The sequence below is a fragment of the Mycobacterium colombiense genome, assembly GCF_003284935.1.
Lineage (GTDB): Bacteria > Actinomycetota > Actinomycetes > Mycobacteriales > Mycobacteriaceae > Mycobacterium > Mycobacterium arosiense_A.
Genome location: NZ_QMEV01000043.1, coordinates 1 through 46,931, shown reverse-complemented (window position 1 = coordinate 46,931; position 46,931 = coordinate 1). Strand labels below are relative to the sequence as shown.

The window sequence follows — 46,931 nt, the reverse complement described above, 5'->3', positions numbered from 1 at the left end:
CGCTCGTCGCGCTGATTGCCGCCGTCGTCTCGGCTCACGGAGCGCGCCTGATCGGCCTGGCGATCCTGGGCGCGGCGCCCCTGCTGCTGATGGCACTGTATGTCTTTGTCACAGAGGCGAATTCGCGGATACCCGGTGACAGCGCGTTGGCCTGGTGGGTCAGGCTGGTGATGCCCGCGCTGGGCGTGGTGGCCGTGGTCAAACCGCTCGCGGACTCCGGGTTCGCTTCGGTGGAGTTGGCGACGGTGATTGCCGCCGCGATCGGCGTCAGCACCGCCGGTGCCGCCGCGGTGCTGCTGGCGTCGCCTCGCGATCGCACCGCCAAATCTGAGTAGTCTTACGGATCCTCGCCAACGCTGCGCTGCCGCAGTCTTATTGGCATGACCACTCCCAACGGCACGTCGAAAACCACCGCCGCCTTCTTCGTCCAGGCCGCCGTCGCGTTCGCGATCAGCTTCGTCGCCGCGCTCGGCGGAATCTACTTCCTGCCGCTTGACCCCTGGCCGCGATTGTTCCTCGGCGTCACCTTCCTCTTCCTGGTGTCGAGCGCGTTCACCCTGGCCAAGGTGATCCGCGACCAACAGGAGGCCGCGACCGTTCGCGTGCGGCTCGATGAGGCCCGCGTCGAAAAGCTGCTGGCCGACTACGACCCGCTCAATGCCGCGGGCTGAGTAGAACTACTCAGCCCCGACGCGTAGAAGTGCGCAGGCCCGCAACCGCGCGACCGGCGATGCTTGTGTCAAACGCATGACTCCTGCTTGACCACAACGGTTCCCATTCACAGCACAGAAGGGCAGTTCCGCTCCCATGACCACTCTTGTCAGGTTTCCCGACGTCGCCGAGGTGGCCGCGAGTACGCCGGCCGATCGCGATCGCGTCCTGGACGTCATCCGCATCACGTCGCTGGTCGGTGTGGTGCTCGGCCATACCGTGATGGCGGCCAGCATCATCCGCAACCACGTGCTGATCTGGGACAACCTGCTCACCACCTCGGCGCTGTTTCAGGCGATGACGTGGTTGCTGCAGATCATGCCGCTGTTCTTCTTCGCCGGCGCGGCGGCCTGCGTGTCCTCCTGGGTCCCGGGCACCAACTGGGGTGACTGGCTGATGAAGCGATGCACCCGGCTGTTCCGGCCGGTGTTCTACTACCTGGCATTCTGGGCCGTGGCGCTGACCGTGCTGTACCGGGCACTGCCACAGCACATCTACGAGCCGATCGCCGGCGTCAGCACGCAGCTGCTGTGGTTCCTGGGGGCTTACGTCCTAGTGCTGGCCGCGATGCCGGTGCTGTATCGCATCACCACGGCCGGGCGCCTGGCCGCCGGGGTGGCGCCGATCTACGGGGCGATCGCGCTGATCGACGTGATCCGGCTGCACTGGCCGGCAATGATGCCGCTCGGCTACGTCAACCTGGCCGTCTGGCTCATTCCCGCGATGTTCGGCGTGGCTTACCGTCGCCGGCTGCTCGGCGGCCGCGCCGCGCTGGCCGTCGCGGCCATCTTCTTCGCCGTCGACGTCGCGCTGGTGCACTGGGGGCCGTATCAGATCAGCATGGTCGGCACCGGTGACCACCACCTGTCGAACACCAGCCCGCCGTCGCTGCTGCTGGCCGGACACGCAATCATCCTGAGCGCGTTGGCCATCGCCGCCGCGCCGGCGATCGCGCGCTGGGCGCAGCGGCCCCGCGTGTGGTGGTGGACCGCCATCGGCAACTCGGGCGCGATGACCCTGTATCTGTGGCACATGCCGGTGCTGCTGGGTGTGCATCTGGCCTTCGATCTCCTTGGCTGCCCGCGCTTTCCGGGTGCGCAGGACTTCCTGGCCATCAGCCTCGCGCAGGTGCTCATCGTGGTCGTCGCGGTGGCGGTGCTGTTCGTCGCGCTGCGGCCGCTGGAGAACAACCCGCTGTCCGGGTGGGACGGTCCGCCGGCGGTGACGTCGCGGGGGCGCGGCGCGGCCATGGGCGCCCTGCTGTGCGCGGCCGGCGTGGCGCTGCTCGCGGCGATCAGGTGGGGGCTGAAAGACGACGGGCTGGTGTGCATGGCCGTGGTGGTGACCGCGTTGGTGACCGCCCGAATCGTGGCCACACTGCCGGTGGGGCGCCGGGTCGCAGCGCCATAGACCCGAGCCGGTGGCCCGCGGGGTAGGGGCGATTATCCGCCCGCCCCGCGGGTCACGGCTCGTCGTCCAGGCCGTGCTCGATGGCGTAGCGTGCCAGTTCCACCCGATTGACGACCTGGAGCTTGCGGAATGTCGCCTGCACATGGTTTTCCACCGTACGGTGGCTCAACGACAGCTTCTCGGCGATCTGCTTGGCGGACAGCCCTTTTGCCACGTAACGCAACACCTCAGTTTCGCGTTCGGTGAGGCTGGGGCGGGCGGGCCCGTCATCCTTGGTCTGCGCGATACGCCGGTATTCGCCCAGCACCAGCCCCGCCAGGCTCGGGGTGAACACGGCCCGACCGGCGGCGGTGGCCGATACCGCCTGTGCCAGTTCGGCTTTCGAGGCGCTCTTGACCAGGTATCCCGTCGCGCCGGCTTTGACCGCCTCCAGCACGTCATCGCGCTCATCGGAGGCCGACAGCACCAGCACCCGCGTCGACGGTGAGACCGCGAGCACCGCGGCGGTCGCCTGCGCACCGTCGCCGTCGGTCAGCTGCATGTCCATCACCACCACGTCGGGTTTGACCACGGCGGCCCGCCGCCCGGCGGCCGCCACACCGTCGGCCGTGGCAACCACCGTGAAGCCTTCCTCGGTCAAATCGCGGGCGACCGCGTCACGCCAGATCGGATGGTCGTCGGACCATCACCGTCGTCGGCGTCTCGTCATCCGTCATGGCGTTCCTCCCGGCGTGGCACGCACAGTTCCCACTCGGCGCCTTCCCCAGGGGCGCTGCGCAATTCGGCGCTGCCGCCCAGCGCCGTCAACCGTCCCACGATCGATTGGGCGATGCCGAGCCGTCCCTGACGAGACGCTTCCTCGAGCCGGCCGGCAGCAATCCCCACTCCGTCGTCGCGGACACTGACCACGACGGAATCGCCGAGGTCCTCCACGAGCACGAACGCGTGCGCATCCGGGCCGGCGTGGGCGGCCACGTTGTCCAGCGCGTTGCCCACCGCGGCGTCGAGTTCGGTTGCCGCCCAACGGCCCAACGGTACCGGGGTGCCCGGCAGGCTGAACGACACGCGATCGGACTCCCGACAGCGCAGCAGCGTGCGCAGGTCGAGCGTCGTGCCATCGGCGTCGGCATCGACGTCCGTACACGCCAGCCAGCGCCGCAACGCGCGCTCCTGCCCGCTGGCCAGGTCGGCGAGTTCGGCTGTGGCGCCGCCGATCTCGTGACCCTTCTTGGCGACCAGCGCCAGCACCTGAATGGCTCCGTCGTGGACCTGCCGGGACAGCCGGTCGCGTTCGGCGACCGCGGCCGCCAGTTGGGCCGCTCGTCGCAGCTCGTCGTGGGCGCGCCGCGCGGTCTGCGCGGCCATCCCGATCGCCATCCCGATCGCCAGTTCGATGATGAGGGTCGCGTTGTGCCCGAGGTTGAGCGCAAAGTAGTTCTTGACGGCGAAATTGGTGGCCATCACCGCCAGGCCCGTCAGCATTCCGCCCGCGGGGCCGAACTGGATGGCCGCGGAAATGGTGGGATTGCTCGCCCACAACGTCGTCGGCCAGGTCTGGTTCTCGGCCGCCCAGTGCGGGCTCGCGACGAGGCTGTTCGACCACATCAGCAACACGGCGATCACCAGCTCGGCCAGCACCCACGCCGGCCGGCGCCCGAACCCGCGCAGGTAGGCGGCCGCGCACGCCGCGCTCCAGCCGATCAGCCCACCGAAAAGCACCCAACCCAGCACCGGCCGAACCAGATCCGGAGTGATCGCGATTTGAAAGCCGGTCGCATAGATGCAACTCAGCAGCCGGAACACCTGGGCAGCGCGCCACAGCGGCGTCGTGGGATCGGGGCCGTGATTCGCCATCGTCGTCAGCATAAGGGCGAAGACCCCGCGGCGCGGCGACCACCGACATTGGCCGAAAGTCCCTCGAGTTAGAGCCGTCGTGCCCTCGTGATGCCGAGGAGGAGGCGCGATCGTGGATACCGACAAGGCGCTAGGAGGGAAGGGACCATGGCATGAACGCCCACTTTCCGGACGCTGGAACGATACGGACGGCCCTGACGCTGGCATCACGCGCCCCGTCGGTGCACAACACCCAACCGTGGCGGTGGCGCGTCGAGGCGACCGGCCTGCAGCTGTACGCCGACGCCGGGCGGCAGCTGCCCAACACCGACCCCGAAGGCCGCGACTTGATTCTGAGTTGCGGCACCGCGCTGCATCACTGCGTGGTCGCGTTCGCGGCGGTGGGATGGCGATCGCGGGTGCGCCGGCTGCCGAGCCCCGACGACCCCGCACACCTCGCCACGATCGAGCTTTCGCCGCAGCCCGCCGATCACGTCGACATCGCGCTCGCCGCCGCCATCCCCCGGCGGCGGACCGATCGGCGCCACTACAGCTCGTGGCCGGTGCCGGTGGGCGACATCGCGCTCATGGCGGCGCGCGCCGCCCGCGCCGGCGTCACGCTGTGCCAGGTGGAAGACATCGACACGCTGCACGACATCGTCGCCGAGTCCGTCCGCGATCACCTGACCCAGGACTATCTCGCCGAGCTCACGACGTGGAGCGGGCGTTACTTCTCGGTCGCGGGCGTTCCCGCCCACAACACGCCGATATCGGATCCGGACGCGAAAATCCCCAGTCGGCTGTTTGCCGGTGCGGCGCTGCCGATGGCCGCCAATTCGTCCGCGGCCGACGACAACGCCGTGGTGCTTGCGCTGGGCACCCGCCACGACGACCGGCTGGCGCAGCTGCGCGCCGGTGAGGCCACCAGCGTCGCGCTGCTCACCGCGACATCGGCGGGCCTGGCCAGTTGCCCGGTCACCGAACCGCTGGAGACGGCCGACACCCGCCAAGCCGTCCGCTCCGACATCTTCGGCGACAGCAACCATCCGCAGATGCTGCTTCGGGTGGGCTGGGCGCCCATCAACGCCGATCCGTTGCCGGCGACGCCGCGGCGCGACCTCGGCGACTTCGTCGAGTGGGCGATCTGATCGCGGGGACTACACGTCACCCGGTGGTGAGCCGAACTGGAACCGGCGGCCGGTGATGCTTTCCGGAACGATGCGCACGTAGTGCGTCTTCTCCGGCCTGGTCCACGGCAACACCTGCGCGCGTTCGGCCTCCTCGAGTTCCTCGGGGGTGCGCAGCGACCGCGCCCTGCCCCGGACGATCACGCTCCATGCCTCGGCGACGTTGTGGTCGTCGACCTCGAACAGCACCCGATTGTCGATCGCGGAACTGACCAGCTTGGTGCCCGCCGCGGTGCGGAACAGCACCGTGCGGCGCTGGACGACGTAGTTGACCGGGAAGATGTCGGGCTGGCCGTCGGCGTAGGTCACCAGCCGGCCCAGCGCCAGGCTGCCGAGCAGCTCCCAGCATTCGTGCACCGGCAGGATGTCGACTCCGTCGTCGGTCATCGAGATTCCCTTCCCGCGTATGCGGCCGCTGTCCTCAATGGGCCACTGTCGCAATGAGCCACTGCCGCAAGGATATTGACGCGCCATCGCTTAGAGCGGCGGCCGAAGGTCCTCACCCGTGGGGACCAAAGTCGTTGAAGCCGTTGCTTCTCGATGGTTCCCGTCGAGAATATGGGATATTGGGTTGGTCTGCCGCGAATCTTTCCAGTTGCGAGACCGGCAGGAAAGGGCCCGCCATGGTCAAGGTATTCCTGGTCGACGACCACGAGGTCGTCCGCCGCGGTCTTTCCGATCTGCTCGCGTCGGATCCCGATCTGCAGATCGTCGGCGAGGCCGGCACGGTGGCGGAGGCGAAAGCACGGATCCCGGCGTTGCAACCCGACGTCGCCGTGCTCGATGTCCGCCTGCCCGATGGCAACGGCATCGAATTGTGCCGTGACCTGGTGTCGGATCACCCTGACCTGCGCTGCCTGATGTTGACGTCCTTCACCTCCGACGAGGCGATGCTCGAGGCGATCCTGGCCGGCGCCAGCGGATTCGTGGTCAAGGACATCAAGGGCATGGAGCTGGCCCACGCGATCAAAGAGGTGGGCGCCGGTAAATCGCTGCTGGACAACCGGGCCGCGGCCGCGCTGATGTCCAAGCTGCGCGGCGCGACCACGCGCGAGGACCCGCTCTCCGGATTGACCGAGCAGGAACGCACGCTGCTCGGACTGCTCAGCGAGGGACTGACCAACAGGCAGATCGCCGCGCGCATGTTCCTCGCGGAGAAGACGGTGAAGAACTACGTATCTCGGTTACTGGCCAAGCTCGGCATGGAGCGCCGCACCCAGGCGGCGGTGTTCGCGTCGAAACTGAATCAGCGGTCCGGCCCACCGTCGACCGCGCCGGACTGGTCGGGGTGACCGGCGACGAACAGGGCTCGGCATTCGCCGGACTCGGGCAGCGCGGGCTGGTCAGCCAGATGCATGCCCAGCTCGACGAGCTGCTGGCCTCGCGCGACCAGATGGAGCGGTTGCTGCGGGTCATCGTCGAGATCGGCGCGGGGCTCGATCTGGACGCCACGCTGCACCGGATCATCAGCGCGGCAAGGGAATTGACCTCCGCCCCCTACGGCGCGCTTGCCATCCGCGATCGTGACGGCAACCTGATCTCGTTCGTCCACGAGGGCATGGACGCCGAGACCGTCCGGCGCATCGGGCCCCTGCCGGTCGGCAAGGGCCTGCTGAGTTTGTCGATGCTGGACACCCCCGCGCTGCGGATGGACGATCTGACCACCCACCACGCCGCGGTCGGCTTTCCCGAACACCATCCCCGGATGCGCGCCTTCCTCGCGGTCCCGATCACCATCCGCGACACCGTATTCGGCAACCTGTACCTGACCCACGTCGATCCGGCGCGGGTGTTCTCCGAATCCGACGAGGTCGCCGCGCGGGCGTTGGCGTTCGGGGCCGCCGTCGCCATCGACAACGCACAGGTCTTCGAACGGGAGCGGACGTCGGTGAAGTGGATGGAGGCCAGCCGCGAGATCACCACCGCGCTGCTGGCGCGCCCCGAACCGCACCGGCGCCCCCTGCAACTGATCGCCGAGCGCGCGCGCCTGCTGACCGACGCCGAACAGGCCATCGTGCTGGTGCCGGCCGACGCCGACGCGCCCGACGACGAGGTCGACACGCTGGTGGTGTCCGCCGCGGTGGGGTTGCACGCCTCCGAGGTGCTCGGGCAGCGAGTTCCGGTGCAGGGCTCCACCACCGGCGCGGTGTTTAAGTCCGGGGAACCGCTGATCACCGAGGAGCTGCGCTACCCGATCCAGTCCTTCACCGACGTCGGGCAGCGCCCGGCGATCCTGATGCCGCTGCGCGCCCGCGACGAGGTCGTCGGGGTGATCGCCATCGCCCGCGGCGCCGACCAGCCGCCGTTCAACGAGAGCTATCTGGACCTCGTCAGCGACTTCGCCACGCACGCCGCGATCGCGCTGGTCCTGGCGTCGGCGCGCGAGGACGCCCGGCAGCTGGCCATTCTGGCCGAGCGGGAACGCATCGCGCACGACCTGCACGACCACGTCATCCAGCGGCTGTTCGCGGCCGGCATGAACCTGCAGGGCACCCTGGCCCGGGCGCGTTCACCGGAAGTGGCCGACCGGCTCAACCGCACGCTCGACGATCTGCAGACCATCATCGAGGAAATCCGCACCACGATCTTCGCGCTCAAGTCGCCGGTGGCCGCCAGTGCCGATTTCCGGCAGCGCATCGCGCGGGTGGTCGCCGACCTGACCGGAAACCGTGACCTCGTCACCACCGTGCGCGTCGACGGGCCGATGAGCGCCGTGGGTGCCGAGCTTGCCGATCACGCCGAAGCGGTCACCACCGAAGCGGTCAGCAATGCCCTGCGTCATTCTGGGGCGTCACGGCTGACCGTGGAGATCAGTGTCGCGGACGTGTTCATCCTCAACGTCATCGACGACGGATGTGGCATACCGGCCGGCAACACCCGATACAGCGGCCTGGCCAATATGAAGCGGCGCGCCGAGCAACTCGGCGGCACGTGTGAGATCACCGCTGGGCCCGCGGGCGGCACCCGGGTGCACTGGGTCGCCCCGCTGCTCGACAGCTGAGCGCCGAAACGCCTTGGTCTGCACGCCTATTGGTGATTACTGCGGACGCGTTCGTGCGCGGTCAACAGCAGATGATCGAAGTCCGACAGGGTGTTCAGTGACAGGCCGGCACCGCGGAAGTCTTGCGCGATCTGCTCGGCGAGCGGGCGCAGTTTGACGTTCGCCTCCTGGGACAACCACTTGAGCAACTCGAACGCCGCGGTATCGCTGATGCCATAGATCAGCATGAGCATGCCCTTGGCCTGCTCGATGCCGGCCCGGTTCTCGCTGATCTCAGCAACTTTCGCGCTCATGGCGTCCTCGCGCGCCTGTTCGTAGGGCGCGGAGACCTCGACGTAGAACCCGTGCGTGCCGATCACGTCACCGTCGTCGTCGAAGATCCGGTCACCGACGACGACGACGTGGTGCACCTGTCCCCGGGTATCGACGATGCGGTGGCGCGTGCTGAACGCCTGTCGCGTGTGGACGATTTGGTCGATGGTGGCCGCGACCTGTCCGCGGTCCTCGGGATGCTTGTGGGACAGCACCAGTTCGGTGGTCGGCGTGATGCTGCCGGCCTCGTAGCCGTGCATGCGTTGCACTTGTTCCGACCATTCCCAGCGCTGGTCGGCGAAGTAGAACCGAAACCACCCCGCCGGTTGCGCAGCGCCGCCCGCCAACGCCTGTTCGACGTTGGCGGTCTGGCCGTCGAGTTCCCATTTCATCGTGTGTCCGTTTCCCACCGCAGTCGGTGCGCCGTTCGCCCGGGCGGCCAGAAGCCGGGGCGTGCGGCGGCCGCACACATGTGCGGTCAGTGCGGCCGCCGCCCGGCCGGCCGGTCGGTCAGGCGTTGATCACCTCGCGTTCCGAGGCCTTGTCGTTGATCGCCTTGTGACCGTCGCCGCGGCCGACCGTGATCTTGCGCGGCTTGGCCTTTTCGGCCACCGGGATGTGCAGGCGCAGAACGCCTTCGGAATAGGAGGCCTCGATCTTGTCGGTGTCGAGGTTTTCGCCGAGCACCAGTTGGCGGCTGAACACGCCGCGCGGCCGCTCGGTGGCCAGCATCTCGCGGTTGGGGTCGACGGCCGGCCGTTCGGCGCGCACCGTCACCACATTGCGCTCGATGTCGATGTCCAGGGAGTCGGCGTCGATGCCGGGCAGGTCGAACTCGACGACGAAGTTCTCGCCTTCGCGCCAGGCGTCCATCGGCATCACCGCCGGCCGGGCGGCGGTACCGAGGACCTGGTGGGCGAAGCGGTCGAGTTCGCGGAAGGGGTCTGAACGCATCAGCATGGTGGTCACCTCTCACTCCAATCTAGGCTGTGGGTCGGCAATTTCCTATGTCTAATGACATAGATTTTGTATAGCACCATCGACAGAAGCACGCAAGTGTGCTAAACAGATTTTCTAAGCGAGAAGCTAAGGGGAGGCGCAATGGTCGACTACCGCGGAAACGCGGATACTCCGGCGTCCGACCATGGGGTGTATGGCATCTCGGTGGCCGCCGAACTCTCCGGGACTGCGGTGCAGACGCTGCGGCTTTACGAACGCTACGGCCTGATCACGCCGTCGCGCAGCCAAGGCGGCACGCGCCGGTACAGCGCCGACGATCTGGCCAGGATCAAGCGCATCACTGCGCTGGTCGATTCCGGGGTCAACCTGGCCGGTGTCGCGCGCATCCTCGATCTCGAGGACCACAACGCCACGCTATCCGCGGCCAACACCGATCTGCGGTCCACCAACCGCACCTTGCGAGAAGCCGCGAAAACGGCGAAGTACGCCGAGCCGGACACCGTCTGAGCCCCTCGCGGATTGCGCCGACCCAGGCCGGGTACCCGTCCCGCTATGCCGTTAAGGAGAAGCGATGGGTGAGTTGACCGAAAGCGGTGCGCAGGTCGTCGATGGCGCACGACAGGAAGCGGACGCCTACCGGGGCGACCACGATCGGCCGCTGGGCGGCTACCTGGCCGTCATGGCCGTCTATGGCGTGGTGGTGGTGGCCGCGGTGCTGGCCGCGCTGGCCACCGGCCGCACGCTGCCGACCAGATGGCGGGTCCAGGACCTGCTGATCCTCACCCTGGGCACCCACAAGCTGTCGCGAACCCTGACCAAGGACGCCGTGACCAGCCCGCTGCGCGCGCCCTTCACCCGCTACGCCGGCACCGGCGGCCCCGCCGAGGTGCAGGAAGAGGTCCGCGAGCACAGCCAGCTCCGGCACAGCCTCGGGGAGTTGCTGACCTGCCCGTTCTGCCTGGACATGTGGGTGGCCACCGGGTTGGCGATCGGCCTGGTGTTCGCGCCACGGTTCACCCGGCTGATCGCCGGTGTGTTCACCGCGCTGGCGGGTGCGGACTTCCTCCAGCTCGCCTACGCGATGGCCCAGCAGTCGGCCGAGGGCTGAGGCCCGAAAGCCGGCGCGTCAGCTCGTCTTCGGCATGGGTATGCCTTCGCTGGCCGTGAATTGTGCGTCGTCCTCGGAGGTCAACCCGATCGAGACGACCGAGCGGGTGAACAGGGCGTCGGTCAGGTAGGCCAGCGACACCGCCCACCGGTTGACACCGCGCGGAATCGCATACAGGTGGTAGGACCTGGTGACGGCCTTGGCGGCCAGCCCGGACAGGTGGATGTTGAGCGGATTGGCCACCGCATAGCGCGGCCCGAGGTCGACCACCAGACCCAGGTTGCGGTGTTTGTATTCCTTACTGCTGCCGTAGCCCAGGCTGGCGGCGACATTGCGGGCCAGGGCCTTGCCTTGCCGGGTCGCGTGCTGGGCCGTGGGCGGGGTGATCTTGCCCGGTTGCGTCAGGTCGGGCACCGCGGCCGCGTCACCGGCCGCGAACACCTCCGGGTGATCCGGCACCTGCAGGTCGGCCCGCACCGTGACTCGGCCCTTTTCGGTCGGCAGTCCCAGGTCCTGGATCAGCGGTGCGCCGGTCACCCCCGTCACCCACGCGATCGTGCGCGTGTCGATCCGCGAATCATCGCTGAGCACAACGTGATCGGCGTGCGCCTCCTTGAGGGTGATGCCGAGCCGGACGTCGATTCCGCGCTTGCGTAGCACCTTGAGCGCGGCGTCGCCCAGTCGCTTGCCGACCTCGGGCATCACCTGGTCGGCCAGGTCCAGCAACAGGAACCGCACGTCGGCGCGGTTGAAGCCCATCTGTTTGGCCGCCGCGTCGGCCAGCGCCCGCAGCTGCGCGACCAGTTCGGTGCCCGAATACGACGCGCCGACCACCACGACGGTGCGACGGGCGGCGGCGGCCCGCGGATCGTCCTCGAGGTTAGCCAACTCCAGTTGCTCGACGAAGTGGTCGCGCAGGTAGAGGGCCTCGGCGGTGGTCTTCAAACCGCGCGCGTGCCTGGCGAGGCCGGGAACGTCGAACAACCGTGTGACCGAGCCGGGCGTCAGCACCAGCCGGTCCCAGGACATCGAATGGCTGCGCTCTTCGGGATCGCAATAGGTCAGCGTGCGCTGGGTGAAATCCACGGCGTCCACGCGGCCTCGCACGGCGCGGACCCCCTTGAGCGAATTGGCCAGGGGGACAGCCACAAAGCGGGCGTCGACGACGCCGCCGGCGACGTCGGGCAACAACGGCGTGTACAGCATGTAGTCGACGGGGGAGATGATCGTGATGTCGACGGGTGCGCGCCGTCGGCGCATGATTCGGGCCAGGCGACGGGCGCAGGTGAATCCGGTGAAGCCGCTTCCCACGATCACAATGGAGGTCACCGACCCGAGTGTAGGCGCGCGGCGCGGACGGGTCGCGGGTCCCCGTCGCGCTGCGTGTTCGGGTGTCGTGAAAGGCGTTGGCAGTCAAGCTTTTAAGCGGCCGGGGTCGGGACGGAGGCTACGGACCTTCTGCCGCGCCCCATCTCCTGCGCCGGGCGACGGGCCGGTACCGCTCGCGCCCGTCCGTTATCTGGCCTTGCACTTCGTTTTCTGGCCCATAGACTTCTCCTTGGGCGTTCGTGTTCGTGTGAATGGCACCATGGCGACGGCGGGAAAGGGCTCTGCGGGCCACGGCGGCTCCGGGGGGTGATCGTATGCGGGATGGCAATGCCACGATCGTCGCTCAGCTCGTCGAGCTGGTGGGCAATCTGCAGCGCGAACAAGGCGATACCGCTTCCGGGTTGCACGAGCTCATCGATAGCGGGACCGATCACGTGACAGGCTCGCAGTACGCCGGTATCACCCTGGCCGAGAAGGACAGGTCGGTCAGCAGCGTGGTCGCCACGCATCGTTACCCGATGGTGCTTGACGCGATCCAGAACAGCTGCGGCGAGGGGCCGTGCCTGACGGCCGCCTGGGAGCACCACATCATGCACATCGCCGACCTGAACGCCGAACAACGCTGGTTGCGCTACCGGCGGCTTGCGCTCGAGCAGACGCCGATCCGCTCGATCCTGTCGTACGAATTGTTCATCGACGGCACCAGCATGGCCGCGCTCACCTTCTATGCCGACCGCCCGCAGGCGTTCAGCGAGGAGTCGGTAGAACTCGGCGCGGTGTTCGCCACGCACATCGCCCTGGCGTGGTCGATGATGCGCCGCCAGGACCAATTTCGCAGCGCCTTGGCCTCGCGCGACATCATCGGGCAGGCCAAGGGCGTGGTCATGGAGCGCTTCAACCTCGACGCCGTCGAAGCGTTCGAACTGCTCACCCGGGTTTCGCAGAAATCCAACGTCAGGCTGATCGACATCGCGGCGGCGCTGATAGACAGTGAACACCCGCTCAAGCAGCGGCGGCACTGACCGCGGCTCGGCGCGACACCAAACACTAACGTTCCCATCATCTTTCGTCAGATCGCCGACTGCGCGCCCCGGCCCGGCCGTCGCCGACCGTGATCACTCCCGCCGGTTCCATGCCTGCGGTGCGGTTTCGACGAGTGTGAGACGGGTATGTGCCACCCATATGAAGGCTGTTACCTGGCAGGGCAAGCGCGATGTGCGGGTGGACTCGGTGCCCGACCCGAAGATCGAGCGACCGACCGATGCCATCGTGGAAGTCACCTCGACCAACATCTGCGGCTCCGACCTGCACCTCTACGAGATCCTCGGGGCGTTCATGAACCCCGGGGACATCCTCGGGCACGAAGCCATGGGCATCGTGCGGGAGGTCGGCACCGAAACGGGCGACCTGCGGGTGGGGGACCGGGTCGTCATCCCGTTCCAAATCTCCTGCGGCAGTTGCCACATGTGCTCTCAGCAGCTCTACACCCAATGCGAGACCACTCAGGTGCGCGACCAGGGCATGGGGGCGGCGCTGTTCGGTTATTCGGAGCTCTACGGTGAAGTCCCGGGTGGCCAGGCCGAGCTGTTACGCGTGCCCCAGGCGCAATTCACTCACATCAAAGTGCCTGTGGGACCGCCGGATTCGCGGTTCGTCTACCTGTCGGACGTGCTGCCCACCGCGTGGCAGGCGGTCGCCTACGCCGACATCCCGGACGGTGGCTCGGTGACCGTGCTCGGGCTGGGTCCCATCGGGGACATGGCCGCCCGCATCGCCGATCACCTGGGCTACCGCGTCATCGCCGTCGACCTGGTGCCCGAGCGGCTGGGGCGCGCGGCGAAACGCGGCATCCATACCATCGATCTGGGCCGGCTCGACTCCTCGCTTGGTGACGCGATCCGCGACCTGACCGACGGACGCGGAACCGACTCGGTGATCGACGCCGTGGGCATGGAGGCGCACGGCTCACCGGCCGCCAAATTGGCGCAGCAGGTCGCCGGGGTGCTGCCGGATGCGTTGGGCAAGCGGCTGATGCAGACCGCAGGCGTGGATCGCCTCAACGCCCTGTACTCCGCCATCGACATCGTGCGGCGCGGCGGAACGATCTCCCTCAGCGGCGTGTACGGCGGTATGGCCGACCCGCTGCCGATGCTGACCCTGTTCGACAAGCAGCTGACCCTGCGGATGGGGCAGGCCAACGTCAAGCGCTGGGTCGACGACATCATGCCGCTGCTGACCGATGACGACCCACTCGGCGTCGACACCTTCGCGACCCACGTGCTGCCGCTGGATCAGGCCCCGCACGCCTACGAGATCTTCCAGAAGAAGCAGGATGGTGCGGTCAAGGTCATACTGAAGCCGTGATCGCCTATACCGCAAGGCTTTCCGCCCAGTCACCGCGCCGCGAGGGGCGGCCCGCAGTTTGACCGCCATGACGGCAGGGTATTGACTGCGCCATGACCACCGCAGACGCCGTCGCTCCCACGCCCACCGGAGAGGTGTGGCCGGGCCGGGCCTACCCGCTGGGCGCCACATACGACGGGGCGGGCACCAACTTCGCCGTGTTCAGCGAGGTGGCTGAGCGGGTGGAGCTGTGCCTGTTCGACGCCGAGGGCACCGAGAGCCGCATCACCCTGCCCGAGATCGACGGCTTCATCTGGCACGCCTACATCCCCAACATCGAACCGGGCCAGCGCTACGGCTACCGCGTCTACGGCCCATACGACCCGCAGGCGGGGCTGCGCTGCAACCCCAACAAGCTACTGGTGGACCCGTACTCCAAGGCCATCGACGGCTCCTTCGAATGGAACCAGTCGCTGTTCAGCTACAACTTCGGCGACCCCGACAGCCGCAACGACGACGACTCGGCCGAAAGCATGCCCAAGTCGGTGGTGATCAGCCCCTACTTCGACTGGGGCAACGACCGTCCACCGGATCACCAGTACGCCGACACGGTGATCTACGAGGCGCACGTCAAGGGGCTGACCCAGACCCACCCCGATATCCCCGAACCGCTGCGCGGCACCTACGCCGCGGTCGCGCACCCGGTGATCATCGAGCACCTCAAGGAACTCGGTGTCACGGCCATCGAATTGATGCCGGTGCATCACTTCGCCAACGACTCCACCCTGGTCGACAAGGGACTGTCGAACTACTGGGGCTACAATACGATCGGATTTTTCGCGCCCGACTTCAAGTACTCCAGCGCCACCACCCCGGGCGGGCAGGTCCAGGAATTCAAGGCCATGGTGCGCTCGCTGCACGAGGCCGGCATCGAGGTCATCCTCGACGTGGTCTACAACCACACGGCCGAGGGCAACCACCTCGGCCCAACCCTGTCGATGCGCGGCATCGACAACGCCGCGTACTACCGGCTGGTCGATGACGACAAGCAGTACTACATGGACTACACCGGCACCGGCAACAGCCTCAACGTCGGGCATCCGCATGCGCTGCAACTGATCATGGACTCGCTGCGCTACTGGGTCACCGAGATGCATGTCGACGGCTTCCGCTTCGACCTGGCCTCGACGCTGGCCCGCGAGTTCTACGACGTCGACCGCCTGGCGACGTTTTTCGAACTCGTGCAACAGGATCCGACCGTCAGCCAGGTCAAGCTGATCGCCGAGCCGTGGGACGTCGGGCCGGGCGGCTATCAGGTGGGCAACTTCCCGCCGCAGTGGACCGAGTGGAACGGCAAGTACCGCGACACCGTCCGCGACTTCTGGCGCGGCGAGCCCGCCACCCTCGACGAGTTCGCCTATCGGCTCTCCGGATCGGCGGATCTCTACGAGCACACCGCGCGCCGGCCGGTGGCCTCGATCAACTTCGTCATCGCCCACGACGGGTTCACGCTGCGCGACCTGGTGTCCTACAACGAAAAGCACAACGAGGCCAACGGCGAGGACAACAACGACGGCGAAAGCCACAACCGGTCGTGGAACTGCGGCGTGGAGGGGCCCACCGACGACGAGCAGGTCAACGCGCTGCGCGCCCGCCAGCAGCGCAACTTCCTGACCACACTGCTGCTGTCGCAGGGCGTGCCGATGATCTGTCACGGCGACGAACTCGGGCGCACCCAGAACGGCAACAACAACGGCTATTGCCAGGACAACGAGCTCACCTGGATCGACTGGGACAACGCCGACGCCGGATTGCTGGAGTTCACCCGGACGGTCTCGGCGCTGCGGGCCGGGCACCCCGTGTTCCGCAGGCGCCGATTCTTTTCGGGAAAACCGGTGGGCCGGCGCGGGCAGGACGGCCTGGCGGACATCGCCTGGTTCACCCCCGAGGGCACCGAAATGACCGACGAGGACTGGGGCGCCAGCTTCGCCAAGTCCGTTGCGGTGTTCCTCAACGGTCACGGCATACCCGACCGCGACGCCCGCGGTCAGCGGGTACTGGACGACTCGTTCCTGTTGTGCTTCAACGCCCACTACGAGCCGATCGAATTCACCTTGCCGCCAAAGGAATTCGGCGCCGCCTGGGAGGTCGTGGTGTACACCGGGCCCGACGAGACGACGCCCGCCGACGAGGTGCCCGGCGGCGGCGGACTCAACGTCGAAGCGCACACCGCCGTGGTGCTGCGCGCCCTGCCCTCGGACTAGCCTTCCGCAGCACCCACAGCCGCGTACCCGTGGCTGCACTCACCGTTTCTGCGGATCGAGCGGGCCGCTCGCGCCGAATAGGCGACATCGGTTAACTTTGGCGCACAGTATTGTTGCCGCATTGCTGCCGCCGATGCGCGGCCGCGCCCGAGCGCCGGAAACGAAGGGACAGCCGATGGACAGGGCCGGCCTCGACGGGCGCATGACTGCCGCGGTGGCCTGGGGCGGCCGCGTGGCCGTCGTGGTCGTCCTTTTGGTCGCCGGGTTGACGTGGCTGGGCTGGACGGCGGGAATCGAGCGGCTGACGCGCATCTATCCCACCTGGCCGCAGATGATGCCGTGGACAGCCCTGTGGCTGGCCGCGCTGGGCGCGGCGATCCTGGCGCAATGGGGGCATCCCTCGCGCGAACGCATCTGGGCCGGGCGCGGCCTGGCCGCGGCCGTGGGTGCTTTCGCCGTCATCGTCCTTGCGGAGTACATGAGCGCCAGCTCATTTGGCTTCGACAGGGTCTGGTTCGGTGAATCGGTGGGCGAGTACCAGTGGTCCTGGCCGGGGCGGCCGAGCCTGCAGACCGCGTTGTCGGCCGTGCCCCTGGCCACCGCCGTGGCACTGGTGCGAGTGGAGCGCAAGACCCGCGTGGTGTGGCCCGTGTGCGTCGTGGGAGGCGCCGTCATCCCGTTCGTCACGGTCGCGGCCTACCTGTTCGACGCGCTGGCGTTGGTGGGCGTCTCGCCGTCGAAGGGGCAGGCGTTCCTCTCGGCCCTGGCCCTGCTGATGCTGGTCGCCGCGACGTCGCTGGCGCGCCCCGACCGGTTCCCCCTCGCCTGGCTGTACGCGCGGCCCGACCGGCGGTCGCTGGTCCGCCTGGTCGCCATCCTCGCGGGTTTCCCGTTGGTGGTGGCCCTGGCGAGGCCGATCTTTCTGCAGCTCGGCCTGGGCGAGCACGCCGAGTGGACCTTCTCGATCCTGTTGGGCACCACGGTCGTTGGCGCGATCACCTTCTACTTCAGTCAGCGCGAACAGAAGCTGCTGATCGCCAAGGAGCTGGCCAGCAAGGAACGCGCCGAGGCAGAGGCGCGCTACCGCCTCCTCGCCGACAACGCGGTCGACATCATCGTGCACCTCCGCGACGGCGAGGTGGTGTGGATTTCGCCCTCCGCGGAAGCTGCGTTGGGCGGGCCGCTGCAGCGATGGACGCGCTCGGGTCTCTCCCGTCGCATCCATCCCGACGACCGCGACGGACTCGTCGCCGCCGTGCGCCGCATCGCCGGCGGTGAACAGGTTCTGCAGCGGTTCCGGGTGTGCGCGGTCGACGGCGATTACCACTGGGTCGACGGTCACGGAAAGCCCTACACCGACGCGGAGGGCAACACCGATGGGCTGATCGCGGCGCTACGCGTCGTCGACGATCAGGTCGAGGCCGAGCAGCGGCTGGAACGGTTGGCGCGCTTCGACACCCTCACCGGCCTGGTGAACCGGGCCGAGGCGCTCGGCCGGCTGGAGTCCGCACTGGCGCAGCCGCAACCCGCCGGAACGCACGTCGGCGTCCTTTTCTGCGACGTCGACCACTTCAAGGCGATCAACGACACGTGGGGGCACGGCATGGGGGACTTCGTGCTGGCCACCCTGGCGGCGCGGATCCGGGCGAGCGTTCGCCGCGGGGACACGGTCGGGCGCACGGGGGGCGACGAGATACTGGTCCTGTTGCCCGGCGTCCGCAGCGCCGACGAGCTCGCGCAGATCGCGGAAAAGATTCGCAGCCGGGTCGCCGAGCCGATCCACCTGTCCGGCAACATGATTCGCGCGACCCTGAGCATCGGTGCCACGCTGGCCCGTTTCGCCGAGTCCGTTGACACCGTGACCGCGCGAGCCGACGAGGCCATGTACCGGGCCAAATCGGGCGACCGCAACACCGTCGTTCCCAACTAAGCGGCCCAGTGATCACCACGCGGCGCGTCGGATCCGGTAGGTTTCTCGCGACGGCGTCTTGCGTTACAAGAGAGGGCGAATATGTCAAGGACAGTGGTGGTCGGCGCCTCCAGCGGGCTGGGGCGTTGCATAGGTGTCGGTCTGGCGCAGCGCGGTGATCAGGTCGCGTTGCTTGCCCGGCGGCGCGAACGCATCGAGGCTGCGGCCAAGGACGCCGGCCCGAACGCCGTCGCCATCGAATGCGATGTCACCGACCAGGCGTCCTGCCGCGCGGCCATCGACCGCGCCGCCGATGCGCTCGGCGGCATCGACAACATGGTCTACACGCCGGCCGTCGGGCCGCTGGTCCGCATGGTCGACACCGACGCCGACACCTGGCGGCGCATCTTCGACACCAACGTCATCGGCGCCTCGCTGGTGACGGCCGCGGCGGTGCCGCACCTGACGGCCTCGGCGGGCAAGGCCGTGTACCTGTCCTCCGACGCCGGAACCTTCGGGCCGCCGTGGCCCGGCCTGGGCGCCTACGGGGTCAGCAAGGCGGCCCTGGAGCGGCTGGTGGAGGCGTGGCGCGCGGAGCATTCCGACATCGGCTTCACCAACCTGATCGTCGGGGAGTGCGCGGGCGGCGAGGGCGACGGGCAGACCGGCATGAACGAAGGCTGGGACATGGACCTCGCGATGAAGGCCGTCCCGCTGTGGTCCTCGCGCGGCTGCATGCCCGGCAAGTTGATGCCCGTCGAGGACCTGATCGACGTGGTGCACACGATCCTGCGGACCAACGCCTCGACGTCGATGCCGCTGGTGGTGGCCCGCGGCGCGCCGGCCAGCCCCGCCGCGTTCGCCGAGGCCAACCAGTCGTAGGCCGGCCGCTCAGCGGCGGCCGAGCTTCTCCTTGGCCAGGTCGGTCAGGAAGCGCGCCGCCGATGTCGGCCGGAAGGCCAGGGCCGCGTCGGTGAGCGCGTCACGGGATGCGGTGGGCAGCTCGATGTCGGCGGCGGCGACGTTGAACTCCAGCTGCTCGACGGACGAGGCGCCGGGGATGGCGACCACGCCCGGATAGCTGATCAGCCAGGCCAGGGCCACCTGCGCCGGCTTGGCGTCGACGTCCTTGGCGACATCGCGCAACAGCTGCAGCAGCGGCTCGACGCGGCGCAGGTTCTCGGTGCCGAACAGGGAGTTCACCGCGCGCACGCCCCCCGGACGGTTGTCGACACCGTATTTGCCGCCCAGCAGCCCCTGTTCCAGCGGGCTGTAGGCGATCACGATGCGGTTCTCCCGCTCGGCGAACGGCACCAGGTTCTTCAGCGCCTTCGGGTATGCGAGCGAGAAGTGCACCTGGTTGCTGATTACCGGGCGGCCCAGCGCGGCGTCGGCCTTCTGCCAGCGCTGCAGCGAATAGTTCGAGACGCCGGCGGCGCCGATCTTGCCGCGCTCGAGCAGGTCACGCATGCCCGGCATGATCACCGAATCGGGGAACACCGGGTTGGGCTGGTGGATCTGGTACAGCGGGATGCGGTCCAGCCCCAGTCGCTGCGCGCTGGCGCGGGCGCGCTGCTTGACCACCGCGGGGAAGGGCGCGACCGGCATGATCTTGCTGGCCACCACCACCTCGGCGCGCTCGTCGCCGAGCGCCTCGCCCAGGATCCGTTCGCTTTTGCCCAGGCCGTACACCTCGGCGGTATCGAAGAGCGTCACCCCGAGGGCAAGGGCGCGGCGCACGATGTCACCCGCGGCCCCGGCCGCGTAGCTGTCCCCGTAACCCCACTCGCGTGAACCGAACTGCCAGGTGCCCAAGCCGATTCGGCTGACCCGGCCGACCCCGTCGACGTCGACAAACTTCATGCGGTCAGCGTACTCAGCCGGGGATCTTGCCGAGGATGTAGTTCGCGATGCTGACGGCGGCCGCGCGGGGCGACGCGCTGTCCGTGGTCCCGCTGGCGGATACGTTCAGGTCGATGACGACGTTCGCCTTGGCGGCGATCGCCCGCGCCGAGCGCACCTGGATGCCCTTGGGCGTCAGGTCCAGCGTGGTGATCCCGTTGCCGGCGTCGGCGGGGGCGCTCACCGACATCGGGATCGGCTGCCCACCGGGAGCGGACACGGTGACGGTCGATTCGCCGCATTTGTGCCATCCCGACAGCAGCGTGGCCAGCTGACCCTGGGCCGCACCCGGATCGCGGAACGCCGCGACGCCCTGGATGACCTGCATGGACTTCAGCATGCTGCGGGTGTCGGTGAATTCTCCGGCGTGGTATCCGGCCAGCGTCCCGGGGGCGTAGGCGTCGGGGCTGCCGGCGGCGATGCTTTCCCAGCACTCCGGGCGGTCGATGCTGCCGTCATCCGGGGAGCGGCCGGGGCTGTTCCAGGTCGGGCCGACGTCGAGGTTCGCGTCGCCGGTGATGTTGCGCAGCGCGTCCAGCCCGGGCAGCAGGGTGGCGATGGTCTCCGGCGGGACCGTGGGCGGTGGCGGCCCGGCGGCCGTGCTGGAGGCGGGGGATGTCCGGTGCGGCGAGGTGGAACCGGCCAGCGTGGCCCACCCGGCCAGGGCGACGACCGCCAACGAGATGAAGATGTACGACAGGGTCACACCCACCAGCGCACGGTCGCGCCCGAGTTCACCGGTGCGGCGGATCTGCGCCAGCCCGAGGTGGCCCAGGATTGCACCCGCGGGGGCGAACAGGAACGCGAACACCAGCGACAGCGTCGCCAACGTGTTGACGGGCGGCCGGTAGGGCGGGGGTGCGGGCGGCGGCGTGTATGGCGGTGTGTACGGCGGTGGCTGCGCGGGAAGCGGCTCCACGTCGGGGGGCGGGACGCGGCCCAGCGGGTCGTAGCTCAGCGGGTTCTGCCAATACGGGTCCTGCGGGTTTGTCACGCAGCGCCTCCTTCGTGGGGAGAACCTGCCCGAAATGTAGCCGACGAGGGCGCAGGGCTAAACCAGGACGTCACAGGCGCGGTTTGGCGATGCCGACCACGTAGGGCACCTCGGCGAAGGTCAGGTAGACCCGGTGCGGCCCGACGGCCATGCCCGAAAGGTGGGCCGTTTGCGCGGCCGCGGGCAGGCCCGACCGGTAGTCGATGGTGCGCAGCACGGGAATGCGCCCGTCCGGAAACCCGGTGAAGCTTGCGGTTTCGAGGGTCACCAGTTCGTGGTCGGTGGCGGCGTAGATCCTCGTGTCGTCGGTGCCGAGTTCGCGGATCGGCGCCGGCAGCCGGGTGGTGGCCAGCACCTCCATTCCCTTTCCACCCCGGCGCGAGTCGACGGCGCGCAGGGTGTCATCGTCGTGCCCGGCGACATAGCTTCGGGTCACCGCGGTGCCGTCACCCGCCGAGACCGCGACGTCGATGGTCAGCGAGCCGCGTTGCGCCGGCGGTGACGAGGTGCCCTTGAAGTGCCGGATGCCCGACGATCCGTACAGGTGGTAGTCGAGTTCGCGGCCCCGGTTGGTGCCGTCGATGGTGTCGGCGCTGGTATCGGTGGTCGCCGTGGGCAGCTTGCGGTAGCCGTACTGATCCACCGGGGTCACCGCCATCCCATCGGCCGACAATGCCAGCAGCATGCGCAATCCCGCGTCTTCCGCCAGGTAAGCCGGCGCCGGCCCGGCGTCGAAATCATCGACCTGGCGCAGGGTTTCCACATCGACGGCGGCGACCCTGTCGCGGTCGGGTTGCGGCACGAAGACCAGCCGTTCGTCCTTCTGGCTGATCTGCAGGTTGCGTCCTGAGGCCATCGGTGCGGAGAAGCGCGTCGTGGCATCGCCGCCGTGTTCGCCCGCGGTGGCCTCGGCCACCCGGTGATCGTCGGTCAGCGCGACCAGGGCGCCCGCGGCGTACGACCACACCGGTTCGTGCAATGGCGCGGCCACCCGCCACACCTCGACGGCGGGTGCGCCCTCCAGCGACGCCCCGGGCCGCGAACAGGCTGTGGTCAGCGACGCCGCAGCCACCGCGCCGACGACTGCGCAGCGCACCAACGCCCGGATGCGCTGGCCCGTGGGGGAACCCGTTTCGGCGCCCATCGACCACCCGCTCCTTTCCGCTGTTTGTCCAGGACATACCCCACACGCGGGGCGCCACACCCCGTTTGGCGGTCTGATTGGTCGGGTAGCCGGATCCAGGAGCGCGCACAGCCCGCGCGCCCAACCGAAGATGGGAGGGACACTGTGGCACCGAACGCCATCCAGTCGCCCACCGACGTGGTCGACTTTCTCGTCAGTCAGCATCAGCAGATCAAGGCGATGTTCGCCGAAACCCTGGCGGCGTCCGGAAAGGCCCGCGAGAAGGCCTTTGTCGAGCTGCGGCGACTGCTCGCCGTGCACGAAACCGCCGAGGAAGAGATCGTTCACCCGCGCGCCAAGCGCAAGATCTCGGGCGGCGCCACCGTCGTCGACGAACGGCTGCACGAAGAGCACGAGGCCAAGACCGTTCTGCAGAAGCTGGAAAAGCTCGACGTCGACAGCGAGGAGTTCACCCGCGAATTGACGAAGCTGCGCGACGCGGTCATCGAGCACGCCGAGCATGAGGAGCACGACGAATTCTCCAAGCTCGGCGAGGAATTGAGCGGCGACGAGCTGGAACGGATGGGCCGCGCCGCCAAGCTCGCCGAGGCGATTGCCCCCACCCGCCCGCACGCCGGCGTGGAATCCCAGGCGGCCAACCTGGCCGCGGGGCCGTTCGCCGCGATGCTCGACCGCGCCCGCGACGCCATCAGCGGCAAGGGCTGAGGAGAGCCGCCCCCGGCGTGGTACCCCCGCTCGGTGGGGGAGCGGGGGTACCCACGCCCCTGGTGAGAAAAGATCATGGCCGCAACGTCGAAAGCCCCCGGTGCCGACCGCTACCTCCCGGAGGAGCGGGGCCTAGATTCGCTGCGGACGGCGGCCGAAACATGCCATGGCTGTTCGCTTTTCGAAGACGCCACCCAGACCGTGTTCGGCAATGGACACCCCGGTGCGCCGATCATGCTGGTGGGCGAGCAGCCCGGCGATCAGGAGGACCGCGCCGGTGAGCCGTTCGTCGGCCCGGCCGGGCGCCTGCTGGCCCGTGCTCTCGAGGACGCCGGCATCGAGCCTGCGCTGGTCTATGAGACCAACGCGGTCAAGCATTTCAAGTTCACCCGCAAGGGCGGCAAGCGACGCATCCACCAGAAGCCGGGCCGCACCGAGGTCGTCGCCTGCCGGCCCTGGCTGATCGCCGAAATCGAAGCGGTGCGCCCGCAGGTCATCGTGTGCCTGGGCGCCACGGCCGCACAGTCGTTGCTGGGGAACAGTTTTCGGGTGTCCACGCAGCGCGGCCAGCAGTTGCGCCTGCCCTCATCGGTCGACGTGCACATCGAGCCCGAGCCGACCGTGGTCGCCACGGTTCATCCCTCGTCGGTGTTGCGCGACCGCAGTGACCGGCATGACGAAATCTACAAGGCGTTCGTCGACGATCTGCGCACCGCGGGGTCGGGCGTCACCAAGCGCAGGTGAGGCCCGACCCCGCTGCCCGTCAACTCTTCTTGTGCGGCAAGAACTCCTGGGCCTTGGTCTTCAGGCCCACCTTGACGAAGCCGACCCGGTCCTCGTCACCGGAGAGCACCGCCGTGGTCGCCGACTTGAACTGCTCCCATGTCGCGTGCGGCGGGATCGGCGGCATGTCGGGGTCGGTGTGAACGTCCAGCACGGTGGGACGGTCCGCGGACAGCGCGTTGCGCCAGGCGTCCGACAGTTCTTCCGGATCCTTGATCGCCATCGCGTTCAGGCCCAGGCTGGCGGCGAATGCGGCGAAGTCGATGTCCGGAAGGTTCTGGGACTCCGCGAATTTCGGCGCGCCGGCCATGGCGCGCATTTCCCAGGTCACCTGGTTGAGGTCGTTGTTGTGCAGGATCGCGATGATCAGGCGGGGGTCCTTCCATTCGTTCCAGTACCGCTTGATCGTGATCAGTTCGGCCATGCCGTTCATCTGCATGGCGCCGTCACCGGCGAACACGATGACGGGGCGGTCCGGGTGGCCGAACTTGGCGCCGATGCCGTACGGAACCCCGGGGCCCATGGTGGCCAGCGTGCCCGACAGCGAGCCCCGCATGTCGCCGCGGAAGCGCAGGTTGCGCGCGTACCAGTTGGCGGACGAGCCGGAATCGGCTGCGACGATGGCGTTTTCGGGCAGTTGGGGGGACAGCTCGGAGAACAACCGCAGCGGGTTGATGGGGTTCGCGCTGACCATCGCCTCCTTGTCCATGGTCTCCCACCAGCGGGCCACCGTCTTCTCGATGCCCTCGCGCCACGACCGGTCCTCCTTGCGGCGCAGGTGCGGGATCAGCGCCCGCAGCGCGGTCTTGGCGTCGGCGACCAGGTTGACCTCGTACGGGTAGCGCATGCCGATCATCCGGCCGTCGACGTCGATCTGCACCGCGCGCGCTTGACCGAATTCGGGCAGGAACTGCGTGTAGGGGAAGCTGGACCCGACCGTCAGCAGCGTGTCGCAGTCGCGCATCATCTCGTAGCTTGGCCGCGTCCCGAGCAGCCCGATCGAGCCGGTGACCCAGGGCAATTCGTCCGACAGGACGTCCTTGCCCAACAGGGCCTTGGCCGCTCCCGCGCCAAGCAGGTCGGCGACCTCGGCCAGCTCTTCGTGAGCCCCGCGCGCGCCGGTACCCACCAGGATGGCGACCTTCTTGCCGGCGTTGAGCACGTCGGCCGCCCGCGCGATCGCGGTGTCGTCGGGGGCGATGTCCGGGTACTCGATGCCGAGGCTGGAGGGCACCATCTTGAACGCGTGCTCGGGCGGGGAGTACGGCAGTTCCTGCACATCGCTGGGGATGATCAACGCCGTCGGCGCCCGCTGGGTCATCGCTATGCGGATGGCGCGATCCAGCACGTTGGGCAATTGCTCGGGGACGGTGACCATTTGGACGTAGTCACTGGCGACGTCTTTGAAGAGGTTCAGCAGGTCGACCTCCTGCTGGTAGTTGCCGCCCATGGCGCTGCGGTTGGTCTGACCGACGATGGCCACCACCGGGACGTGGTCGAGCTTGGCGTCGTAGAGGCCGTTGAGCAGATGGATCGCGCCGGGGCCCGACGTGGCCGCGCAGATCCCGACCCGGCCGGTGAATTTCGCGTAGCCCACCGCCTCGAAGGCGCTCATCTCCTCGTGGCGCGACTGGATGAACTTGGGCTTGTTGTCGGCGCGGCCCCACGCGGCCAGCAGCCCGTTGATGCCGTCGCCGGGATACCCGAATACATGTTCAACGCCCCACGCCCGCAAGCGCTCCAGCAAATAATCGGAAACCTCTTTTTTGGACATGTTTCCCTCCTCGACAGACGGTTCTACAGTGCTGGCGGATGGGCGTGTGTGGCTATTGTTTGAACCACCTGCATGGCGCCGCCGGCGATGCGCGCGCTAACCGAGCGCGGCTCCCGCTGACGGGCGTGACGTATGCAGGCTGCCACCGCATGGGCGGCTTCGGCACTTCCCACCCGGGCGGTATTACCCGGATTGGCCGCCGTTATTCGCCGAAACCGCAACGGCGGGCCGACTCTCAGCCAGTTTTCAGCTGGCGATTGTGCAACGGCGCCCCGCGATGCGCAGGAGACGCGGGGGCGCCGCGTCGAAAGCCTTGTGGCACAACGTGTCCAGCCAAGCGAGGCCCGCTTCACGCACGGTGGCCGTATCGAGCGAATTTGCGGCATCGATGACGGCGGCCGGGGCGGCCTTTTTCGGTCAGCACCACGATCGCGTCGGCGGCCGTCACCCCCGCTTAGCTGCGGCACAGCGGGGACAGGGTCGGGCGATTGCGGCTCATAACCCGCCACCTGGCCGGCACACAACGGTGTGGTGAGAAGTAGGCCCCATCGCCGGCCGGCCGAGCCCGCGCTCTTTGCTCAGGCGCTCTTGGCCAGCGACGATCCCGACGCGCTGGTGCCCTTGGCGACCCGCCGGATCAGCATCCGGGTCGCCTTGTCCAGGATTTCCTGCGCCACATCCGGCTTGCGGGCGCGCTCGGCACGGCGCACCGCCGCGGCGATGGTCAGTCCCTGCTCGTAACCGGTGACGACGCGGGGGTCGACGTAGGAACCGCGCGCCACCGCCGGGGTGTTGCCCAGTTCCTCGGCGACTTCTTTCATCACCGCGGATTCGACGCGCTTGGCGACCCGCTGCGAGACCGCCGGGTCCGCATCGGCGAACGCCGCCGCCGCGAGCACCGTCCCGTGCCACGTCCGCAGATCTTTGACGGTGTACTCCTCGCCCACCAGCTCCTTGAACCGGGCGTTCAGGTCGTCGGCGCGCACATCGAGCCACCCGGATGCATTGCGGCACACCAACAGTCGCTCGGTGCGGTTGGGGCGGCGCATCAGGGCGCGCACCGCGCGGACCACTTCGGGATCCTCGATTTCCACGGTGCGCCGCACCCCGCTCTTGGCCGGGAAATCGAACTCGACGGCGTTGCGCCGCACCACCACATGCTCACACAGCAGGGTAGACAGGCCGTAGGACTCGTGCTCCTCGGCGTACTGTTCGCCGCCGGCGCGGAAGTAGCCGCGATCCAGCAGCCGCAGCGCGAGCGCCAAGACCCGCCTGCGGGTCAAGCCCTGTCGGGCCAGATCTTTGGCGATCTGGGCGCGCCACACGGGCAGCCGTGTGGACAGTTCCAGCACCCGGTCGAACTTTTCCTCGGCCCGCTCCTGTTGCCAGGCGGCGTGATACAGGTACTGCCGGCGACCGGCCGCGTCGACGCCGACGGCCTGAATGGCCATTGGCGTGGGGCGAAATCCATACCTTTTTCCAAGCCGGCGGAATGACCAGATCCTTGATGCGCTGCAAGGTTTCCGGGTCCGACAGCGGCGTGCCATCCGGTTGGTAATAGGCGAAGCCTCTGCCGCGACGCTTGCGCGCGATTCCCGGGTGGCTCAGCACGCTACGGCGCAACCGCATTGTCGTCTCCTCGGAGTTCTGGTAGCTGACTGCACAATTACCCGTCCGAGGAGTTGTTCACACGGTAGGCAAACGCGCGCGGAACGGAAACGACCCGCCACGGCGTTGTGGCGGGTCGTCTCGGAATCCGATCAGCCGGCCATGAACTCCTGGTAAGCCGACTCGAGGTACGGCGGCAGGGCGGTGACATTGCACTGCCGTTCGGTGTCGCCGATCGGTGCCAGGATGCCGCGCAGGTCGTTGTATTCCTGCGGGTGGCCGGTGAAGTAGCCGCGCAGGCTTGCCTCAGCCTCCGGCCGCGGCTGCCCGTAGGCGGCCGTCACCACCTGGTTGGCGCCCGGGTGCGCGGCCAGATACTGCTCGGCCGAGCCTTGCACCGCGGACACGGTGTTGTTCACACCGCCGGGACTGCAGTCGGGTGCGGCGGCCGCCGACGGTGCGCCGACGATGCCCATGGCCATTCCCCCGAGCAGACAGCCGACACTGATTCCGGCCACTTTCCGGCGCGCGACAATGCTGCTGATTTTCATGATTGTGATGTCCTTCGAAAACGAAATGATTTTTCTGCAGAGAGGCTCCCGATCCTCGAAATCCAAAGTAGCGGAAGCGAACAGTGCGGGCGTTCGCCGCCGACGAGCGCCGGGGCCGTCGGGGCCGCTTCAGGGGTCGTTTTGCTGTGCGAACGATGAAGCGAGCCGGGGGTTTTTAAGAAACGGGGCCGGTTCTTACGAAATCGTAATCGGGATCGTGACGCAATCGTTATCTGAAGCTCGGGCCGATGCCATTGCTGGAGCCGTCGCCGTCTGTGCGGTGATGTCCGTCGGTGCAGGGCGGTGCCAGGGTGTGTAACCAGGTGTCGACGTCGGGGCCGACGACCACCGCACGGTCACCAGCCAGCAGCGCCCCGGCGCCCAGCGCGGCGACCGCAGGTTCCACCGCGCGGACCTGTCGGGGATCACCTTGCTGGATCAGCAGTTTGGACGTCAGCTCCGGTAACCGGATGGGGTCCGGCCCGGTGATCGTGCGCGGCGTGTGTGTCTGACCCAGGGCCGCCTCGACCAACACGTCGGCGACGGTGTCGGCCGCGATGGGTTGAATCAGCCAGTCCTCGACGACCACCTCGTTGTCGTCGCAGCTGACCGCGTCGTGGTTGGTGGCGAATTCGTACCAGTGGGTCGACTTGACGATGGTGGTCGGCACCGGGCCGTCGAGCAAGATGTCCTTCGCCTGGCGTTTGGCCTGGTAGTACGGGAAACCGTCGAACACCGGGTCTTCGATTCCGGCGATCGTCGACACCACCAGACGGTGCACGTCCTGCGTCACGCACGCGCCCACGATGTTGTGGGAAGCGGTGGTGAGGGTCTGGCCGATGTCGGACCGCCCGTCGGGCGGGACGGGGTTCGACACGTCGATGGCGACGTCGACGCCCTGGAGCGCCCGCGACAGATCGGCTCCGTTGAACAGATCGATGTTGTGCTGCCGCGAAATCTCGACCACTGCGACGCCGCGCGCCCTCAACCGGGCGACAACCCGCGAACCCGCTGTGCCGGTCGCCCCGATCACGGCGATGGTCGTCGTCACTACACCTCACCCCCGGGCGTTCGTCGTCGAGAGGTACCCAGGTCTACCCGTTTCAAACCGGTTGGCTAGCAGAGGGGACGTGACGCTCGGGCCCGAACACCCCGATGAGTGATCACGCGCACACACCGTCGCGCCTGTCCAGGGCCAACGGGGTGGGGGCGTTTGACGCCCCGCGCGGCGGGAACGCCCTAGATGCCATTCGAGCGAACGTCCACAACCACGAGAAGGAGGTCGACGCATGGGAGACCAGAACAGCGGACCGCAGGAAGCGGTCAAGGGCGCTGTCGAAGGCGTGAAGGGCAAGGCCAAGGAGGTCGGCGGGACGATACTCGGCCGCGACGACCTGACCGAAGAGGGCCAGGCCCAGCAGGACAAGGCTGACGCCCAGCGCGACGCTGGCAAGAAGGAAGCCGAAGCCGAGTCGGCGCGGGCCGGCGCGGACGCTGCCGAAGAGCGCCAGAAGAAGAACCAATAGTCCACCCGCAAGGGGGCCCGGCCCGACCATCGGGCCGGGCCCCTTTCGCGCGTAGGGTATGCCGGCGACGTCGATCGCCCATCGATGGTTTCAACCCGCCCCGCCGGGCTATTCCCCGGCTTGAGTCGCGTTGGCGGGTGGCGTGCGGACGAACGGGGTGGTAGATGAGCCTGGGACAGCGGGTAGTCGGCATGATCGCGTTTTTGCGTGCGGGCCGCCCCCGGGGCGCACCCGACCTCGGTTACGCACCGCTGTTGGCGTTGTTGCCGCGCCGCGTGACCGACGAAGAAATCACCGCCATCGCCCGCAGGCTGCTCAGGTCCAATCGCCGCGCGATCGACCACGCCGATGTCGACCACGCCGATGTCGGAGTGGCCATCATCGGGGTTACCGACGCGATGCCCAGCACGACCGACGTCGAACGCGTGCTGGTCGGGATGAGATCGGCTGGCAGGCAAGGAGACTGAACGGGATTCAGTCCCGGTGCAGGTCCACCACCAGCGGCCGGTGGTCGGAAATGGTCATCAGATCCGCCTCGACGGCGCCCCCGCGCAGCCGGGGATCGTCGGTCAGGATGTGGTCGAGCTGACGGTTGGGCGTGTCCGCGGGAAACGTCTGCGCCGCGGCCAGCGCCCGCATGCCGGACCAGCGGCGCACCGCCTTGGGGGTCATGTTCAGGTCGCCGGTCAACAGCCGCGGGCCCGGGAAGCCGCGCAGGTCTCGCATCAGCCGGCTCAGCTGGCGCCGATTCCATCCCGGAACGAACGACAGGTGCGTGTTGGCCACCGTCAGCCCGCCCATCGGGGTGCGCAACTGCGCGATGACCGCCGCCCGCGGCTCTTCGTCGACGACCATCACCCGGTTGGGGCCGGGCAGGTACATGGGAAAGCGCATGGGAATCCGCGGTAAGCGCAACACCTGCCAACTGGTCACCGGGTACCGGGACAGCAACGCAATCCCGTAGGCCGCGGTGCCCGGCTGTTCGCGGCCGGTGGCGGCCATCCAGGTCGCCCCAGGTGTGCCGGAAATGGCCGCCACGAACCGGTGTTCGACCGCTCCCATGGCATCGGCCGCCGCGGCGGTCAGATCGGCGCGCTCGGAGCGCGGCTGATCGCAGTCGACCTCCTGCAGGCTCAGCACGTCGGGATCGAGACGGCGCACGCAGTCACGCAGCCGGTCGACCACCACGCCATCGCCGACGGTGCGGCCGTGCAGAATGTTGAAGGTCGCCACGCGCATAGGTTTTCACCTACCCACTTTCGCGGTGATGCAGTCACCGGGGCGACACGGTCACCGAAAAACGACCTCGCCCACCGTGAGCAGTCGCGAAAGCACGAAGCCCGGCAGTATGGGCCCTGACTCAGCTGTACTGGAATCGAATTGGCTACGATAGCATTGCGCGGCGCGACGTTTGCGCTCCATCGCCCACCCGGGCGTGCGCACCGAGTGGGCCCGGTCCCAGGGCACCGCCGCGTCGGCCGGAATTGCCCAGTGCCACATCCAGATCGGATATTCCAGCAGCGTGGCTCCAGTGCGCTCGCATGCGGCCGAGGCCGCACGCCCCACCGCCTCGTGATCGGGATGGCCGTCACCCCGCCACGTCGCCGCACACCAGGTCGCGGGGCCGGCGGCTTCGAGGACCTCGGTCAGTGTTTCGGTGAGGTTGTCCTCGTGTTCCGGCAGCTCGCAGTCGGGCAAGCCCATCAACACCGGGGGAGGGACGTTTAAAAGATTTGTCGCCCTACGCGATTCGTACCGAAGGATGGTTTCCATCCGAAGCCGCTCCGAGGCCGACGCGCCGGGACGTGCGGCACCCCCATCGCTGGCGCAGACCACTCGGACTCCCACCCCGCCGCGGCGAGCTGGGTGATCATGGCGCCCAGGCCGAGGGTTTCGTCGTCGGGGTGAGGGGCCACGACGACCAGTTCCGTGCACTCCGTGAGATCCAGCGCCGGCAGGGACCGCTCCTGAAACTCGGCCAGCCACAACGGCGCTGGGGTGCCGCTGTGCGTCACCGGCTTGACCGCGAATCTGGCGCAGTTGCCCGCCGGCAGGGTTGTCATGGGTCCCTCGTCGCCTGCCGGCCCGCCAGCCGTCCGAGCTCCGCAAGGTCTCGCTCGGCGTGGCTTTGCCGGATGTAGATGCTCAGATCGGCGACCCGTTGCGCGTGCCGGCCGTCCTGGCACAGAGGGCCCGGGCCCAGCGCACGCCCGGTGCGGGTGATGGCCTCGTCGACCGCATGCTCCACCACCGTGCGCACGCGGCGGGCCAACAGCTGCGCGGTGCCGGCCCGGTCGAACGGATCGTCATCGATCTGACTCGCCGCCGCGGCCAGGATCGCGTCACCGGCGGCCAGCGCGGCGTCGACCGCACCCAGGTGTGCCAGCGAATACGCGTCGGCGGATTGGCTTGCGGCGCAGCGGTACAGCGGATCGGCGACCCTGCGCGCGCCACCCAGCCAGCAGGCGGCGACACCGATGGCGCCGTGCCAGAACCCGGGCCGGTTCAGATAGGCCCCCGGGTCGCCCACGGCGACGGCTTGAGCGTTGGTGAACTGAACCGGCCTGGTGTCACTGCCCGCCATTCCGGCGTTCCACCACGTGCTGGGCAACGCCTTGACGGTCGGGTCGGTAGCGGCGACCGCGAACAGCCCGCGGGTCCCGTCTACCAGTCGCGCGGTCACCAGCGCGTGGGTGCAGAACCCCGCCCCCGCGCACCACACCTTGGTGCCGCTCAGGGTGAAGGCGCCGTCGACGTCGGTCGCCGTCAGTACGGCGTCTGGGGCTTCAGCCGCCCACACGCCCCATAGTTGACCCGGTTCGGGCGGCTTGCCGCCCAGCTCGTGCAGTATCGCCACCGCGTCGACATGGGCCTCGGCGATCCTGGCGGCCACGATGTTCTCCTCGGCCAGTCGCGCCAGCCGTTGCCAGCGTTCGGCCGTGCGGCCGGAGGCGGGCAGAGGTAGCTCGAGTCGCCCGGACTCCAGCCAGTGCTCAACCAGACCCGCCGTCACACGCAATCACCCGCCGCCGATCTCCCCAACTGCCTGAGGCGGGCGAAGCCGTCAAGGGCCCGAGCCTGGGTCCGCGCCGGTGTGATCACAGACAGTTCGGTGTGTCGATGTATGCGGTGGCCCGCGGCCTCGAACCGCTCGACCAGGTCGATTTTTGCGCCGGTCGGCAGGGTGCGAAAGCCGCCGACGTGCCAATATGCCCGCGCGTCGAAGCCCATGTCGCCGTCGACGAGTTCGTGATGGCTTTCCGGGCGGCCCGGGCTGGCCTCGTAGTACCGGACGACGCCCACGACCATGTCCGCGCCGGATTCCAGCTGATGAACCAACCAGCGCGGGTCCACCCGGCTATCGGCGTCGGTGGTGGCAAACCAGCATTTGGCGTCGTCGCGCAGTAATGAGCGCGCGTAACCGAACCCGACGGCCCGGGCCGTGCCAGCGTTGTGCGCGTCGACCTTGATGAAATGCACGTCGGGCCCGTACTTGCCGGCCAGCTCGTCGCTGCCGTCGTCGCAATCGTCGAGGACCACCACGATCCGCACCGGGATCGGCGCACACAGGGCGGACGTCAGCACCGCACGCAGACACGCAGGCAGCTTCGCTCGCTCGTTGCGGACGGGGATCACGACGGCTGCAGCGTCATATGCGCATGGCACGGCGGTTGACATAACCCCAAGATTTCCCAATTGGCCGCAAGTTAAACGGCTTTAGCACCACGTCAGGTTGCCCCGCGCGCTCGCCGGGTATGACGTAAACACCATGGCCGCGACCGACGCCCACACCGAGGGATCCGCCTGCACCACGCCCTTGCGAGAAGCGCTGCGGGGCGCGGCGTCGGCGCTGAAGGAGAAGGGTCCGCGCTTCGCCTTGGCCGGTAGTTACGCGCTATGGGCTTACGGCGCACCGGAACCCAGCCACGACGTGGACCTGGTGGTCAGCGAGACCGACGTCGACGCCGCCGTGGCCGCGTTGGCCGACGCCGGGTTCGTCATCGAACGCCCGCCGGAGGATTGGTTGTTCAAGGCCCGCACCGCCGGCGTGCTGGTGGATATCCTGCACCGCATCAACGGGGTCCCCGTCGACGCGGACACCCTGGACCACGCCGCGGAGCTGGACGTGCTGGCAATTCGCATGCCGGTGCTGCCCCCCACCATGGTGCTGGTGCAGCAGCTGCGTGCCCTGCACGAACACCACTGCGACTTCGCCAAATTACTGCCGGCGGTGCGTGCGGTGCGCGAACGCCTGGACTGGGAAGCCATCCGGGCGCAGACCGCCGACAACGATTATGCGGCGGCGTTCTTGGTGCTGTCAGACCGACTCGGCCTGACCGGCTAGTGATTACGCAGTTTGGCGACCAGTTTGTCTTTGCTCAGGCTCGAATAGCCGGACATGCCAAGCTCTTTGGCGCGCTTCTTGAGTTCTGGAACCGTCCAGTCCTGGTATGAGCCTGACCGCCCGCCCTTGCGGGCGACCTTCGACTTGCCCTGTCCCGCGGCGGCGTTCGAGATGCGCGCGGCCTTTTCCTTGGAGTCGCCCTTCTTGCGCAAGTCCTGGTACATCTTTTCGTTCTTGATCGACGAACGTGGCATGGTAATCCTCCTGTCCACGGTGAGACATTTGTCGTCAGTAGTGCCCGCCGCGGCCGCGTCAAAAACCTCATCCTCAGGCCGGCACCGGGTCCGTGCGCCGGTCCCAGCAGCGGTGCCGCGCCAGGGCGGCGGCGAATTCCTCGGCGAAGCGGTCGGGCAGCTCGTCGGCAGCGGCGGTGGTCGTGATGACGGCCTGGTCGTTGAGCACGTCGGTGTCCTCGGCCAGACGGTTGGTGACGCGGGCGGTGCGCAGCAGGTCGACGCCCGCTCCGTAGGCGCCGATCGGTTTCAGGTGTTTGTAGGCCTCGGTCACGAAGTGCACGGCATAGCCATCCTCGGACAGCGTCGATACCGACCGCGGCCCGCACGCCACCACGACGGCGTCGTAAAGCACCGAGGCCATGGTCGTGAACGATCGGTCGACGGGAAGCTCGCCGCCGGATCCGCCCTCGAGCGTGCCGCCGGCGACCGGCGCCAGCACCTCGACCACCGCGCCGCGTTCGCCCATCTGCTCGATGAAGCGCTGCGTTCCCACCACGTCGACACCGTCGGCGGCCAGCACGGCGATCTTGCGCGAGGCGATGGTGTCGCTCACACCGATCTGGGACAGCGCCGGTGACGCGGCCACATTCGCATCGACCGGTTCCTCGGCTGGCTCGGGCAAACCTAGCTTGGCAGCCACCTGGGCGGCCAGCCCGCCATCCACCCGGGCGAGTTGACCCACTACGGCCGAACGGATCTCGAGCACTTCGACCTTGCCGAGCTCGAAGGCGAACGCGGCCACGATGTGCTCGGCCTCGACCGGCGACATGCTCCGCCAGAACATTCGCGCCTGGCTGTAGTGGTTCTCAAAGGCCTTGGCGCGCTTGCGCATCGTCTGCCCGTCCACTCGTTCGGTGTAGTGGCGGAAGACGTCCTCGTCGGCCAGCGCCGGACAGCCACCGCCGATGCTGTTCTTGAAGTAGCTGGTGCGACCCTGTGGGATGGTGTGCTGCCCATAGCCGTCGTGTTGGTTGGTCCGGACCTCGGCCACCGGCCGGTTGACCGGCAGCTGAGCGAAGTTGGGGCCACCCAGCCGGATCAGCTGGGTGTCCAGATAGGAGAAATTGCGGAACTGCAGCAACGGGTCGTTGGTGAAATCGATGCCGGGCACCACGTTCGCCGTGTGAAACGCCACCTGTTCGGTTTCGGCAAAGAAGTTGTCCGGGTTGCGGTTCAACACCATCTTGCCGACCGGACGAACCGGAACCTGCTCCTCGGGAATGATTTTCGTCGCGTCGAGCAGGTCGAAATCGAACTTGAACTCGTCCGCCTCGGCGACGAGCTGCACGCCCAGCTCCCACTCCGGGTACTGGCCCGACTCGATCGCCTCCCAGAGATCGCGGCGGTTGTAATCGGGATCCTTGCCGGCGATCTTCTGGCACTCGTCCCAGATCAGTGAGTGCACGCCCAGGCGCGGCTTCCAGTGGAACTTTACGAATGTTCCTTCGCCGCTACGGTTTACCAACCGGAAGGTGTGCACGCCGAAGCCCTGCATCATGCGGTAGCTGCGCGGCAAGGCCCGGTCCGACATCAGCCACATGATGGTGTGCAGGGTCTCGGGCTGCAAGGCCACGAAGTCCCACAGCGTGTCGTGCGCCGACTGGGCCTGCGGAATCTCGTTGTGCGGTTCGGGCTTCACCGCGTGCACGAAGTCGGGGAACTTGATGCCGTCCTGAATGAAGAACACCGGGAAGTTGTTGCCCACCAGGTCGTAATTGCCTTGTTCGGTATAGAACTTGGTGGCGAAGCCGCGTACGTCTCGCACGGTGTCGGCCGATCCGCGCGAGCCGGCGACCGTGGAGAACCGAACGAACACCGGCGTCTGGACACCAGGGCTGGTCAAGAATTTCGCCGCCGTGTAGTCCGCCAGCCAGTCGTCGTAGGGCTCGAAATAGCCGTAGGCGCCGGCGCCGCGCGCGTGCACCACGCGCTCCGGGATGCGTTCATGGTCGAAGTGGGTGATCTTCTCGCGGGCATGAAAGTCCTCCAGCAGGGTGGGACCCCGCTCGCCGACGGTCAGCGAATCGTCGGTGTGGTCGACGCGGACGCCCTGTTGAGTGGTGAGGTAACCCGTATCGCGACGGAACCGGGCCGGCTCCAGATCGCGCTGCTTGGGATTCTGGTCGGTGGCCATGCCGGTGGGGTTACCACCGGTCAACCGGGTGCAAACGGCCACGAATGCGCAGCTATTCAACTTCGGCCGGATTACCTCGCGTCGATGGGGGTAGTCGAAAGTGGTGATTCACACGGCCGAGGTCGGCGCCCTGCAAGGCGTGGTCGGGATCGGTGCATCGGCCGGCATTCCAGGCTTTGCTGCGATCGGTGGCAATGGCGCTCGCCCCCCCGCGACCGGGGTTATCAACCACCACGGCGTCTCGAGGTGAAGCAAGTCGCTGACCAGCACCCGCTCGTCCTGGTCGAGCGGGAATCTCGTCGGGATGTGCCGATGCTGACGATGCAGGGCGTCCTCGACAGTTCGACCTATCGAACCATCCGCGACACGGTGATCAAGGTTGCCATCGACGAGCCCCGCGCGGTGATTGTGGACGTCGACCGTCTGCATGCACCATCCGCTTCGGCATGGACGGTGTTCAGCAGCGCTCGCTGGCACGTCAGCGTGTGGCCCGACGTGCCGATCATGCTGGTGTGCGCCGCGCCGCAGGTGCGGCACGCCATCAGCGCGGCCGGCGTCACCCGGTATGTGCCGATTCATTCCACACGGGAACTTGCCCTGGCGGCCCTGCAGCACCAGTCTCTTCACGACCGGCGGCGCGCGCGCAGCGACCTGGCGCGAAACATCAGCAGCGTCGACGTGGCGCGCGGTGTGATCGCCGAATGGCTCACCCGGTGGGACATCGGAGAGGTGATCCCGGTGGCGGCCACGGTGGCCACCGTTTTGATCGAGAATGTCCTTGACCACACCGAGAGCGCGCCGGTGCTGCTTGTCGAGGGTTACCACGACACCGTCACGGTCGCGGTCGAAGACAGGAACTCTCAGCTGCCCGGGCGGCACGAAGATGCCGACGTGGGGGCGGACATCGTCTCGGGGCTGGCCATCGTCGCCGCGCTGTGCCGGGCATGGGGCGCCACGCCGACGACTTCGGGCAAGACCGTCTGGGCGCTGATCGGTCGCGAAGACCAGTTCTGACCTGCTCGCGGCGAAATACGTTGGGGCGCTTTGCGTTGCCCTGCGGACGCAGGTCGGGTGTCGGTCGGGCACGCCGAGATGCCGTCCGCCCATGGTCCAGCAGACGAAACCGCTGGCCACCACGCGAAGAGGTCCCGGCGGCCGTTTCCCGACTACTGCGCAGGGTATGCCACCTGGTGTTGACATAAGGACGGTCGCGCGGAGGGATTTGCGGGTTGAGGGTGGCAATTGTCAGTGGCGACGACGTCGTCGGGGAGGACCCGGAACGGCTGTGCGCCGCGCTGGCGGCCCAGGGCCACGACGCCACTGTCTACCTGCGGCGGGCCAGTCGTCGCTCCGGGCAGGCGGCCAGCGAGGCCCATTATCACCGCGTCTCGGTTCCCGTCGGTCCACGCAAAGCGGCGTCACCGGTCGGCGTGCTGCCCTATGTGGGCGAGTGGGCGGTGACGCTCGACCGGATCTGGTCGACCGACCCACCCGATGTCGTGCACGCATACGGCTGGCTGGGCGGGCTGGCCGCTCAATTGGCCGCGGGCCGCCGGCGCATTCCGACCGTGCAGACATTCTTGGGATTGGCCGCGACATCGCGCGGTCACGCCGGTGCGGACCGAGACGAACTGGAGCGCATCGAGCCGCTGCTGGCCCGCAGCGCGGCGTGGGTGACCGGTGAGAGCAGCGACGATGTCGATGCGCTGGCCCGACTGCGCCATCGCCGGGCACGGGTGTCCACCTTGACGTGCGGGGTCGATGCTGGGCGCTTCACACCCGCGGGTCCGGCGGTCCCCCGCAACGGCCTGCACCGCATTCTGGCCGTGGCCCCGAATCCGTTGTGGTGCAACGGACTCGATATTCCCATCCGCGCTTTGCCCAAGGTACGTGGCGCCGAATTGGTGATCGCGGAAAACGGCGCGACGAACAACGGTCACGACCATGCCCGGGCCAAGCTGCAACGGCTCGCATCGGACCTGGGTGTGGACGACCGCGTGCGCTTCGCCGGGCAGGTCACCGACGGCGAACTGCCGAAATTCATCAGGTCCGCCGACGTGGTGGCGTGCACGCCTCGCCAACCACCGCGGGCCAGCACCGTGTTGCAGGCCATGTCCAGCGGGGTCGCGGTGGTCGCGGCCAGCGTGGGAGTCCTGGCCGACGTGGTACTCGACGACATCACCGGTCTCGTGGTGCCGCCGGAGAATCCCGCCGGCCTGGCCGCGGCAACGAGAAGACTTCTCGCCCAGCGCTTTCAGTCCAAGAGTATGGGTTCGTCGGGTCGCAGCCGCGCCGTGTCGCGCTTCGCCTGGCAGCGAATCGCCCTCGATGCCCTGAACATCTATGCCGACGTCGGGGCGCAAGATCGGGCACCGACGGGTTCGTCATCGACGCCACGATGAGGCAATGATGCGGGGCCAGAACGCAATGCATTCGGGTCGGCCATGACCACCGTGACGAGTGGGGCCGGGCGCAAGCCATCCAAGGCCCCAGTGGGACCGGTCGGCGAACCGGCCGAAGTGCCCGGGTCGGGTTTTTGTCCCGCGCGCCCGGTGCTCGGCCGGGACTCCGAAGCGGCCTTCCACCCGGCCGCCGTGCAATGCAAGCAATTTCGCACCATCGATGCGCAGGCCACGCGGCGGTTCTTCGCACGTGCCTATCAACCGGGATGGCGGATCTGCGGGCTGGCCGGCCACACCGCGATCTCACATCGGCGCAGCGATGCCGGCTCCATGACGGTCGATGAGGTGATGATCCAGGGACGGCTGACTTTCGAGATCCCGGCGTCGGACACCATCCTGGTGGTCCAGCCGCGGGCGGGATCATTGAGCGTCGCGGGTGGTCCGTTGGCGACAACGGACTTCCCGATTCTGGTCGCCCATGGTATGTCGTGCGTAATACACTGCAGCGGAGCTCGTTTCGACGTGATCACCATCGAGGAGGACGTACTGCAGAAAGTCGCCGCCGACTGGCATACGTCGCCGGGGCAGCAGACCCAGTTCGTCGATTGGCGCCCTCGTTCCCGTGCCGCCGTGCGGGCGTGGCACCGTGCCCTGGACTATGTGGTGGCGACGTTGGCGTCCGCCGACACCGCTGCGCAGCCGCTGATCGCCGCGGGTTTGGCCAACCTGCTGGCCGGTGCGCTGCTCGAGTGCTATCCGTCCAACCTCACCGAGCAGGACCCGGCCAGTGATCTCGCCCTGCCCGAAACCCTCAAGGAGGCGGTGACTTTCATCCACCGCCACACTGCCGAAGACATCGGCATCAACGAGGTCGCCGCCGCGGTGCACCTGACCCCCAGGGCGATCCAGTACCTCTTCCGGCGACAGCTCGACACGACACCGACCGAATACATGCGCCGCGTCCGGCTCAGCCGCGCCCATCAAGAGCTGATGACAGCGACGGCCCCCGCCTCGACCGTCACCGAAATCGCCCAACGGTGGGGTTTCGCGCACACCGGACGGTTCGCGGTGCTCTATCGGCAGACCTATGGCCAAAGCCCACATACCACGCTGAGGCAACACGCCACACCGTCCTGATCGCCACGCGCGCAGGTCAGCCGTTCAGCCGATGCAGCAGCTGGTTCGCGGCGTAGCGGCCGCTGGCCAGGGCGCCCGTCGCGGTGGCCGGATTGTCAACGCCGACAGCCTCACCCGCCAGATAGAGCCGGTCGCCGATCGGCTGTTGCAGCCGGCGCCGGTCGTCGAGGCCGGAGCCGGGCGCATGGAAGGAATAGGCGCCGAGCGCGTACGGGTCGACGGTCCAATTCGAGGTCCGCACATCCGTCAGCGAAATGGTGTCACCGAAGAGCCGCCGTGCGACAGGCAGCGCGCTGGTCAGCTGATCCTTGGGCTGGCGCGACTCCACGAATCGCCCGCGCTCGCCGCCGTTGAAGGCGACCACGATTGGGCCCGCATCGCCGGGCAGGGTGAACCATTGCGACCACAACCCGCCTTCGGGCCCGAGGTATTGGTAGAAAGCGTTGTCCACCTTCCACGTTCGCTGATCGGCGCGAAAGAAGCTCTTGGACAACGCCCCGAAGCCCAGGGCCGTCACGGCCCGGGCGTGCTCATCGGGCAGCGGCGGATCGAAGGTGATCGCGCCGGATTTCAGCACGCCCAGCGGAACGGTGACGATCGCGGCCGGACCCCGAAACGACTTCTCACCCGCCCGCACGATGACGGCGTCGTCGCGTTGCACGATCGCGGTGACCGGCGTGTTGAGCTCGATGGCCAGCCCGTCGGCGAGCGATTTGGGCAGGGCGTCATAGCCGTTGGTGATGACGTCCTGGTCGCCGCCGGTGTACTCGCCCTTGTCGAACGTGCTCGCCGAAAGCTGGTTCGCATCGGCGGCGTATTCGTCCTCGATCTCGGTGGCCAGGTAGAAGGCCAGCTGCGCGCGGTCGGACGCGGACAGCCGTGCGCCGTCGGCGGCGGCCTGCACCGCGGCGCCCAGGTTTGCCGCCCCGCCTTGAGTTCGCGCCCGTTCGACGAACGATCGCCAGGTCGCACTGCGGTAATCCAGCGGCAGTAACGCGGGATCGACCGCGAGCTTGACCCACCCGTAATAGTCGGTGCTGACCAACTGCGACCGCGCCCGCCTGGCGAGCTCGGTCAGGGGGTTGTCCGTGGTGCCGTGGATCCACGAGGCGCCCAGCTCCAGGGGCGTGCCCCAGCCGCGGTCGGTGCAGACTCGGCCACCGATGCGGTCGCGGGCCTCGATGACCCGCACCGGCCGGCCGGCCTCGGCAAGGCTGCGGGCGGCGGACAGACCCGCCATTCCCGCGCCGACGACGAGGATCGAGGTGGTGTCCGGTGCCGGTGGGTCGGACGGGCGCACCGTAGCCCGTGTCGGTTGGTTCGAAGCGCACGCGGCGGCCAGCGCGCCACCGGCCACGCCGGTCGCGGCCGCGAAAAATGCCCGGCGCGACAACCCCGACACGAGTCTCAGCGTCTCATAAGAATCGTTTGCCGGATTTGCCAAAAGCGAACCGAACTTAGGGATAAGATCGTCCCATCCTTAGCTGCGGCAACGGCGCCGCGTTGGAGGGGGGAGCGGTGATGAGTGCGCGACGAACGGCCCGCCCGGTTGACCCCTTCCCCGAGCAGCTGCCGCCGAGTGAGATCGTGACGGTCAGGGCGGCCGACGGAACCCGGTTGCACGCGGAGGTGTTCGGGCCGCCCGACGGCTACCCGATCGTCTTGGCGCACGGCATCACCTGCGCCATCCGGGCGTGGGCATATCAGATCGCCGACCTATCCCGCGACTACCGGGTGATCGCCTTCGATCATCGCGGCCACGGCCGCAGCGGCTTGCCGCGAGCCAAGAACTACAGCCTCAAACACCTTGCGTCCGACCTGGATTCGGTGCTGGACGCGACCTTGGCGCCGCACGACCGCGCCGTCGTGGCCGGGCACTCGATGGGCGGCATCACCATCGCCGCATGGTCGGAGCGCTACCGCCACAAGGTCCCGCGGCGCGCGGACGCGGTCGCGCTGATCAACACCACCACCGGCGATCTGATCCGCAAGGTGCAGCTGTTGCCGGTGCCCTACGGGCTCGCGCCGGCCCGAGTCCTGGCCGGGCGCGCCCTGATCAACGCGTTCGGAGGATTCGCGGTGCCCGGTGCCGCCCGCATCCCGAGCCGCTATGTGGTCGCGATGCTGGCCACCGGACGGGACGCCGATCCCGGCATCGCCAGCTTGGTCTACGAGCTCTTCGAGAGCACGTCACCGGCGGGACGGGCCGGTTGCGCGAGGGCGCTGGTCGCGTCGCTGGGGTCACGCCACCTCAACCTCGACGGGTTGACCGTGCCCACCTTGGTGATCGGCAGCGAGCGCGACCGGCTGACCCCGATCAGCCAGTCCCGCAGGATCGCCCGCGCCGTTCCCCACCTGATCGAACTGGTCGAACTGCCCGGCGGGCACTGCTCGATGCTGGAACACCCGCGCGAGGTGAACCGCCAGCTGCGCGGGCTCGCCGAAATGGCGATCCACAACGCGGCCACCCGCCGGATCAGCTCATAGCAGGGCGGTGATCTCGGCGGCCGCGCGCTGCCCGGAGCGGATCGCTCCGTCGAGGAATCCGGTCCACTCGTCGGCGGTCTCGGTTCCGGCCCAATGGATCGGCCCGACCGGTTCCCGCAGCCACGGCCCGAACCGCGTCCACGACCCCGGCGGCACCGCGGCGGTGGGGCCGCCGGGCGCGAATTCCTCTGCGCCCCAACGGTGATCGACATAGTCCAGGGGCTTGAGCGCGTCGTCGCCGAACAGCGTTGCGAAGCAGCGCAACGCGTCGCGGCGACGCTGGTCGCTGGGTAGCGAGTCGAACGCGCGGGCGTCGACGAAACCCATCAGGATGCCGGGCCCGTCCGGGTGCGGACTGACGTCGAACGTGATGAAAACCGGGCCCTCGTCGGACAGGGCCTGCCCGGAGAACCCATTGGTCCGCCAGAACGGCGTCGAGTAGGCCGCATACGCCTTGCTGAGCCGGCCCTGCGGCCAGTGCCGGGCGAGCTGCTCGTACTCGGCGGGCAGCGGGGGAGTGAACTCGATGGAGGCGCGGTGGGCCGGCGGGATGGCGACGATGACGAACCCGGCCTCGGTCGCACCGAGGTCGGTCGCGACGGTGACGCCCGCGCCGTGGCGCTCGATCCGCCGCACCGGGGCGTTGAGCATCACCCGGGTGCCCAGTTCGGCGGCCGCCGCCTCGGCGATCTGTTGGGTGCCACCGGGGAAGCGGTCCTGTTGGGCGCCGTCCTCGACGTCGAGCAACCGGTCCAGGCCGCCGGCCGCGTGCGCGTAACGGGCGGCGTGCAGCATCGACACGTCGTCGGGTTCGCATCCCCAGGTCACCCGCGCCACGATCGCCAGCAGGTCGTGCGAGGATGCGGTCGCACGCACCGAGCGCAACCAGCCGCCGAGCGACAGGCCGTCGAGTTCACCCGCGCGCCGGGCGTCCCACGGTGCGGCCAGCGGGATGCTGCGGGCGATCCTGTCGAATTGCCAGCGCAGCCGACCGATGTCCAGCAGGCCGGTCAGCGAAAGCTTGGGGATGGTGCCGCGATACGCGTGCGTCCACCCGCGCCAATGGATCAGGTTTTTGCCGTCGTGATGCGTCGGGGTGGTCGGGACGTCGAGTTCGGCGGCCATCGCCAACACGGCGTCCTGGGTCGGCCCCACGAACGTGCCGCCCAGATCGGCCGGCAATCCGGCGACGCTGCCGGTCAGGGACCGTCCGCCGACCCGGTCGCGGCCCTCGAACACCACGACATCATGGCCCTGCTGTGCCAGCTCGCGCGCCGCGGCGAGTCCGGCGAAGCCCGCACCGACGACGACGACGTCGACGATGCGCGGCGGATTTGGCACGCGGTCCAGTGAACCGCATTTCCGCGCTTTTTACGGCACTTTCTGCAAGCTGATTGCGCGACGTTCGCCTCGTGGCGATGGCGAACATATGCCGAGCTCGCTATGTTAATTGCGCTGCCACCACGTGCTTTCCGCAAGTCATGTCCTCCGCCCCGCCGTCCCGGCGCGGCTACCGGCGCTGGACTACAGCGCCGAACTACGCCGCCGGACTAGAGCGCCGAACTACGCCGCCGGACTACGGCGCCGGACTACGGCGCGACCGTCAGCCAATCCTTGAACCCGGACGGGTCGTGGCGCCCCAGCGCGCCGTGCTCGTACAGGCCCCAGCCCTCGACCGGCTCGCCGTCGCCGTCGCGGCAGACCGCGCGGCCGACATGGTCGATCACGCCGAAGCCCGCGCGGCCGACGATGGCCGGGTCGGTCATGTCGTAAGTCAGCCGCTCGGTGAACTTTTCGCCCTTCCACGTGCCGTGAATCCAGTCGGAGTCGCCGCCGTACCCGCCGCCGACGTGAATGGGCACCGGCAGCTTGGACTCCACGTCGAAGTGGACGGGGGTCCCGTCCGGAGCGGTGGCGTCGATGGTCGCGCCGGTGGGGATGCGGGTGCCGGAGCGGTAGTGGATCTTGACCCGCGGCCAGCCCAGCTGCTCGACGCGTCCGTCGCGCCAGATGCGGGTGCAGTCGTTGAGCGAACGGAACCCGTTGGGCTCCTCCTGGATGATCAGCACGATGGCGAAATCGTCGAACGCCATGGGTATATAGAGCCACCACATGCCCTCGAAGGGCGGATCGGCCGGCCGGCCCGCGGGCTCGGCCTCGCCGATCGGACGGATGCCCCAGGACCGGTCGCGGCTGCCCAGCCAGGTGTTGGGGTCGACGGCGATCTCCTCGCCGTCGATGACGATGTGCCCGCTCCAGCTGCCCAGCTGCGCGAAGCGCTGCGCGTCCAGGGTGACGCGGGTGCCCGAGCGCAGGATGTGCGGCTGCTCCTGGACGACGTCGAACAGGCCCTTCCAGGTGAGATCGGCTGCGATGCCTTCGGTTTCGTCGAGCACGATGCGCAGCCTGCGCAGCGGTTCGATGACCTCGACGCGATAGCCGTTGACGTGCTGGTTGAGCCGGTCTTGATCGATGGCGTCCGAAAGGTGAACGGCGGTCTGGGTATCGCCGCGCCGGATGAGCAGGAACGCATCCTTGACGCCGAGGTTGGGGTAGTAGCCGATGCCGCTGATCACGAAGATGTTGCCGGTGCGATCGTGGGCGTTGAAGTAGGAGCGGTCGTAGAAGTTGCGGTCCGAGGAGCCCGGCCAGGCGATGGGCTGGGGGATCTGGTGTACGGGGAACTCGTCGAGCGGTCCGAGCATTACTGGTCCTCTCCGATCAAATCCTCACCGATTAGCCTCCGCATCAATCCGGCGTGGTAGAACAGCGATTCGACATCGTCGGGCTTTTCGGTCTCGCCGAAGTGGACCCGCCGGGCGCCGGTGCGCATGAACACACACGCCCACATCACGCCGGAGTACACGTAGAACCAATGCAGGTCACCGACTTCGACGCCGGCCAGCCGCGCGTAGGTGGCGCGCACGTCCTCCTCGCGCATCACCCCGGGTAGCCCCGGCAGGCCGGCCAGGCCGGCGAGCTCCTGAAAGACCATGTGCGCGAATATCATCCACGCCACATCCAGCTCGCGCGGTCCCAACGTCACCATCTCCCAGTCCAGCACCGCGACCGGCCGGAAGTCGTTGTACAGCACGTTGCCGACCCGGGCGTCGCCCCACAGCAGCACCGGCTCGGCGGCGGCCGCCTCGGCCGGCCAGTTGGCCTCCAGCCACTCGAAGGTCCGCTCCAGCAGCGGCGATCGCCCGATGTCGGGTACCGCGAAGTCATACCAGGACCGCACCCAGTTGAAGTGCTTGCGCATCGCGGTGTCGCCGGACTGGCCCTCGGTGAGGAAGCCAAATGTACTCTGCGCGTTCGCGATCGAGTGCAACGTGGCCAGGACGCCGACGGTGGCGTCCTGCAGCTCGCGCTGCCGCTCGGCGGGCGCGTCGGCAAACCAGTTGCCCCCGAAGGTGTACGGCATGACGTCGGGCGGCACCTCACCCTCGACGTAGTCCATCACGAAAAACGGTGTGCCCAGGACGTCGCCGGTGTTCTCCAGCCAGCGCACCCGGGGCACGGGCACGTCGGTCAGCTCGCCCACTTTGCGGATGACGTCGAATTGGTGGTCGAGCCGGTAGGTCGGGAAGACCTGCACATCCTCGGCGGTGGGCGCCACCCGGGCCACCAGCTTCTGCTCGGTCGGCTGCCCGTCCTGCTGCCAGCGGGTGGTCAGGATGATCGTCTCCGACGACATGCCCGTCGAGTCCACGCCGCTTTCCACGGTCACCTCGGGATTTGCGGCCTCCGGCAGTACGGTGGAGAGCCAGCGTGACATGACCGTCGGCAAGGTGGTGACGTCGCGGCTGGAGCGCTGGAGCCGGTCGACGTTGTCGACCGCCGGTTCTGTGGCCATAAGGTGCCTCCTTCGTTGAGGCAATTACGATACGGTAGGTAGCGTTATGAAAGCAGACCCGTCCGGCCTTGACAAGGCCTCCGGCGCCGGCCGCCCGCGCGATCCGCGTATCGACTCCGCGATCCTGTCGGCGACCGCGGAACTGCTTGTCCAAACGGGCTATTCCAACATCAGCCTGGCCGCGGTCGCCGAGCGCGCCGGCACCACGAAATCCGCGCTGTATCGGCGGTGGTCGAGCAAGGCCGAGCTGGTGCACGAGGCCGCCTTCCCGACGGCCCCGACCGCGCTGGAGTCGCCGGCCGGGGACATCGCCGCCGACATGCGGATGATGATCGAGGCCACCCGCGACGTGTTCACCACCCCGGTGGTGCGTGCCGCGCTGCCCGGTCTGGTTGCCGACATGACGGCCGATCCCGCGCTCAACGCGCGGGTGATGGCGCGGTTCGTGGACCTGTTCACCGCGGTGCGGGTGCGGCTGCGGGAGGCGGTTGACCGGGGCGAAGCCCATCCCGATGTGGATCCCGACCGTCTGATCGAGTTGATCGGGGGAGCGACGATGCTGCGGATGCTGCTGCGTCCGGAAGAGGAACTCGGCGACGCGTGGGTGGAGCAGACCACCGCCATCGTCGTGCACGGGGTGCGGCGGTGACGGGGCGGCTCGCCGGCCGCGCCGCGATCGTCACCGGCGCCAGCCGCGGTCTGGGCCGGGCCATCGCGTTGGCACTGGCTGCCGAGGGGGCGGCGGTGGCGGTGGCCGGGCGTACCGAAGAAGTGTGGGACGACCGGTTGCCCGGAACCATCGGAGAGACCGTCGCCGACATCGGGGCGGCCGGCGGGCGCGCCGTGCCGGTCCGGGCGGATCTGACCGACCGCGAGCACATCGCCCGGCTGGTCGAGTCGGCGCGAGAAGCGTTGGGCCC

At 68.2% G+C, this 46,931-nt stretch carries 43 protein-coding genes and 4 pseudogenes; 24 read left to right on the top strand and 23 right to left on the bottom strand.

What is annotated here, in order from left to right; translation table 11 throughout:
* From DQP57_RS18280 to DQP57_RS18270, 3 genes and pseudogenes are all read left to right on the top strand, one after another.
* Positions 1-335, top strand: a pseudogene (locus tag DQP57_RS18280) (hypothetical protein); the annotation flags it as partial.
* Positions 336-380: 45 nt separating this feature from the next.
* On the top strand, positions 381-671 hold the full coding sequence (locus tag DQP57_RS18275; RefSeq protein WP_112634176.1) for a YiaA/YiaB family inner membrane protein: 291 nt from the start codon (positions 381-383) through the stop codon (positions 669-671).
* Positions 672-807: 136 nt separating this feature from the next.
* The gene (locus DQP57_RS18270) at positions 808-2,121 is read left to right on the top strand and encodes an acyltransferase family protein (protein WP_112634175.1); all 1,314 of its coding nucleotides are present in this window, start codon (positions 808-810) and stop codon (positions 2,119-2,121) included.
* 52 nt (positions 2,122-2,173) lie between these two features.
* On the opposite strand, the pseudogene DQP57_RS18265 reads toward DQP57_RS18270, so the two are convergent.
* Together DQP57_RS18265 and macS are read right to left on the bottom strand one after the other, a co-directional pair.
* A pseudogene (locus DQP57_RS18265) lies at positions 2,174-2,837 on the bottom strand (response regulator).
* Positions 2,827-3,987, bottom strand: coding sequence for a MacS family sensor histidine kinase (gene macS, locus DQP57_RS18260; protein WP_112634173.1), 1,161 nt, complete (start codon positions 3,985-3,987; stop codon positions 2,827-2,829). Before macS ends, DQP57_RS18265 begins: the two are co-directional and overlap by 11 nt.
* A gap of 140 nt (positions 3,988-4,127) precedes the next feature.
* On the opposite strand from macS, the gene DQP57_RS18255 reads away from it, so the two are divergent.
* Positions 4,128-5,102 (top strand): Acg family FMN-binding oxidoreductase, encoded by a 975-nt coding sequence (locus DQP57_RS18255; RefSeq protein WP_112634172.1) that lies wholly within the window; start codon positions 4,128-4,130, stop codon positions 5,100-5,102.
* Between the two features lie 9 nt (positions 5,103-5,111).
* Here DQP57_RS18255 and DQP57_RS18250 read toward each other — a convergent pair whose 3' ends face one another.
* A complete protein-coding gene (locus DQP57_RS18250) occupies positions 5,112-5,528 on the bottom strand; it encodes a pyridoxamine 5'-phosphate oxidase family protein (RefSeq protein ID WP_112634171.1) in 417 nt (138 codons plus the stop codon).
* A 236-nt stretch (positions 5,529-5,764) separates the two neighbouring features.
* Here DQP57_RS18250 and DQP57_RS18245 point away from each other — a divergent pair, with 236 nt between their 5' ends.
* Positions 5,765-6,433 (top strand): response regulator, encoded by a 669-nt coding sequence (locus DQP57_RS18245; RefSeq protein ID WP_112634170.1) that lies wholly within the window; start codon positions 5,765-5,767, stop codon positions 6,431-6,433.
* 59 nt (positions 6,434-6,492) lie between these two features.
* Positions 6,493-8,142: a sensor histidine kinase gene (locus DQP57_RS18240; RefSeq protein ID WP_112634179.1), complete on the top strand. Its 1,650-nt coding sequence runs from the start codon at positions 6,493-6,495 to the stop codon at positions 8,140-8,142.
* 26 nt (positions 8,143-8,168) lie between these two features.
* Here DQP57_RS18240 and DQP57_RS18235 read toward each other — a convergent pair whose 3' ends face one another.
* Together DQP57_RS18235 and DQP57_RS18230 are read right to left on the bottom strand one after the other, a co-directional pair.
* Entirely contained in the window at positions 8,169-8,846 is a 678-nt protein-coding gene (locus tag DQP57_RS18235; RefSeq protein ID WP_112634169.1) for a PAS and ANTAR domain-containing protein, read from the bottom strand.
* A gap of 118 nt (positions 8,847-8,964) precedes the next feature.
* Positions 8,965-9,414, bottom strand: coding sequence for an Hsp20/alpha crystallin family protein (locus DQP57_RS18230; protein ID WP_066871189.1), 450 nt, complete (start codon positions 9,412-9,414; stop codon positions 8,965-8,967).
* Between the two features lie 141 nt (positions 9,415-9,555).
* Here DQP57_RS18230 and DQP57_RS18225 point away from each other — a divergent pair, with 141 nt between their 5' ends.
* Positions 9,556-9,921 carry a MerR family transcriptional regulator gene (locus DQP57_RS18225; protein ID WP_112634168.1) on the top strand — a complete coding sequence of 122 codons (366 nt, stop codon included), beginning with the start codon at positions 9,556-9,558 and terminating at the stop codon, positions 9,919-9,921.
* 64 nt (positions 9,922-9,985) lie between these two features.
* The gene (locus DQP57_RS18220) at positions 9,986-10,522 is read left to right on the top strand and encodes a DUF1360 domain-containing protein (RefSeq protein ID WP_112634167.1); all 537 of its coding nucleotides are present in this window, start codon (positions 9,986-9,988) and stop codon (positions 10,520-10,522) included.
* 18 nt (positions 10,523-10,540) lie between these two features.
* Here the strand turns inward: DQP57_RS18220 and DQP57_RS18215 are convergent, their stop codons facing one another.
* On the bottom strand, positions 10,541-11,851 hold the full coding sequence (locus tag DQP57_RS18215) for an NAD(P)/FAD-dependent oxidoreductase (protein WP_112634166.1): 1,311 nt from the start codon (positions 11,849-11,851) through the stop codon (positions 10,541-10,543).
* 314 nt (positions 11,852-12,165) lie between these two features.
* On the opposite strand from DQP57_RS18215, the gene DQP57_RS18210 reads away from it, so the two are divergent.
* From DQP57_RS18210 to DQP57_RS18190, 5 genes are all read left to right on the top strand, one after another.
* Positions 12,166-12,873, top strand: a complete 708-nt coding sequence (locus DQP57_RS18210) for a GAF and ANTAR domain-containing protein (protein ID WP_112634165.1) — start codon at positions 12,166-12,168, stop codon at positions 12,871-12,873.
* A gap of 160 nt (positions 12,874-13,033) precedes the next feature.
* Positions 13,034-14,215 carry a zinc-dependent alcohol dehydrogenase gene (locus tag DQP57_RS18205; RefSeq protein WP_112634164.1) on the top strand — a complete coding sequence of 394 codons (1,182 nt, stop codon included), beginning with the start codon at positions 13,034-13,036 and terminating at the stop codon, positions 14,213-14,215.
* A gap of 92 nt (positions 14,216-14,307) precedes the next feature.
* Entirely contained in the window at positions 14,308-16,458 is a 2,151-nt protein-coding gene (gene glgX, locus DQP57_RS18200) for a glycogen debranching protein GlgX (protein WP_112634163.1), read from the top strand.
* 175 nt (positions 16,459-16,633) lie between these two features.
* The gene (locus DQP57_RS18195; protein WP_112634162.1) at positions 16,634-18,388 is read left to right on the top strand and encodes a diguanylate cyclase domain-containing protein; all 1,755 of its coding nucleotides are present in this window, start codon (positions 16,634-16,636) and stop codon (positions 18,386-18,388) included.
* Positions 18,389-18,481: 93 nt separating this feature from the next.
* Positions 18,482-19,249, top strand: a complete 768-nt coding sequence (locus tag DQP57_RS18190) for an SDR family oxidoreductase (RefSeq protein WP_112634161.1) — start codon at positions 18,482-18,484, stop codon at positions 19,247-19,249.
* A gap of 9 nt (positions 19,250-19,258) precedes the next feature.
* Here DQP57_RS18190 and DQP57_RS18185 read toward each other — a convergent pair whose 3' ends face one another.
* The 3 genes from DQP57_RS18185 to DQP57_RS18175 form a co-directional block, all read right to left on the bottom strand.
* Positions 19,259-20,230: an aldo/keto reductase gene (locus tag DQP57_RS18185; RefSeq protein WP_112634160.1), complete on the bottom strand. Its 972-nt coding sequence runs from the start codon at positions 20,228-20,230 to the stop codon at positions 19,259-19,261.
* A gap of 13 nt (positions 20,231-20,243) precedes the next feature.
* Entirely contained in the window at positions 20,244-21,263 is a 1,020-nt protein-coding gene (locus DQP57_RS18180) for a sensor domain-containing protein (RefSeq protein WP_112634159.1), read from the bottom strand.
* Between the two features lie 70 nt (positions 21,264-21,333).
* The gene (locus DQP57_RS18175; RefSeq protein WP_240631806.1) at positions 21,334-22,407 is read right to left on the bottom strand and encodes a hypothetical protein; all 1,074 of its coding nucleotides are present in this window, start codon (positions 22,405-22,407) and stop codon (positions 21,334-21,336) included.
* Between the two features lie 144 nt (positions 22,408-22,551).
* On the opposite strand from DQP57_RS18175, the gene DQP57_RS18170 reads away from it, so the two are divergent.
* The gene (locus DQP57_RS18170; RefSeq protein WP_112634158.1) at positions 22,552-23,112 is read left to right on the top strand and encodes a hemerythrin domain-containing protein; all 561 of its coding nucleotides are present in this window, start codon (positions 22,552-22,554) and stop codon (positions 23,110-23,112) included.
* 75 nt (positions 23,113-23,187) lie between these two features.
* The gene (locus DQP57_RS18165; protein WP_112634157.1) at positions 23,188-23,856 is read left to right on the top strand and encodes a UdgX family uracil-DNA binding protein; all 669 of its coding nucleotides are present in this window, start codon (positions 23,188-23,190) and stop codon (positions 23,854-23,856) included.
* A gap of 19 nt (positions 23,857-23,875) precedes the next feature.
* On the opposite strand, the gene DQP57_RS18160 is transcribed toward DQP57_RS18165, so the two are convergent.
* The 4 genes and pseudogenes from DQP57_RS18160 to DQP57_RS18145 all read right to left on the bottom strand — a co-directional run bounded on the left by DQP57_RS18160 (position 23,876) and on the right by DQP57_RS18145 (position 28,879).
* A complete protein-coding gene (locus DQP57_RS18160; RefSeq protein WP_112634156.1) occupies positions 23,876-25,669 on the bottom strand; it encodes a thiamine pyrophosphate-requiring protein in 1,794 nt (597 codons plus the stop codon).
* A gap of 578 nt (positions 25,670-26,247) precedes the next feature.
* Positions 26,248-27,298: pseudogene (locus DQP57_RS18155) on the bottom strand (DNA topoisomerase IB).
* A gap of 131 nt (positions 27,299-27,429) precedes the next feature.
* The gene (locus DQP57_RS18150; RefSeq protein ID WP_112634155.1) at positions 27,430-27,828 is read right to left on the bottom strand and encodes a heme-binding protein; all 399 of its coding nucleotides are present in this window, start codon (positions 27,826-27,828) and stop codon (positions 27,430-27,432) included.
* A gap of 229 nt (positions 27,829-28,057) precedes the next feature.
* Complete coding sequence (locus DQP57_RS18145; protein WP_112634154.1) at positions 28,058-28,879, bottom strand: SDR family oxidoreductase; 822 nt, start codon at positions 28,877-28,879, stop codon at positions 28,058-28,060.
* A gap of 238 nt (positions 28,880-29,117) precedes the next feature.
* On the opposite strand from DQP57_RS18145, the gene mbp1 reads away from it, so the two are divergent.
* On the top strand, positions 29,118-29,354 hold the full coding sequence (gene mbp1, locus DQP57_RS18140) for a microaggregate-binding protein 1 (protein WP_112634153.1): 237 nt from the start codon (positions 29,118-29,120) through the stop codon (positions 29,352-29,354).
* Positions 29,355-29,518: 164 nt separating this feature from the next.
* On the top strand, positions 29,519-29,821 hold the full coding sequence (locus DQP57_RS18135) for a DUF3349 domain-containing protein (protein ID WP_112634152.1): 303 nt from the start codon (positions 29,519-29,521) through the stop codon (positions 29,819-29,821).
* 7 nt (positions 29,822-29,828) lie between these two features.
* Here DQP57_RS18135 and DQP57_RS18130 read toward each other — a convergent pair whose 3' ends face one another.
* The 4 genes and pseudogenes from DQP57_RS18130 to DQP57_RS18115 all read right to left on the bottom strand — a co-directional run bounded on the left by DQP57_RS18130 (position 29,829) and on the right by DQP57_RS18115 (position 33,032).
* On the bottom strand, positions 29,829-30,593 hold the full coding sequence (locus tag DQP57_RS18130; RefSeq protein WP_112634151.1) for an endonuclease/exonuclease/phosphatase family protein: 765 nt from the start codon (positions 30,591-30,593) through the stop codon (positions 29,829-29,831).
* 51 nt (positions 30,594-30,644) lie between these two features.
* A pseudogene (locus DQP57_RS18125) lies at positions 30,645-31,417 on the bottom strand (PIG-L deacetylase family protein).
* On the bottom strand, positions 31,414-32,367 hold the full coding sequence (locus DQP57_RS18120; RefSeq protein ID WP_112634150.1) for an acyl-CoA dehydrogenase: 954 nt from the start codon (positions 32,365-32,367) through the stop codon (positions 31,414-31,416). The pseudogene DQP57_RS18125 and the gene DQP57_RS18120 overlap by 4 nt, the downstream one beginning before the upstream one ends.
* Positions 32,364-33,032 (bottom strand): glycosyltransferase, encoded by a 669-nt coding sequence (locus DQP57_RS18115; protein ID WP_165821836.1) that lies wholly within the window; start codon positions 33,030-33,032, stop codon positions 32,364-32,366. The genes DQP57_RS18120 and DQP57_RS18115 overlap by 4 nt, the downstream gene beginning before the upstream one ends.
* Before the next feature lie 91 nt (positions 33,033-33,123).
* Here DQP57_RS18115 and DQP57_RS18110 point away from each other — a divergent pair, with 91 nt between their 5' ends.
* Positions 33,124-33,699, top strand: coding sequence for a nucleotidyltransferase (locus tag DQP57_RS18110; RefSeq protein WP_112634148.1), 576 nt, complete (start codon positions 33,124-33,126; stop codon positions 33,697-33,699).
* Here DQP57_RS18110 and DQP57_RS18105 read toward each other — a convergent pair.
* Both DQP57_RS18105 and DQP57_RS18100 read right to left on the bottom strand, forming a co-directional pair.
* Positions 33,696-33,953, bottom strand: coding sequence for a DUF7218 family protein (locus DQP57_RS18105; RefSeq protein ID WP_112634147.1), 258 nt, complete (start codon positions 33,951-33,953; stop codon positions 33,696-33,698). The two genes, DQP57_RS18110 and DQP57_RS18105, sit on opposite strands and share 4 nt — an antisense overlap.
* Positions 33,954-34,026: 73 nt before the next feature.
* Positions 34,027-36,129, bottom strand: coding sequence for a catalase (locus tag DQP57_RS18100; protein ID WP_112634146.1), 2,103 nt, complete (start codon positions 36,127-36,129; stop codon positions 34,027-34,029).
* Positions 36,130-36,408: 279 nt separating this feature from the next.
* Here DQP57_RS18100 and DQP57_RS18095 point away from each other — a divergent pair, with 279 nt between their 5' ends.
* The 3 genes from DQP57_RS18095 to DQP57_RS18085 all read left to right on the top strand — a co-directional run bounded on the left by DQP57_RS18095 (position 36,409) and on the right by DQP57_RS18085 (position 39,668).
* Positions 36,409-37,143 carry an STAS domain-containing protein gene (locus tag DQP57_RS18095; RefSeq protein ID WP_346427299.1) on the top strand — a complete coding sequence of 245 codons (735 nt, stop codon included), beginning with the start codon at positions 36,409-36,411 and terminating at the stop codon, positions 37,141-37,143.
* Between the two features lie 215 nt (positions 37,144-37,358).
* Positions 37,359-38,531, top strand: coding sequence for a glycosyltransferase (locus DQP57_RS18090; protein WP_112634145.1), 1,173 nt, complete (start codon positions 37,359-37,361; stop codon positions 38,529-38,531).
* Positions 38,532-38,573: 42 nt separating this feature from the next.
* Positions 38,574-39,668 carry a helix-turn-helix transcriptional regulator gene (locus DQP57_RS18085; protein ID WP_112634144.1) on the top strand — a complete coding sequence of 365 codons (1,095 nt, stop codon included), beginning with the start codon at positions 38,574-38,576 and terminating at the stop codon, positions 39,666-39,668.
* A gap of 16 nt (positions 39,669-39,684) precedes the next feature.
* Here the strand turns inward: DQP57_RS18085 and DQP57_RS18080 are convergent, their stop codons facing one another.
* Complete coding sequence (locus DQP57_RS18080; RefSeq protein ID WP_112634143.1) at positions 39,685-41,070, bottom strand: flavin monoamine oxidase family protein; 1,386 nt, start codon at positions 41,068-41,070, stop codon at positions 39,685-39,687.
* A gap of 119 nt (positions 41,071-41,189) precedes the next feature.
* Here DQP57_RS18080 and DQP57_RS18075 point away from each other — a divergent pair, with 119 nt between their 5' ends.
* Positions 41,190-42,155, top strand: coding sequence for an alpha/beta fold hydrolase (locus DQP57_RS18075; protein WP_205869157.1), 966 nt, complete (start codon positions 41,190-41,192; stop codon positions 42,153-42,155).
* On the opposite strand, the gene DQP57_RS18070 is transcribed toward DQP57_RS18075, so the two are convergent.
* From DQP57_RS18070 to DQP57_RS18060, 3 genes are all read right to left on the bottom strand, one after another.
* The gene (locus DQP57_RS18070) at positions 42,150-43,496 is read right to left on the bottom strand and encodes a flavin monoamine oxidase family protein (RefSeq protein ID WP_112634141.1); all 1,347 of its coding nucleotides are present in this window, start codon (positions 43,494-43,496) and stop codon (positions 42,150-42,152) included. The genes DQP57_RS18075 and DQP57_RS18070 overlap by 6 nt on opposite strands.
* A gap of 248 nt (positions 43,497-43,744) precedes the next feature.
* Positions 43,745-44,860, bottom strand: a complete 1,116-nt coding sequence (locus DQP57_RS18065; protein WP_112634140.1) for a hypothetical protein — start codon at positions 44,858-44,860, stop codon at positions 43,745-43,747.
* Positions 44,860-46,011: a phosphotransferase family protein gene (locus DQP57_RS18060; RefSeq protein WP_112634139.1), complete on the bottom strand. Its 1,152-nt coding sequence runs from the start codon at positions 46,009-46,011 to the stop codon at positions 44,860-44,862. Before DQP57_RS18060 ends, DQP57_RS18065 begins: the two co-directional genes overlap by 1 nt.
* A gap of 46 nt (positions 46,012-46,057) precedes the next feature.
* On the opposite strand from DQP57_RS18060, the gene DQP57_RS18055 reads away from it, so the two are divergent.
* Positions 46,058-46,660: a TetR/AcrR family transcriptional regulator gene (locus DQP57_RS18055; RefSeq protein WP_112634138.1), complete on the top strand. Its 603-nt coding sequence runs from the start codon at positions 46,058-46,060 to the stop codon at positions 46,658-46,660.
* Positions 46,657-46,931, top strand: a 275-nt coding sequence (locus DQP57_RS18050) for an SDR family NAD(P)-dependent oxidoreductase (RefSeq protein ID WP_114149387.1), incomplete at its 3' end; no start/stop codon positions are given. The genes DQP57_RS18055 and DQP57_RS18050, both read left to right, overlap by 4 nt.

Coding starts and splice junctions, on each gene's coding strand:
- DQP57_RS18275 (WP_112634176.1), top strand. CDS start 381: ATGACCACTCCCAACGGCACGTCGAAAACCACCGCCGCCTTCTTCGTC.
- DQP57_RS18185 (WP_112634160.1), bottom strand. CDS start 20,230: ATGAAGTTTGTCGACGTCGACGGGGTCGGCCGGGTCAGCCGAATCGGC.
- DQP57_RS18055 (WP_112634138.1), top strand. CDS start 46,058: ATGAAAGCAGACCCGTCCGGCCTTGACAAGGCCTCCGGCGCCGGCCGC.
- DQP57_RS18085 (WP_112634144.1), top strand. CDS start 38,574: ATGACCACCGTGACGAGTGGGGCCGGGCGCAAGCCATCCAAGGCCCCA.
- glgX (WP_112634163.1), top strand. CDS start 14,308: ATGACCACCGCAGACGCCGTCGCTCCCACGCCCACCGGAGAGGTGTGG.
- DQP57_RS18130 (WP_112634151.1), bottom strand. CDS start 30,593: ATGCGCGTGGCGACCTTCAACATTCTGCACGGCCGCACCGTCGGCGAT.
- DQP57_RS18195 (WP_112634162.1), top strand. CDS start 16,634: ATGGACAGGGCCGGCCTCGACGGGCGCATGACTGCCGCGGTGGCCTGG.
- DQP57_RS18165 (WP_112634157.1), top strand. CDS start 23,188: ATGGCCGCAACGTCGAAAGCCCCCGGTGCCGACCGCTACCTCCCGGAG.
- DQP57_RS18135 (WP_112634152.1), top strand. CDS start 29,519: ATGAGCCTGGGACAGCGGGTAGTCGGCATGATCGCGTTTTTGCGTGCG.
- DQP57_RS18220 (WP_112634167.1), top strand. CDS start 9,986: ATGGGTGAGTTGACCGAAAGCGGTGCGCAGGTCGTCGATGGCGCACGA.
- DQP57_RS18115 (WP_165821836.1), bottom strand. CDS start 33,032: ATGTCAACCGCCGTGCCATGCGCATATGACGCTGCAGCCGTCGTGATC.
- DQP57_RS18205 (WP_112634164.1), top strand. CDS start 13,034: ATGAAGGCTGTTACCTGGCAGGGCAAGCGCGATGTGCGGGTGGACTCG.
- DQP57_RS18225 (WP_112634168.1), top strand. CDS start 9,556: ATGGTCGACTACCGCGGAAACGCGGATACTCCGGCGTCCGACCATGGG.
- mbp1 (WP_112634153.1), top strand. CDS start 29,118: ATGGGAGACCAGAACAGCGGACCGCAGGAAGCGGTCAAGGGCGCTGTC.
- DQP57_RS18075 (WP_205869157.1), top strand. CDS start 41,190: ATGAGTGCGCGACGAACGGCCCGCCCGGTTGACCCCTTCCCCGAGCAG.
- DQP57_RS18245 (WP_112634170.1), top strand. CDS start 5,765: ATGGTCAAGGTATTCCTGGTCGACGACCACGAGGTCGTCCGCCGCGGT.
- DQP57_RS18210 (WP_112634165.1), top strand. CDS start 12,166: ATGCGGGATGGCAATGCCACGATCGTCGCTCAGCTCGTCGAGCTGGTG.
- DQP57_RS18110 (WP_112634148.1), top strand. CDS start 33,124: ATGGCCGCGACCGACGCCCACACCGAGGGATCCGCCTGCACCACGCCC.
- DQP57_RS18105 (WP_112634147.1), bottom strand. CDS start 33,953: ATGCCACGTTCGTCGATCAAGAACGAAAAGATGTACCAGGACTTGCGC.
- macS (WP_112634173.1), bottom strand. CDS start 3,987: ATGCTGACGACGATGGCGAATCACGGCCCCGATCCCACGACGCCGCTG.
- DQP57_RS18160 (WP_112634156.1), bottom strand. CDS start 25,669: ATGTCCAAAAAAGAGGTTTCCGATTATTTGCTGGAGCGCTTGCGGGCG.
- DQP57_RS18175 (WP_240631806.1), bottom strand. CDS start 22,407: ATGGGCGCCGAAACGGGTTCCCCCACGGGCCAGCGCATCCGGGCGTTG.
- DQP57_RS18150 (WP_112634155.1), bottom strand. CDS start 27,828: ATGAAAATCAGCAGCATTGTCGCGCGCCGGAAAGTGGCCGGAATCAGT.
- DQP57_RS18255 (WP_112634172.1), top strand. CDS start 4,128: ATGAACGCCCACTTTCCGGACGCTGGAACGATACGGACGGCCCTGACG.
- DQP57_RS18250 (WP_112634171.1), bottom strand. CDS start 5,528: ATGACCGACGACGGAGTCGACATCCTGCCGGTGCACGAATGCTGGGAG.
- DQP57_RS18060 (WP_112634139.1), bottom strand. CDS start 46,011: ATGGCCACAGAACCGGCGGTCGACAACGTCGACCGGCTCCAGCGCTCC.
- DQP57_RS18230 (WP_066871189.1), bottom strand. CDS start 9,414: ATGCTGATGCGTTCAGACCCCTTCCGCGAACTCGACCGCTTCGCCCAC.
- DQP57_RS18270 (WP_112634175.1), top strand. CDS start 808: ATGACCACTCTTGTCAGGTTTCCCGACGTCGCCGAGGTGGCCGCGAGT.
- DQP57_RS18100 (WP_112634146.1), bottom strand. CDS start 36,129: ATGGCCACCGACCAGAATCCCAAGCAGCGCGATCTGGAGCCGGCCCGG.
- DQP57_RS18235 (WP_112634169.1), bottom strand. CDS start 8,846: ATGAAATGGGAACTCGACGGCCAGACCGCCAACGTCGAACAGGCGTTG.
- DQP57_RS18240 (WP_112634179.1), top strand. CDS start 6,493: ATGCATGCCCAGCTCGACGAGCTGCTGGCCTCGCGCGACCAGATGGAG.
- DQP57_RS18065 (WP_112634140.1), bottom strand. CDS start 44,860: ATGCTCGGACCGCTCGACGAGTTCCCCGTACACCAGATCCCCCAGCCC.